Source organism: Pseudomonas sp. TWRC1-2, from assembly GCF_049896685.1.
Lineage (GTDB): Bacteria > Pseudomonadota > Gammaproteobacteria > Pseudomonadales > Pseudomonadaceae > Aquipseudomonas.
The window spans coordinates 56,236-113,144 of sequence record NZ_JAFCUU010000011.1 but is presented as its reverse complement, the minus strand read 5'-3'; the positions used below and the strand labels follow the sequence as shown (position 1 = coordinate 113,144).

Annotated in this window: 52 protein-coding genes (2 of these 52 only partly in view); 35 read left to right on the top strand and 17 right to left on the bottom strand. The window is 60.1% G+C overall.

The window, feature by feature from the left end:
* Positions 1-429, bottom strand: partial view of a succinyl-diaminopimelate desuccinylase gene (dapE, locus tag ACP7B3_RS26425; protein WP_145161842.1) — the start only. 723 nt of this gene lie to the left of the window's left edge; the window shows 429 of its 1,152 coding nt (coding positions 1-429); its start codon is at positions 427-429; its stop codon lies beyond the left edge, outside the window.
* A 252-nt stretch (positions 430-681) separates the two neighbouring features.
* Complete coding sequence (locus ACP7B3_RS26420) at positions 682-3,273, bottom strand: glycosyltransferase (protein WP_145161845.1); 2,592 nt, start codon at positions 3,271-3,273, stop codon at positions 682-684.
* A 217-nt stretch (positions 3,274-3,490) separates the two neighbouring features.
* On the opposite strand from ACP7B3_RS26420, the gene tcdA reads away from it, so the two are divergent.
* On the top strand, positions 3,491-4,300 hold the full coding sequence (gene tcdA / locus ACP7B3_RS26415) for a tRNA cyclic N6-threonylcarbamoyladenosine(37) synthase TcdA (RefSeq protein WP_426182000.1): 810 nt from the start codon (positions 3,491-3,493) through the stop codon (positions 4,298-4,300).
* Between the two features lie 114 nt (positions 4,301-4,414).
* Here the strand turns inward: tcdA and ACP7B3_RS26410 are convergent, their stop codons facing one another.
* The 4 genes from ACP7B3_RS26410 to ACP7B3_RS26395 form a co-directional block, all read right to left on the bottom strand.
* Positions 4,415-4,828, bottom strand: a complete 414-nt coding sequence (locus ACP7B3_RS26410) for a SufE family protein (RefSeq protein WP_426181997.1) — start codon at positions 4,826-4,828, stop codon at positions 4,415-4,417.
* On the bottom strand, positions 4,825-6,030 hold the full coding sequence (locus tag ACP7B3_RS26405; RefSeq protein ID WP_426181994.1) for an aminotransferase class V-fold PLP-dependent enzyme: 1,206 nt from the start codon (positions 6,028-6,030) through the stop codon (positions 4,825-4,827). The genes ACP7B3_RS26410 and ACP7B3_RS26405 overlap by 4 nt, the downstream gene beginning before the upstream one ends.
* A 67-nt stretch (positions 6,031-6,097) precedes the next feature.
* Complete coding sequence (dapD, locus tag ACP7B3_RS26400; RefSeq protein ID WP_145161856.1) at positions 6,098-7,132, bottom strand: 2,3,4,5-tetrahydropyridine-2,6-dicarboxylate N-succinyltransferase; 1,035 nt, start codon at positions 7,130-7,132, stop codon at positions 6,098-6,100.
* Positions 7,133-7,163: 31 nt separating this feature from the next.
* On the bottom strand, positions 7,164-7,472 hold the full coding sequence (locus ACP7B3_RS26395) for an arsenate reductase (protein ID WP_231982825.1): 309 nt from the start codon (positions 7,470-7,472) through the stop codon (positions 7,164-7,166).
* Between the two features lie 293 nt (positions 7,473-7,765).
* On the opposite strand from ACP7B3_RS26395, the gene ACP7B3_RS26390 reads away from it, so the two are divergent.
* The gene (locus ACP7B3_RS26390) at positions 7,766-9,409 is read left to right on the top strand and encodes a Na+/H+ antiporter (protein WP_262210438.1); all 1,644 of its coding nucleotides are present in this window, start codon (positions 7,766-7,768) and stop codon (positions 9,407-9,409) included.
* Between the two features lie 10 nt (positions 9,410-9,419).
* Here ACP7B3_RS26390 and dapC read toward each other — a convergent pair whose 3' ends face one another.
* The 3 genes from dapC to map form a co-directional block, all read right to left on the bottom strand.
* Positions 9,420-10,619, bottom strand: coding sequence for a succinyldiaminopimelate transaminase (gene dapC, locus ACP7B3_RS26385; protein WP_426181989.1), 1,200 nt, complete (start codon positions 10,617-10,619; stop codon positions 9,420-9,422).
* 143 nt (positions 10,620-10,762) lie between these two features.
* Positions 10,763-13,465: a [protein-PII] uridylyltransferase gene (locus tag ACP7B3_RS26380; protein ID WP_242194295.1), complete on the bottom strand. Its 2,703-nt coding sequence runs from the start codon at positions 13,463-13,465 to the stop codon at positions 10,763-10,765.
* Between the two features lie 65 nt (positions 13,466-13,530).
* Positions 13,531-14,313 (bottom strand): type I methionyl aminopeptidase, encoded by a 783-nt coding sequence (gene map, locus ACP7B3_RS26375; RefSeq protein WP_073522657.1) that lies wholly within the window; start codon positions 14,311-14,313, stop codon positions 13,531-13,533.
* 386 nt (positions 14,314-14,699) lie between these two features.
* Here map and rpsB point away from each other — a divergent pair, with 386 nt between their 5' ends.
* The 23 genes from rpsB to ispD all read left to right on the top strand — a co-directional run bounded on the left by rpsB (position 14,700) and on the right by ispD (position 40,907).
* Positions 14,700-15,437 carry a 30S ribosomal protein S2 gene (gene rpsB / locus ACP7B3_RS26370; protein ID WP_003219330.1) on the top strand — a complete coding sequence of 246 codons (738 nt, stop codon included), beginning with the start codon at positions 14,700-14,702 and terminating at the stop codon, positions 15,435-15,437.
* Positions 15,438-15,628: 191 nt separating this feature from the next.
* Positions 15,629-16,492 carry a translation elongation factor Ts gene (tsf, locus tag ACP7B3_RS26365; RefSeq protein ID WP_083359812.1) on the top strand — a complete coding sequence of 288 codons (864 nt, stop codon included), beginning with the start codon at positions 15,629-15,631 and terminating at the stop codon, positions 16,490-16,492.
* Positions 16,493-16,704: 212 nt separating this feature from the next.
* On the top strand, positions 16,705-17,448 hold the full coding sequence (gene pyrH, locus ACP7B3_RS26360; RefSeq protein WP_003172271.1) for a UMP kinase: 744 nt from the start codon (positions 16,705-16,707) through the stop codon (positions 17,446-17,448).
* Entirely contained in the window at positions 17,445-18,002 is a 558-nt protein-coding gene (frr, locus tag ACP7B3_RS26355; RefSeq protein ID WP_106577169.1) for a ribosome recycling factor, read from the top strand. The genes pyrH and frr overlap by 4 nt, the downstream gene beginning before the upstream one ends.
* Before the next feature lie 17 nt (positions 18,003-18,019).
* Entirely contained in the window at positions 18,020-18,775 is a 756-nt protein-coding gene (gene uppS / locus ACP7B3_RS26350) for a polyprenyl diphosphate synthase (protein WP_017137143.1), read from the top strand.
* Entirely contained in the window at positions 18,776-19,585 is an 810-nt protein-coding gene (locus ACP7B3_RS26345) for a phosphatidate cytidylyltransferase (RefSeq protein WP_145161870.1), read from the top strand.
* Positions 19,582-20,772 (top strand): 1-deoxy-D-xylulose-5-phosphate reductoisomerase, encoded by a 1,191-nt coding sequence (gene ispC / locus ACP7B3_RS26340; protein WP_145161873.1) that lies wholly within the window; start codon positions 19,582-19,584, stop codon positions 20,770-20,772. Before ACP7B3_RS26345 ends, ispC begins: the two co-directional genes overlap by 4 nt.
* A gap of 53 nt (positions 20,773-20,825) precedes the next feature.
* The gene (rseP, locus tag ACP7B3_RS26335; RefSeq protein WP_426181981.1) at positions 20,826-22,178 is read left to right on the top strand and encodes a sigma E protease regulator RseP; all 1,353 of its coding nucleotides are present in this window, start codon (positions 20,826-20,828) and stop codon (positions 22,176-22,178) included.
* Positions 22,179-22,252: 74 nt separating this feature from the next.
* The gene (gene bamA / locus ACP7B3_RS26330; protein WP_145161876.1) at positions 22,253-24,643 is read left to right on the top strand and encodes an outer membrane protein assembly factor BamA; all 2,391 of its coding nucleotides are present in this window, start codon (positions 22,253-22,255) and stop codon (positions 24,641-24,643) included.
* Positions 24,644-24,688: 45 nt separating this feature from the next.
* Positions 24,689-25,192 carry an OmpH family outer membrane protein gene (locus ACP7B3_RS26325; RefSeq protein ID WP_003189173.1) on the top strand — a complete coding sequence of 168 codons (504 nt, stop codon included), beginning with the start codon at positions 24,689-24,691 and terminating at the stop codon, positions 25,190-25,192.
* Between the two features lie 3 nt (positions 25,193-25,195).
* Positions 25,196-26,251 carry a UDP-3-O-(3-hydroxymyristoyl)glucosamine N-acyltransferase gene (lpxD, locus tag ACP7B3_RS26320; protein WP_262207035.1) on the top strand — a complete coding sequence of 352 codons (1,056 nt, stop codon included), beginning with the start codon at positions 25,196-25,198 and terminating at the stop codon, positions 26,249-26,251.
* A gap of 111 nt (positions 26,252-26,362) precedes the next feature.
* Complete coding sequence (gene fabZ / locus ACP7B3_RS26315) at positions 26,363-26,803, top strand: 3-hydroxyacyl-ACP dehydratase FabZ (protein ID WP_016976866.1); 441 nt, start codon at positions 26,363-26,365, stop codon at positions 26,801-26,803.
* Positions 26,800-27,576 carry an acyl-ACP--UDP-N-acetylglucosamine O-acyltransferase gene (gene lpxA / locus ACP7B3_RS26310; RefSeq protein WP_145161881.1) on the top strand — a complete coding sequence of 259 codons (777 nt, stop codon included), beginning with the start codon at positions 26,800-26,802 and terminating at the stop codon, positions 27,574-27,576. Before fabZ ends, lpxA begins: the two co-directional genes overlap by 4 nt.
* Positions 27,577-27,578: 2 nt before the next feature.
* Positions 27,579-28,718: a lipid-A-disaccharide synthase gene (lpxB, locus tag ACP7B3_RS26305; RefSeq protein ID WP_426181976.1), complete on the top strand. Its 1,140-nt coding sequence runs from the start codon at positions 27,579-27,581 to the stop codon at positions 28,716-28,718.
* On the top strand, positions 28,715-29,347 hold the full coding sequence (gene rnhB / locus ACP7B3_RS26300; RefSeq protein ID WP_145161887.1) for a ribonuclease HII: 633 nt from the start codon (positions 28,715-28,717) through the stop codon (positions 29,345-29,347). The genes lpxB and rnhB overlap by 4 nt, the downstream gene beginning before the upstream one ends.
* A 76-nt stretch (positions 29,348-29,423) precedes the next feature.
* Positions 29,424-32,945, top strand: a complete 3,522-nt coding sequence (gene dnaE, locus ACP7B3_RS26295) for a DNA polymerase III subunit alpha (protein ID WP_426181973.1) — start codon at positions 29,424-29,426, stop codon at positions 32,943-32,945.
* A gap of 129 nt (positions 32,946-33,074) precedes the next feature.
* Positions 33,075-34,022: an acetyl-CoA carboxylase carboxyltransferase subunit alpha gene (locus tag ACP7B3_RS26290; protein ID WP_426181970.1), complete on the top strand. Its 948-nt coding sequence runs from the start codon at positions 33,075-33,077 to the stop codon at positions 34,020-34,022.
* Positions 34,023-34,230: 208 nt separating this feature from the next.
* The gene (gene tilS / locus ACP7B3_RS26285) at positions 34,231-35,550 is read left to right on the top strand and encodes a tRNA lysidine(34) synthetase TilS (RefSeq protein ID WP_426181967.1); all 1,320 of its coding nucleotides are present in this window, start codon (positions 34,231-34,233) and stop codon (positions 35,548-35,550) included.
* A gap of 273 nt (positions 35,551-35,823) precedes the next feature.
* Positions 35,824-37,455: a CTP synthase gene (locus ACP7B3_RS26280; RefSeq protein ID WP_106577157.1), complete on the top strand. Its 1,632-nt coding sequence runs from the start codon at positions 35,824-35,826 to the stop codon at positions 37,453-37,455.
* Between the two features lie 5 nt (positions 37,456-37,460).
* Complete coding sequence (kdsA, locus tag ACP7B3_RS26275; RefSeq protein WP_010212442.1) at positions 37,461-38,306, top strand: 3-deoxy-8-phosphooctulonate synthase; 846 nt, start codon at positions 37,461-37,463, stop codon at positions 38,304-38,306.
* Positions 38,307-38,463: 157 nt separating this feature from the next.
* The gene (gene eno / locus ACP7B3_RS26270; RefSeq protein ID WP_106577156.1) at positions 38,464-39,753 is read left to right on the top strand and encodes a phosphopyruvate hydratase; all 1,290 of its coding nucleotides are present in this window, start codon (positions 38,464-38,466) and stop codon (positions 39,751-39,753) included.
* A 171-nt stretch (positions 39,754-39,924) separates the two neighbouring features.
* Positions 39,925-40,203, top strand: coding sequence for a cell division protein FtsB (gene ftsB, locus ACP7B3_RS26265; RefSeq protein WP_017137157.1), 279 nt, complete (start codon positions 39,925-39,927; stop codon positions 40,201-40,203).
* Positions 40,200-40,907: a 2-C-methyl-D-erythritol 4-phosphate cytidylyltransferase gene (gene ispD, locus ACP7B3_RS26260; protein WP_242194279.1), complete on the top strand. Its 708-nt coding sequence runs from the start codon at positions 40,200-40,202 to the stop codon at positions 40,905-40,907. Before ftsB ends, ispD begins: the two co-directional genes overlap by 4 nt.
* 111 nt (positions 40,908-41,018) lie before the next feature.
* Here the strand turns inward: ispD and ACP7B3_RS26255 are convergent, their stop codons facing one another.
* Entirely contained in the window at positions 41,019-41,915 is an 897-nt protein-coding gene (locus ACP7B3_RS26255; RefSeq protein WP_426181961.1) for a LysR family transcriptional regulator, read from the bottom strand.
* 109 nt (positions 41,916-42,024) lie between these two features.
* Here ACP7B3_RS26255 and ACP7B3_RS26250 point away from each other — a divergent pair, with 109 nt between their 5' ends.
* From ACP7B3_RS26250 to rpoS, 8 genes are all read left to right on the top strand, one after another.
* Positions 42,025-43,137 (top strand): S-(hydroxymethyl)glutathione dehydrogenase/class III alcohol dehydrogenase, encoded by a 1,113-nt coding sequence (locus ACP7B3_RS26250; protein WP_025855143.1) that lies wholly within the window; start codon positions 42,025-42,027, stop codon positions 43,135-43,137.
* 89 nt (positions 43,138-43,226) lie between these two features.
* Entirely contained in the window at positions 43,227-44,072 is an 846-nt protein-coding gene (gene fghA, locus ACP7B3_RS26245) for an S-formylglutathione hydrolase (RefSeq protein WP_410017205.1), read from the top strand.
* A gap of 54 nt (positions 44,073-44,126) precedes the next feature.
* Positions 44,127-44,600, top strand: a complete 474-nt coding sequence (gene ispF, locus ACP7B3_RS26240; protein WP_012722614.1) for a 2-C-methyl-D-erythritol 2,4-cyclodiphosphate synthase — start codon at positions 44,127-44,129, stop codon at positions 44,598-44,600.
* Positions 44,597-45,655 (top strand): tRNA pseudouridine(13) synthase TruD, encoded by a 1,059-nt coding sequence (gene truD, locus ACP7B3_RS26235; RefSeq protein WP_262207025.1) that lies wholly within the window; start codon positions 44,597-44,599, stop codon positions 45,653-45,655. Before ispF ends, truD begins: the two co-directional genes overlap by 4 nt.
* Complete coding sequence (gene surE, locus ACP7B3_RS26230; RefSeq protein WP_145161904.1) at positions 45,643-46,392, top strand: 5'/3'-nucleotidase SurE; 750 nt, start codon at positions 45,643-45,645, stop codon at positions 46,390-46,392. Before truD ends, surE begins: the two co-directional genes overlap by 13 nt.
* A gap of 41 nt (positions 46,393-46,433) precedes the next feature.
* A complete protein-coding gene (locus tag ACP7B3_RS26225; RefSeq protein ID WP_169850588.1) occupies positions 46,434-47,069 on the top strand; it encodes a protein-L-isoaspartate(D-aspartate) O-methyltransferase in 636 nt (211 codons plus the stop codon).
* A 209-nt stretch (positions 47,070-47,278) separates the two neighbouring features.
* Positions 47,279-48,115, top strand: coding sequence for a peptidoglycan DD-metalloendopeptidase family protein (locus ACP7B3_RS26220; RefSeq protein ID WP_353188763.1), 837 nt, complete (start codon positions 47,279-47,281; stop codon positions 48,113-48,115).
* Between the two features lie 106 nt (positions 48,116-48,221).
* The gene (gene rpoS / locus ACP7B3_RS26215) at positions 48,222-49,232 is read left to right on the top strand and encodes an RNA polymerase sigma factor RpoS (RefSeq protein WP_016974430.1); all 1,011 of its coding nucleotides are present in this window, start codon (positions 48,222-48,224) and stop codon (positions 49,230-49,232) included.
* 206 nt (positions 49,233-49,438) lie between these two features.
* Here rpoS and ACP7B3_RS26210 read toward each other — a convergent pair whose 3' ends face one another.
* Positions 49,439-49,648, bottom strand: a complete 210-nt coding sequence (locus tag ACP7B3_RS26210) for a cold-shock protein (protein ID WP_002554837.1) — start codon at positions 49,646-49,648, stop codon at positions 49,439-49,441.
* A 389-nt stretch (positions 49,649-50,037) separates the two neighbouring features.
* On the opposite strand from ACP7B3_RS26210, the gene dcd reads away from it, so the two are divergent.
* Both dcd and ACP7B3_RS26200 read left to right on the top strand, forming a co-directional pair.
* Positions 50,038-50,604, top strand: a complete 567-nt coding sequence (gene dcd / locus ACP7B3_RS26205; protein ID WP_106577147.1) for a dCTP deaminase — start codon at positions 50,038-50,040, stop codon at positions 50,602-50,604.
* Between the two features lie 107 nt (positions 50,605-50,711).
* Positions 50,712-50,912 carry a hypothetical protein gene (locus tag ACP7B3_RS26200; RefSeq protein ID WP_106577146.1) on the top strand — a complete coding sequence of 67 codons (201 nt, stop codon included), beginning with the start codon at positions 50,712-50,714 and terminating at the stop codon, positions 50,910-50,912.
* A 30-nt stretch (positions 50,913-50,942) separates the two neighbouring features.
* Here the strand turns inward: ACP7B3_RS26200 and pdeM are convergent, their stop codons facing one another.
* The 6 genes in view from pdeM to ACP7B3_RS26170 are tightly spaced (at most 57 nt apart) and all read right to left on the bottom strand, a layout consistent with a single transcriptional unit that may run on beyond the window.
* Positions 50,943-51,593, bottom strand: a complete 651-nt coding sequence (pdeM, locus tag ACP7B3_RS26195) for a ligase-associated DNA damage response endonuclease PdeM (protein ID WP_404487236.1) — start codon at positions 51,591-51,593, stop codon at positions 50,943-50,945.
* On the bottom strand, positions 51,593-54,073 hold the full coding sequence (locus tag ACP7B3_RS26190; RefSeq protein ID WP_426181952.1) for a ligase-associated DNA damage response DEXH box helicase: 2,481 nt from the start codon (positions 54,071-54,073) through the stop codon (positions 51,593-51,595). Before ACP7B3_RS26190 ends, pdeM begins: the two co-directional genes overlap by 1 nt.
* Positions 54,074-54,130: 57 nt before the next feature.
* Positions 54,131-54,895, bottom strand: a complete 765-nt coding sequence (locus ACP7B3_RS26185) for an ABC transporter ATP-binding protein (protein WP_106577143.1) — start codon at positions 54,893-54,895, stop codon at positions 54,131-54,133.
* Positions 54,896-54,908: 13 nt separating this feature from the next.
* Positions 54,909-56,027, bottom strand: coding sequence for a succinylglutamate desuccinylase/aspartoacylase family protein (locus ACP7B3_RS26180; RefSeq protein WP_262207018.1), 1,119 nt, complete (start codon positions 56,025-56,027; stop codon positions 54,909-54,911).
* 9 nt (positions 56,028-56,036) lie between these two features.
* Complete coding sequence (locus tag ACP7B3_RS26175; protein WP_145161917.1) at positions 56,037-56,747, bottom strand: ABC transporter permease; 711 nt, start codon at positions 56,745-56,747, stop codon at positions 56,037-56,039.
* Positions 56,744-56,909 carry the 3' portion of an ABC transporter permease gene (locus ACP7B3_RS26170; protein ID WP_106577140.1) on the bottom strand. The gene runs 563 nt beyond the window's last position, so the window shows 166 of its 729 coding nt (coding positions 564-729); the start codon falls outside the window, past its right edge — the gene reads right to left on this strand; it ends in the stop codon at positions 56,744-56,746. The genes ACP7B3_RS26175 and ACP7B3_RS26170 overlap by 4 nt, the downstream gene beginning before the upstream one ends.

The window sequence follows — 56,909 nt, the reverse complement described above, 5'->3', positions numbered from 1 at the left end:
GCCTTCTTCATCGCTGGTGATCAGGAAGGCGACCGAGCCTTTGTGGTCCGGGTAGTCGCTGACGAAACGCTCGGAGGCCACCAGCATGGCGGCCAGGCTGCCTTTCATGTCTGCCGCGCCACGGCCGCAGAGCATGCCGTTTTCGTCGATCAGCGCGTCGAACGGGTCGTTCTGCCAGGCGCCCACCGGGCCGGTCGGTACCACGTCGGTGTGGCCGGCAAAGCACAGCACCGGGCCGTCGTGCTTGCCGTGGGTGGCCCAGAAGTTGTCCACATCTTCGATACGCATCGGCTCCAGCGCAAAGCCGGCGTCGCCCAGGCGCTGCATCATCAGCTTCTGGCAATCGGCGTCGATCGGCGTCACCGAGGGGCGACGGATCAGGTCGATAGCGAGTTGAAGGGTCGGCGAAAGGTCGGCATGGGCCGTCATGGGGGAACTCCGGAAGCGTGTTATGGGCGCAGGACGAATGTGGAATACACAACCTGAATGGGCGCAGATTCAATGTGGGAGCTGGCTTGCCCGCGATGCAGACGCCGCGATCTGGCAGGTACGCCGCGGCGGTGCCATCGCAGGCAAGCCAGCTCCCACAGAAAGCAGGGCTAGGCCAAGTCTCACAAAACGGCCGTTATCTTATAGCAAAACGGCGGCCAAGGGCCGCCGTTTAGTGCATTGCGCAAGTTTTTACTCAGCCGTTACCGGCTCAACCTTCGGCGCAGGTTTTGGCAGCGACGAGAGGAACGCCATGATCAACGCCGCCACGTACGGCAGCGATTGCACCAGCAGCATCACCACCCAGAAGCGCATGTCATTGCTCGGCAGGCCCTGCACCAGGTAGATCCCCAGCGCCGCGCCCCACAACAGCAGCATGATGAACATTTCTTCGCGGGCTTCCGAGATCGCTACCCAGAAGCCGTGGTTATCCGCGTTTTTCGGGGTCCGAAAGAACGGAATACTGGTGGTGAAGAAGCCGTACAACACCGCCTTGGCGATGGTGTGCGACAACGCCAGGCCGGCCAGCGCCGCGCAGAACGCATCTTTCAAGTTCACACCCACCGCACGGCGGTAGAGGAAAATGATCTTGCCCACTTTGAACACGAACAGCGCCAACGGCGGAATCGCGAAAATCAGCAGCGGCGGATCAACCCGCGTTGGCACGATGATCATCGCCGCCGACCACAACAGGGCGCCGACGGTGAAGAAGATGTTCATGCCGTCCGCCACCCACGGCAACCAGCCTGCGAGGAAGTGGTAGCGCTGGCCACGGGTCAGCTCAGTGCCCTTGCCGCGCAGCAGGCTGGCGGTGTGGCGCTTGATGATCTGAATCGCGCCGTAGGCCCAGCGGAAACGCTGCTTCTTGAAGTCGATAAAGGTATCGGGCATCAAGCCTTTGCCGTAGCTGTCGTGGTAATACGCCGCCGACAGGCCTTTCTCGAATACGCGCAGGCCCAGTTCGGCGTCTTCGCAGATACACCAGTCAGCCCAGCCAAGTTCTTCGAGCACCGATCGACGGGTCATGGTCATGGTGCCGTGCTGGATGATCGCGTCGCGGTCGTTACGGGTGACCATGCCGATATGGAAGAAGCCTTTGTATTCCGCGTAGCAGAGCTTCTTGAAGGTGCTTTCGTTCTGGTCGCGGTAATCCTGCGGCGACTGCACCACGGCGATTTTCGGGTCGGCGAAGTGCGGCACCATGTGCTTGAGCCAGTTGGGCGACACGCAGTAGTCCGAGTCGATCACCGCGATCACTTCGGCGTCCTTGGCGGTGTGCGGGATCAGGTAGTTCAGCGCGCCGCCCTTGAAACCGGCCAGGGGCGAGACGTGGAAGAACTTGAAGCGCGGCCCGAGGGTTTCGCAGTAGTCGCGCACCGGTTCCCATACCGCCGGGTCCTTGGTGTTGTTGTCGATGATCAGGACTTCATAGTCCGGGTAATCGAGGGCGGCGAGGGCGTCGAGGGTCTGTTTGACCATCTCCGGCGGCTCGTTGTAGCACGGCACATGGATCGACACTTTCGGGCGGTAGTCCGAATCGCCTTCCACCGGCAGGAATTCACGCCGGCGCTTGTGGGTCCACACCGCTTCCGCCAGTTCGTGGGCTTCGGTCAGCAACACGATAAACACGCCGAGGGCGCCCAGTGCCAACAAGATCCCCACGGTCACGCTGAACCAGGTGCTGTATTGCTGGCTATAGTCGTAGCCGATCCACACCAGCACCGAACCGCACAGGAACGCGATAAAGGTCAGGAACGTACGGCCACGCTGGCGCAGGGCCGAGCCGTCGATCATCAGCAAGGTCAGCGACAGCAGCGCAAGCACCACCGAGCCGATGGCCAGCACGCGCCATTGCGGGATCGCGACCACCGGGCCTTCAAAGTTGAATTTCTGCTGGCGCGCGGCGTTGTACACGCCCCAATAGGCGCCGGCCGAGCCTTCGTCACTGACTTTCCACGGCTGGTCGAACGCCTCGATCACGAAGTAGTTGTAGCCCTGGCGGTTGAGCTTATTGACCAGCGTACGCAGGTAAATCGCCTGGTCGGCGGGCGAGGTTTCATTGCCCCCGCGCATACGGCCGTTACTCGGCCAGCCAACCTCCGACAGCAGCAGCGGCTTTTTCGGGAACAGTTTCTTCAGATCCCGGGCGCGGTCGAGTACGTATTGGCCGGCCTTGTCCATCGGAATAAATTCCCAGAACGGCAGGATGTGCGCGGCGATCAGGTCGACGTGCTTGGCCAGTTGCGGGTTCTTTTCCCAAATGTGCCATTGCTCGGACGTCGTCACCGGCACTTTCACGGCGGCGCGCACGCGGTCGAGCAGCGCAATCAGCGCCTCTGGGGTGATTTCTTCACGGAACAACGCTTCGTTACCGACCACCACGCGCACGACGCTGCGTGAGCTGTTGGCCAGTTCGATGGCCCGCTGGATCTCGCGTTCGTTACGCGCAAGGTCCGGGCTGATCCAGATGCCCAGCGTCACACGCAGGCCGAACTCTTCCGCCAGCTTGGGGATGTCGCCCAGGGTGCCGTCGACCGAGTAGGTACGGATGTTGTCCGTCAGCTTGCTCATGATCTCGAGGTCACGACGCATTTCTTCGTCGCTTGGGTACTGGTCTTTCTGCGGGAACTGGCCTTGCTGGAACGGCGAGTAGGAGAACCCGGAGATCTGTTCAGGCCAGTTGGGTGTGGTGACCGGGCGGTTGATCAGCGCCCAGAAACCGGTGAACAGCGCGGCAATTGCCAGCACCACCACCAGGTTGAGTCCAAATTTACGCGATGACATGGCTATTTCGGGTTCCAAAGGGTGTGGAACGAAAAGAGGTGTCGGCTTACGCCGAACGGCGCGCATCCTACACTGGCCTTTCCCCGAGCGTACAGCAGACAGAGAAAAGCCGGACGTTAGTCCGCGAATGTTCACCTAAGTTCTTTACTTGTAGCTGGAAGCTTCGAACTTGTCGCTGCGTAGTCCATAATGCGCGCCGGTTTTTGGGGTAATGGTCATGAGCACAGAAGATCCGCGGTTTGCAGGCGTCGCCCGCTTGTATGGCATTGAAGGCCTGGAACGCTTGAAAGCGGCCCATGTGGCGATCGTCGGCGTCGGCGGCGTAGGCTCGTGGGCGGCCGAAGCCATGGCCCGTTGCGGGGTGGGCGAGATTTCGCTGTTTGACCTGGACGACGTCTGCGTCAGCAACAGCAACCGCCAGTTGCACGCGCTGGACAGCACCGTGGGCAAGCCCAAGGTCGACGTCATGGCCGAGCGCCTGCGCGCTATCAACCCCGATTGCACCGTGCATGCGGTGGCGGACTTCGTGACCCGCGACACCATGGCCGAGTACATCACGCCGAATATCGATTGCGTGATCGACTGCATCGACGCCGTCAACGCCAAGGCTGCGCTGATTGCCTGGTGCAAGCGCCGCAAGATCCAGATCATCACCACTGGTGGTGCCGGCGGGCAGATCGACCCGACGCTGATCCAGGTGTGCGACCTGAACCGCACCTTTAACGACCCACTGGCCTCGAAGGTGCGCTCCACGTTGCGCCGCGATTACGGTTTCTCCCGCACCGTGACCCGCCATTACAGCGTGCCGTGCGTGTTTTCCACCGAGCAGCTGCGCTATCCCAAGCCGGACGGCAGCATTTGTCTGCAAAAAAGTTTCGTTGGGGATGGGGTGAAGCTGGACTGCGCCGGCGGGTTTGGCGCGGTGATGATGGTGACGGCCACGTTTGGCATGGTGGCGGCGACCAAGGCGGTGGACAAGATTGTGGCTGGGGTGCGCAGGCCGTCGGAGCGGGCCAAGCCCACTTAACTCTCACCCTCGGCACACGCCTAAAGTGTGGGAGCTGGCTTGCCTGCGATAGCATCACCGCAGTCTGATTGATTGACCGAGGTGTCTGCATCGCAGGCAAGCCAGCTCCCACATTTAGTTTTGCGTATGGCTTAGTTCGCGCATGCGCTGCAGGACTGCATTGAGGCCATTACTGCGCGACGGCGACAACTGCCGTGACAGGCCAAGCTGGGCAAACCAATCGGGCAGGTCAACGGCCTGCAACTGCGCCGCTGACAGCCCATTGACCCGCGCCAGCAGCAGCGCCACCAACCCGCGAATCATCCGCGCATCGCTGCTCGCGGCGAACTGCCAATGGCCGTTCTCAAGACGCCCCACCAACCACACCAGGCTTTCGCAGCCTTGCACCAGGTTGGCGTCGACTTTGTCCTCATCGGCCAAGGCTGGCAGGCGTTCGCCCCATTGCATCAGCATCCGCGCGCGCTGCTCCCAACTGCCGACCGCCTGAAAGGCGTGCAGGGCAGCGGCGGCTTCGGCCGGCAAGCTCATCGCAACATATCCAGCGCCTGGTCGAGGGCTTCAAAGAAGCGCTCCAGGTCATCGGAGTCGTTGTACAGCGCCAGGGACACGCGGATCGCCCCGGACAAGTGCATCGCCTTGAGCAACGGCATCGCGCAATGGTGGCCGGCGCGCACGGCGATGCCCTGTTCGGTCAGCAGGTGGGCGAGGTCGGCGTTGTGTATGCCTTCCACCACAAAGCTGGCCAAGGCTACGTGAGGTGATCCCAACACGCGGATGCCATTGCGTGCGTTCAAGCCGCGCAGCAGGTAGTCGTGCAGCGCCGCTTCATGGGCGATCACCGCTGGCTGATCCAACGAACTCAGGTAATCCAGGCTGGCACCCAGGCCGATCACGCTGGCGATCGGTGGCGTACCCGCTTCAAAACCCAGCGGGGCAGGGCGGAAACTGGCGCTGTGGTAGTCCGCCTGTTGCACCATCTCGCCGCCAAATTGCCAGTGGCGCAGGTGATGCAGGGCTTCGTGGCGGCCAAACAGCACGCCGACGCCGTCCGGGCCGTACAGTTTGTGGCTGGAAAATACGTAGAAGTCGCACCCCAGCGCCTGCACGTCATGGCGGCCATGCACGATGCCCTGGGCACCGTCGACCACGGTCAGCGCGCCGTGTGCCCGCGCCATCGCCAGCAAGGCGTCCAAGGGCTGCCAGGTGCCAAGCACATTGGAAAGCTGGCTCACCGCCAGCACGCGCGTGCGTGGGCCGATCAATTCGCCAGCGGCGTGCAGGTCAATCACGCCATCCTCACCCAGTGGCAACACCACCAGCGTGAGCGCGCGACGTTTGGCCAGTTGCTGCCAGGGCAGCAGGTTGGCGTGGTGTTCCAGGGCGCTGATAACAATTTCATCGCCCGCATTGAATAAGTGCTCAAGGCCATAGGCCAGGAGGTTCAGCGCAGAGGTTGCGCCGTGGGTAAAGATGATTTGCCCGCTGTCACCTGCGTTAAGCCACTGCGCGACCTTGCTGCGACTGTCTTCAAACGCCTGGGTCGCATGGGCGCCCGGCAAATGTTGGGCACGGTGCACATTGGCTGCGCCATTGGCGTAGTAATGGCTGATGGCATCCAACAGGGCCTGGGGTTTTTGCGTGGTGGCGGCGTTGTCCAGGTAAGTCTGGTCTTGCCGTTGCAGGGTGGCGATGGCCGGAAAGTCGGCGCGCCAGGGAGAGGGCACAAGCATGGTGTTCAAGACTCGTATAAGCGGGCCGACCCGAAGGCGCGACCCGCTAGTGGCATCGAGTGGCTGCTTAGTTGTGAGCGTGCAGCGCTTCGTTCAGTTCGATGGCCGATTTGTGGGTTTTGCACTCCACGGCACCGGTCTCGGAGTTACGGCGGAACAGCAGGTCCGGTTGGCCGGCCAGCTCGCGCGCCTTGACCACTTTGACCAGTTGGTTCTGCTCATCCAGCAGCGCGACCTTGGTGCCGGCGGTGACGTACAGGCCCGACTCCACGGTGTTACGGTCGCCCAACGGGATACCGATACCAGCGTTGGCACCGATCAGGCAGCCTTCGCCCACCTTGATCACGATGTTGCCGCCGCCCGACAGGGTGCCCATGGTGGAGCAACCGCCGCCCAGGTCTGAACCCTTGCCGACGAACACGCCAGCGGAGACGCGGCCTTCGATCATGCCCGGGCCTTCGGTGCCAGCGTTGAAGTTGACGAAGCCTTCGTGCATCACGGTGGTGCCTTCGCCCACATAGGCGCCCAGGCGGATACGCGCGGCATCAGCGATACGCACGCCGGCCGGGACCACGTAGTCGGTCATTTTCGGGAACTTGTCCACCGAGAACACTTCCAGCAGCTCGCCACGCAGGCGTGCTTCCAGTTGGCGTTCGGCCAGCTCATTGATGTCGATCGCGCCCTGGCTGGTCCACGCCACGTTCGGCAGTTGCGGGAATACACCGGCCAGGCTCAGGCCGTGTGGCTTGACCAGGCGGTGGGACAGCAGGTGCAGCTTGAGGTAGGCCTCAGGCGTGGAGGTCAGTGCGGCGTCTTCGGCCAGCAGGGTGGCGACCAGCGGGGTATGGCTTTCAGCCAGGCGGCTCAGCAGGGCAGCTTGGGCAGCGTCGACGCCTTTGAGCGCGTCAGCCATTTGCAGCGCCTGGGAGACGGTGAAGGTGATGGCCTGGTTGCCTTCGGTGTAGCCCAGGATCGGCGCAATGGCTGCGACGATGTCGGCCGACGGGTTGAGCAACGGTTGTGCGTAAAACACTTCCAGCCAAGCACCTTGGCGGTTCTGAGTGCCGACGCCGAAGCCCAGGCTGAACAGGGAATTGGACATGCTGTTACCTCTACAAAAATGGAAGGCTGGCCTACTTGAGGGCCGCCGAATAACTATCTGGCTTGAAGCCAATCAGGGTTCTGTCACCGAGATCGAGCACCGGGCGCTTGATCATCGAGGGTTGTGCGAGCATCAATTCAATGGCTTTCGACTGATCGAGATCGGCTTTGCGTTCGTCTTCGAGTTTGCGAAAGGTGGTGCCCGCACGGTTCAAAACCACCTGCCAACCGTGCTCGTTGCACCATTGGGTCAAGTGTTCGCGGTCGATACCGGCCGTTTTGTAGTCGTGAAACTCATAGCTCACAGCGTGCTCATCGAGCCAGGTGCGCGCTTTTTTCATGGTGTCGCAGGCTTTGATGCCGAAAAGGTGCAACGTTTTGCTTGAAGCGGTCAAGGAATTGCCCCCCTTTGGACCAAGTAGAAACGAAAGGTCACGGATTATGCCATGACCAGCAGGTTTGGGTGCCGCTCGTCATGCTTGCTGATGGCGCAGTGCGACTTTTGTGCAAACGCCACGGCGCGCCATGGCCGCGTAACATGGCTGGTTAACATAGCCGAGTAATATGGCACTTCAACGGCCAGCTGTTGCCTGATGGGTGTCGTTGCAAGTCGATTGTCCGGGAAACCCGCTTTATGCAAACCGCCTACACCGTTCTTATCCTGCTGATGCTGGTCAGCGTTTCGCGCCTGGTCGGGCGCATCATTCCTCTGCCGTTACCCCTGGTGCAGATCGCCGCCGGCGCTTTGTTGGCCTGGCCCACTCTGGGGCTGCATGTGGCGCTGGACCCTGAGTTGTTTCTGTTTCTGTTCCTGCCGCCGCTGTTGTTCTCCGATGGCTGGCGCATGCCCAAGCGCGAGCTCTGGCGATTGCGCGGCCCGATTCTGACGTTGGCGGTGGGGCTGGTGCTGTTCACCGTGGTGGGTGCTGGCTATTTCATTCATTGGATATTGCCGACGATCCCGTTGCCGGTGGCCTTCGCCCTGGCGGCGGTTTTATCGCCGACGGATGCCGTGGCGGTGTCGGCCATTGCCCAGAATCGTCTGCCCAAGCCGTTGATGCACATGCTTCAGGGCGAAGCGTTGATGAATGATGCCTCGGGCCTGGTGACCTTCAAGTTCGCCCTGGCGGCGGCGCTGACCGGCGTGTTCTCCCTGGCGGATGCCAGCCTGACCTTTGTGCTGGTCGCCGTGGGTGGTCTGGCGGTTGGCGTGGCGCTGAGCTGGCTGGTCGGCCGTTTGCGCGCCTGGATGATCGCGCGCGGTTGGGATGACCCGGCCACGCATGTGGTGTTCATGTTGCTGTTGCCGTTTGCGGCCTATGTATTGGCGGAGCGCCTGGGCGCATCGGGCATTCTCTCGGCGGTGGCGGCGGGCATGATGCAAAGCTGGCTCGACCTGTTGCCGCGCCAGACCAGCACGCGCTTGCTTAACCGCAGTGTCTGGTCGCTGCTGGAGTTTGCCTTCAATGGCCTGATCTTCCTGCTGTTGGGCCTGCAACTGCCGGACATCATCAAGGCTGTGGTCAGCCACGAGACAACGTTGTGGCCCACCCTGCTGTATCGCTGCCTGGATGTGATTGCGATCTTTGTGGTGCTGGTGGTGTTGCGCTTTATCTGGGTGCAGAGCATCTGGCGCCTGTCGGGTTTACTGCGACGCCTGCGTGGCAAAAGCGAACTGACCCTGGTGCCGACCGCGCGCTCCTGCTGGCTATTGACGGTCGGCGGCGTGCGCGGTGCGGTGACCCTGGCCGGTGTGATGTCGGTGCCCCTGCTGCTGGCGCCGGGCGAGGCCTTTCCTGAGCGCGACCTGCTGATCTTCATCGCTGCCGGGGTGATTCTGCTATCGCTGATCGCCGCTTGCATCGCGCTGCCGTTGCTGTTGCGCGGCATCGAGCAAAGTCCCGACGAAAAGCGTCATAACGAAGTGCGCGAGGCGTGGAAAAAGACCGCCGTGGCGGCGATCCATGCCCTTGAAGCGGAAGAACCCGCCGAAACCGAAACCTCGGACGCCGCCCAGGCCGCACTGGCCACTGAGCTCAAGGCGCGGCTGATGTCGGAATATCGCCATCAGTTGGAAGTGTTCAATGACTCCGCCGACGCCCAGGCGCTGGCGCTGCAGATGGACCAGCTGGAGCGCAAATTACGCCTCAAGGCCCTGCGAGCGCAGCGGTTGGAGTTGTACAGCTTGAGCCGTCATCACCAGATTGGTGATGACGTTTTGCGTGAAGTGCTGGCGGATCTGGACATGAGCGAGGCGAATCTGGGTCATGTGAAATGACCCATAAGTGTCAGCGGCGGCGCTGAATGAAGTCGCGAATGCGCTGGGCCGCTTCAACACACTCCGCCAACGGTGCAACCAGCGCCATGCGCACGCGCCCGGCGCCTGGGTTGACGCCGTCCACGTCCCGGGACAGGTACGAACCTGGCACCACAGTCACGTGTTCTTCCACGAACAGGTCACGGCAGAACGCGGCGTCGTCGCCATTCACGTTCGGCCACAGGTAAAACCCGCCGTCCGGGCTTTGTACGTCCAGCACCGGCTTGAGAATGGCCAGCACGGCGTCAAACTTCTCGCGGTACAGGTCACGGTTGGCCAGCACGTGGGCTTCATCCTGCCAGGCCGCGATGCTCGCCCGTTGGGTTTGCACCGGCATCGCGCAGCCATGGTAGGTGCGGTACAGCAAAAAGGCCTTGAGGATGTCGGCATCGCCGGCCACAAAGCCCGAGCGCAGGCCCGGCAGGTTGGAGCGCTTGGACAGGCTGTGGAAGACCACGCAGCGTTTGAAATCCTGACGGCCAAGCTCGACGCAGGCACTGAGCAGGCCGGGCGGCGGGGTTTGTTCGTCGAAATACAACTCGCTGTAGCACTCGTCGGAGGCGATGACGAAGTCGTACTCGTCGGCCAGGGCGATGAGCTTTTTCAGGGTGTGGACCGGAATCAGGGCGCCGGTGGGGTTGCCCGGCGAGCACAGGAACAGGATCTGGCAGCGTTTCCAGATGTCCGGCGACACGGCGTCAAAATCCGGGTTGAAACCGTTGGTGTCCAGGCACGGCAGGTAATGCGGCTTGGCGCCGGCCAGGAACGCGGCGCCTTCGTAGATCTGGTAGAACGGGTTCGGGCTCACTACCAATGCGTCGTCAGCGCGGTTGACCACGGTCTGGGTGAAGGCAAACAGCGCTTCACGGGTGCCGTTGACCGGCAGGATATTGCGCGCCGGGTCCAGCCAACCCTTGGGCACGTTGAAGCGGCGTTCGCACCAGGCGCCGATGGCCTCGCGCAATGCCGGGATGCCCAGCGTCGTCGGGTACACGGCCATCTGGTCGAGGTTGTCAGCCAGCGCCTTGGCAACGAACTCCGGCGATGTGTGCTTGGGCTCACCGATGGACAGCGCAATCGGGCGTTTGTCCGGGTTCGGCGTGACGCTGCCGAGCAGGGCGCGCAGTTTCTCGAACGGGTAGGGCTGCAGCTGGTTCAGGGCGTTGTTCATGTAAGCCTCTATTGCAATGGGCACGAACCCTGTGGGAGCTGGCTTGCCTGCGCTGGCATCGCTGCGTTGCGCCAGACACACCGCGGTGCCCGCATCGCAGGCAAGCCAGCTCCCACATGAATCGCGTTCATACAGTTAAGAAATCAAATAGTCAGCCGCGTCAGCTCGACGCCGGGTTCCTGGGTCACGCTCAGTTGCTGGACGATTGCGTCCTGCAAACGTCGGCACAGTTCAGGGTCGGACAGCGGCTGGTTGTCGGCGTCGGTAATGAAGAACACGTCCTCCACGCGCTCGCCGAGGGTCGCAATCTTGGCGTTCTGCAACGACAGGTCGAACTCCAGGAAAATCCCGCCGATGCGCGCCAGCAAGCCGGGGCGGTCCGGCGCGCTGAGTTCCAGCACGGTCACCGGGCGCTGGGCGTCGTTGGAAATGGTCACCTGAGGCGCAAAGGCAAAGTGCTTGAGCTGACGCGGTACCCGACGCTGGATGATCGTCGGGTAATCGTCCGGGTTGCGCAGCGCTTCGGTCAGGCCTTCGCGGATCTTTTTCACGCGCACCGGGTTATCGCCGATGGAGTCGCCGTCGGTGTCGAGCACGATGTAGGTGTCGAGGGTGAACTGGCTGCTCGAGGTGATGACCCGCGCGTCATGGATGTTCAGGTTCAGCTGGTCCATGGCCGCCACGGTCACGGCGAAGAAGTCGTGCTGGTCGGGCGCATAGATGAAGATCTGCGTGCCACCCTCGAATTCGCGTTGGGTGGTTTCCTTGATCAGTACCAGCGGGCCACCATCGGCAGGCTGCTGCAGGATCGCGTCACTGTGCCAGGCCACGTCGCCGGCAGTGTGGCGCAGGAAGTAATCGTCGCCCAGCTGCGACCACAGCTGCTCAACGTCGTCCGGGTCATTGCCGCCGCGCACCAGGATATCCAGGGCCGCGCTTTGGGTGCGGCGGATCTGCTCCTCGCGGTCTACCGGGTTTTCCAGGCCGCGGCGCAGCGCGCGCTTGGTCTCGGTGTAGAGCTGGCGCAGCAGGCTGGCGCGCCAGGAGTTCCACAATGTCGGGTTGGTGGCATTGATGTCGGAGACGGTCAGCACATAGAGATAGTCGAGGCGGGTTTCATCACCGACGATGCCGGCGAAGTCGTGGATCACCTGCGGGTCGGACAAGTCCTTGCGCTGGGCGGTGGTCGACATCACCAGGTGGTTCTGTACCAGCCAGACGATCAGGCGGCTGTCCCACAGCGGCAGTTGATGGCGCTGGCAGAACGCCTCGGCATCGACTGCGCCGATTTCCGAGTGGTCGCCGTGCCGGCCCTTGCCGATGTCGTGGTACAGGCCGGCCAGGTAGATCAGTTCCGGTTTGGGCAGCTTGGCCATGAGCTTGCTGGCCAGCGGGAATTTCTCTGACACCTGGGTGTACTGCAACTTACGCAGGTGCTTGATCAGGTTCAGCGTGTGGGCGTCTACGGTGTAGATGTGGAACAGGTCGTGCTGCATCTGCCCGACGATAAAGCCGAACTCCGGCAGGTACCGCCCGAGAATGCCGTATCGGTTCATGCGCCGCAGGTTGCGGTGGATGCCGATTTTGCATTTGAACAGCTCGATAAACAGGCTGGTGTTGCGGATGTCATTGCGAAAATCATCATCGATCAGATGACGGTTTTCTCGCAGCAGGCGGATGGTGTCGGCACGCACGCCTTTGATCTCCGGCTGCTGGGCCATCAGCACGAAGATTTCCAGCATGGCGAACGGGGTGCGGCGGAACACGTTATCGTTGCGCGCCTCGATGTAGCCGTCGTGCAGTTGGAAGCGCGAGTTGATCGGCTGCGGCGGTGCTTCGTCTTCGGGGGCCAGGATCACTTCTTCGAAGTGCTGGATGATCAGGTCGCTGAGCTGAGCGATGCTCATGACCACCCGGTAGTACTGCTGCATGAAGCTTTCGATGCTGGTCTTCGCGTCCTCGCCCTCAAACCCCAGGAGGGTGGCGATGGAGCGCTGGTGGTCGAACAGCAGGCGGTCTTCGGAGCGCCCGGCGAGCATGTGCAGCGCATAGCGCACTTTCCACAGGAACTCCTGGGACGAGGCCAGCAGGGCGTTTTCGCTCTCTACCAGAAAGCCTTCGCCGGCCAGGGCGCGCAGGTTCAGGGTGCCGTATTGGCGACGCGCGACCCACAAAATGGTCTGGATATCGCGCAGTCCGCCCGGTGAGCCTTTGACGTTGGGTTCCAGGTTGTATTCGGTGTCGTTGTACTTGTGGTGCCGGGCTTTCTGCTCGGCACGCTTGGCCAGGAAGAACTCCTTGCTCGGCCACATATGCGCGGTGCTGGTGACTTCCAGCATGCGTTTGCGCAGGCGCTCGGGGCCGGCAATGGTGCGGCTTTCCATCAAGTTGGTGATGACGGTGAGGTCGGCGCGCGCCTCTTCGGCGCATTCGTCTACCGAGCGAACGCTCTGGCCGACTTCCAGGCCGATGTCCCACAACAGCGTCAGAAAGCGCTCGATGGAATCGCGAAAGATCTCATGATCGGCGCTGTCCAGCAGGATCAGCAGGTCGATGTCGGAGTAGGGGTGCAGCTCACCGCGACCGTAGCCGCCGACGGCCACCAGGGCGATATCGGCGTCTTCACTCCAGTTGAACTGTTCCCAGGCCTTTTGCAGGATGTTGTCGACGAACCAGGCACGGTCCTCGATCAGCCGACGAATGTCCCGGCCACTGCGAAAGCGCGCATCGAGCACTTCGCGGGCCTGGCGAATAGCCTTCTTGAAGGCGAAGATGGGGCTTGCCTTCAAGGCCAGTTCAGCCTGGAACTGGCCACGGTCGAAGAGTTCGGGATCCACCTGGGGCATCGATCGGCTTTCCTTTCTATCTATCAGTCAGTCACAACACCGTTGGGGGAAAACCCAAGCAACCTTTACGCTGAAACGCGTGGAATCGTGTCGTCTGCGCGCAAGGTGAAGATCTCGTAGCCGGTTTCGGTGACCAGCAGGGTGTGTTCCCACTGTGCCGAGAGCTTGCGGTCCTTGGTGATGGCGGTCCAGCCGTCGCCCAGCACTTTGGTGTCGGCCTTGCCCTGGTTGATCATCGGCTCGATGGTGAAGGTCATGCCCGCCTTGAGTTCCATGCCGGTGCCGGCGCGACCGTAATGCAGGATCTGCGGTTCTTCGTGGAATACTTTGCCGATGCCGTGGCCACAGAATTCGCGGACCACCGAGAAGCCGTTCTTTTCAGCGTGCTTCTGGATCACTTCACCGATATCGCCCAGGCGGCAGCCGGGCTTGACGATTTCGATGGCCTTGTACATGCATTCCTGGGTGACCTGCGACAGGCGCTCGGCCCAGACCGGCACGGTGCCGACGTGGAACATGCGGCTGGTGTCGCCGTGGTAGCCGTCTTTGATCACGGTCACGTCGATGTTCAGGGTGTCGCCGTCTTTCAACGGCTTGTCGCCTGGAATCCCGTGGCAGACCACGTGGTTGATCGAGGTGCAGATGGACTTGGGGAAGCCCTTGTAGTTCAGCGGCGCAGGGATGGCTTTTTGCACGTCGACAATATAGTCGTGGCAGATGCGGTCCAGGGCTTCGGTGGTCACGCCTGGCTTGACGTGTTCGGCAATCATTTCCAGCACGTCGGCAGCCAGTTTGCCGGCAACGCGCATGCCTGCGATGTCTTCGGCGGTTTTCAAGGTAACGGTCATACAGGCTCTCTCTAGCGCGACGCGCTGAAATCAATACGGTTTACGGGCGTGCGACAAAAGGTTGCAGAATTCGCACAAGCCCCAAAAAAACGCGATTCTACCAGACGCGGGCGGCAAACCATGAGCGTCTGACGATCGCTTCTCTCTATAAGGTAGGGGCATGTTGGCTCTATTCAAAGGCTTACGCAAAAGCCGATCACGGCAAATGTGATTGCGGGTTTCGTTTTTGTCCTTCGTGTGGTATAAAATGCGCCGCTTTCCGGGGATACCCCGCAAAGCTTAAATCCACACACGTGTCGACACGATGACCTGGGTGCCGGAGGCGAATGCCGCTGGTTGGTCATTGGGATACGTGGAGGCCAAACCCGACTTATTAAGGAACTATCATGTCCCAAGTCAACATGCGCGATATGCTGAAGGCCGGTGTGCACTTCGGTCACCAGACCCGTTACTGGAACCCGAAAATGGGTAAATACATTTTCGGCGCGCGTAACAAGATCCACATTATCAACCTTGAAAAAACCCTGCCAATGTTCAACGAAGCGCTGACTTTCGTAGAGCGTCTGGCCCAGGGCAAAAACAAGATTCTGTTCGTCGGCACCAAGCGTTCCGCTGGCAAGATCGTTGCTGAAGAAGCAGCACGTTGCGGTTCGCCGTACGTCGATCACCGCTGGTTGGGCGGCATGCTGACCAACTTCAAAACCATCCGTGCTTCCATCAAGCGTCTGCGTGACCTTGAAGTGCAAGCCGAAGACGGTACTTTCGCCAAGCTGACCAAGAAAGAGGCGCTGATGCGCACTCGCGACCTGGAAAAGCTCGATCGTTCCCTGGGTGGTATCAAGGACATGGGCGGTCTGCCTGACGCACTGTTCGTTATCGACGTTGATCACGAGCGCATCGCGATCACCGAAGCCAACAAGCTGGGCATCCCTGTTATCGGCGTAGTCGATACCAACAGCAGCCCGGAAGGCGTTGACTACATCATCCCAGGCAACGATGACGCAATCCGCGCTATCCAGCTGTACATGGGTTCGATGGCTGACGCTGTAATCCGTGGTCGCAACCACGTTGCTGGCGGTACCGAGCAGTTCGTTGAAGAAGCTCCGGTAGCTGCCGCTGAGTAACTGACGCCCTGGCGTTGACTCAGTAAGCAAAAAGGGGGCTTGGCCCCCTTTTTGCCACCTCGAAAACCATTTGTCGGCAGCGCAGCTACATCTTTTGTAACGTGCAGCGGCCTACAAGGGTGATTCGGGAAGAATTGATCGCCCGTTTGATCGGGTGGAATGGTTGAAAACCTATCCAAGAGGATTTTGAAATGGCAGAGATTACTGCAGCGTTGGTTAAAGAACTGCGTGAGCGTACCGGCGAAGGCATGATGGATTGCAAAAAGGCCTTGACCAAGGCCGGCGGCGACATCGAAAAAGCCATTGATGACATGCGTGCTTCCGGCGCCATCAAGGCTGCCAAGAAAGCAGGCAACGTAGCTGCTGAAGGCGCTATCGCTCTGAAAGAAGACGGTAAGTCCGCTGTTCTGCTGGAAGTGAACTCGCAGACCGACTTCCTGGCTCTGCAAGACGACTTCAAGGCATTTGTTGCTGCTAGCGTTGAAAAAGCGTTCGCCGACAAACTGACCACTGTTGAGCCGTTGATCGAAGCTCAAGAAGCTGCTCGCCTGGTACTGGTCGGCAAGGTTGGCGAAAACGTCAACATCCGTCGTCTGGCGCGCATCGAAGGTGATGTGGTTGGCGGTTACCTGCACGGTAACAAAATCGGCGTTGTGGTTGCCCTCAAAGGCGGCGACGTTGAGCTGGCCAAAGACATCGCTATGCACGTAGCGGCCAGCAACCCAGAGTTCCTGCTGCCGTCGGAAGTGTCTGCTGACGCAATCGAGCGCGAAAAAGCTGTGTTCCTGAGCCTGAACGCTGACAAGATCGCCGGCAAGCCAGAAAACATCGTTGAAAACATGATCAAAGGCCGTATCAGCAAGTTCCTGGCTGAAGCGAGCCTGGTTGAGCAGGCGTTCGTGAAGAATCCTGAAATCAAGGTTGGCGAACTGGCCAAGAAAGCTGGTGCTGAAATCGTTTCCTTCACTTACTACAAGGTAGGCGAAGGCATCGAGAAGCCGGTCGACAACTTCGCTGAAGAAGTTGCTGCCCAGCTGGCTGCCGCCAAGCAATAAGACAGTTTTCAACTGTCGCCCGAAAGAGGCTGCCCGCTCACGCGCGCAGCCTCTTTTCAAATGGGAAGACCAATTTTTATTTGGTTTCCTCTCGGAACTGGCTTACAAAGCCGTGTTCCGATGGCGCTGAGACAGCGTCCAGCTAGAGTGAACGCAAGCCGTAAACGGCTCGCCAAGAATTTTTAAAAAATACGCCGCAGGAGAGATTCGCAATGGCTCAGCAGGGCAGTGGTTATCAGGCTCGCTATAAACGCATTCTACTCAAGCTTAGCGGCGAGGCCCTGATGGGCTCGGAAGAGTTCGGGATCGATCCCAAGGTGCTCGACCGCATGGCGCTGGAAGTCGGCCAATTGGTCGGCATCGGTGTTCAGGTCGGCCTGGTGATTGGCGGTGGTAACCTGTTCCGTGGTGCGGCGCTGAGTGCGGCCGGCATGGATCGGGTGACTGGCGACCACATGGGCATGCTGGCCACTGTGATGAACGCCCTGGCAATGCGTGACGCCCTGGAGCGTGCCAATATCTCAGCGATCGTGATGTCGGCTATTTCGATGGTTGGCGTGACCGATCACTATGATCGTCGCAAAGCCATGCGTCACCTGAACGCCAAAGAAGTAGTGATCTTTGCTGCCGGTACCGGTAACCCGTTCTTCACCACGGACTCGGCTGCCTGCCTGCGCGCCATCGAAATCGATGCCGACGTCGTGCTCAAGGCCACCAAGGTGGACGGTGTCTACACCGCAGACCCATTCAAAGACCCGCATGCCGAGAAGTTCGATCATCTGACCTACGATGAAGTACTGGATCGCAAGCTGGGCGTGATGGACCTGACGGCTATTTGCCTGTGCCGTGACCACAAGATGCCACTGCGCGTATTTAACATGAACAAGCCCGGCGCCCTGCTGAACATCGTACACGGCGGCGCGGAAGGGACTCTGATCGAGGAAGGCCAACAATGATCAACGAAATCAAGAAAGACGCTCAAGAGCGTATGCACAAATCCCTGGAGTCTCTGGCCCATGCTTTTGGCCAGATTCGTACCGGTAAGGCTCACCCAAGCATCCTGGGCAGCGTGATGGTGCCGTACTACGGCACTGACACCTCCATTACCCAGGTCGCCAACATCACCGTAAAAGACTCGCGCACCCTGCAAGTCGTGGCCTTCGAGCGCAACATGCTCGCAGCCGTCGACAAAGCCATCCAGAGCGCCGGCCTGAACCTCAACCCGACCAACCTGGGCGAGTTGTTGCTGATCTCCATGCCTGCTCTGACCGAAGAAACCCGCAAGGGCTTCACCAAGCAGGCGCGCAGCGCTGCTGAAGATGCGCGAGTTGCCGTGCGCAACATTCGTCGTGATGCGTTGGGTGACCTCAAAAAACTGGTCAAGGACAAAGAAATCAGCGAAGACGAAGAGCGTCGCGCCGTAGCTGATATCGACAAACTGACCAAAGACGCCGAGGCCCAGATCACCAAGGCCACGGAAGAGAAAGAAAAGGACCTGATGGCCGTATAAGAGGTCAGGACGCCTTCATGGAAAAGACCAAGCAGACTGTGCCCTCCGTGGTGCCGCGCCATGTCGCGATCATCATGGATGGGAATAATCGCTGGGCGAAAAAACGCTTTATGCCGGGTGTCGCCGGGCATAAGGCGGGTGTCGATGCGGTGCGCGCTGTTATTGAGGTGTGTGCCGAGGCCAAGGTTGAGGTGTTGACTCTGTTTGCCTTCTCCAGCGAGAACTGGCAACGGCCCGCCGAAGAAGTCAGCGCCTTGATGGACCTGTTCTTCAAGGCGTTGCGTCGTGAGGCCAAGCGCCTCAACGACAACAACATCAGCCTGCGCATCATTGGTGATCGCTCGCGGTTCCATCCGGAACTGCAAGCGGCCATGCGCGAAGCCGAGGCTATCACCGCCGGCTCCAACCGTTTTGTGCTGCAGATTGCAGCCAACTACGGTGGTCAGTGGGATATCGCCCAGGCTGCACAGCGGCTTGCCCGCGAAGTGCAAGCCGGGCATCTGCGGCCTGACGACATTACGCCCGAATTGTTGCAAACCTGCCTGGTAACCGGTGATCTGCCGTTGCCGGACTTGTGCATCCGTACCGGTGGTGAGCACCGCATCAGCAATTTCCTGCTGTGGCAGCTGGCCTACACCGAGCTGTACTTCTCCGACCTGTTCTGGCCGGACTTCAAACACGATGCCATGCGCAATGCGCTGGCCGATTTCGCTTCCCGTCAGCGTCGCTTCGGTAAAACGAGCGAGCAGATCGAAGCTGGAGCCCGGGTTTAAATGCTTAAACAACGAATCATCACAGCACTGATCCTGCTGCCGATTGCCTTGTGTGGTTTTTTTCTGCTCGACGGTTCCGGCTTTGCGCTGTTTATCGGCCTGGTCGTTACCCTGGGTGCTTGGGAATGGGCGCGCCTGGCCGGTTTCAACGAGCAGTTGCCGCGCGTGGTTTACGCCGCTGTGGTGGCCCTGTTGCTGTTTCTCATGCATACGCTTTCGAGCATTGTCGTGCCTTGGGTGTTGGGAGCGGCGGTACTGTGGTGGGCGCTTGCGACCTTCCTGGTGCTGACCTACCCGCGCACCAGCGCCCAATGGTCCAGCGTGGCCAGCAAGTTGGTGATTGGTCTTCTGATTCTGCTGCCGGCCTGGCAAGGGCTGGTGGAAATCAAGAATTCGCCGATGGGCAACTGGCTGATCATGGCGGTGATGGTGCTGGTGTGGGGCGCTGACATCGGCGCCTACTTTTCCGGCCGGGCGTTCGGCAAGCGCAAGTTGGCGCCAGCCGTCAGCCCGGGCAAGAGCTGGGAAGGCGTTTACGGTGGCTTGGCATTGACGTTGTTGATCACGCTGGTGGTCGGTGTAGTGCGCGACTGGTCGGTGAAGGAAATCCTCCTGGCCTTGTTGGGCACCGCCGTTGTGGTGTTTATCTCCGTGGTGGGTGACCTCACCGAAAGCATGTTCAAGCGCCAGGCCGGGATCAAGGACAGCAGCAACCTGCTGCCGGGTCACGGCGGTGTGCTGGATCGAATCGACAGCCTTACCGCTGCCATTCCCATCTTCGCCGTGCTGTTGTGGATGGCGGCTTCGTGAGCCGCCTGCAACAGGTGACCGTGCTGGGCGCAACCGGCTCGGTCGGGCTCAGCACGCTGGATGTGATTGCTCGCCATCCAGATCGCTACCAGGTGTTTGCGCTGACCGGCTTCTCTCGCTTGAACGAGTTGCTGGCCTTGTGCGTGCGTCATACGCCTAGATTCGCCGTTGTGCCAGAGGTGTCGGTAGCGCGCGGCTTGCAGGACCAGTTGAGGTCTGCAGGCCTTGCGACCCACGTGTTGGTGGGCGAGGAGGGCTTGTGCCAGGTCTCGGCAGATCCTGACGTCGACACTGTAGTGGCAGCCATTGTCGGAGCGGCAGGGTTGCGCCCGACGCTGGCCGCCGTCGATGCCGGTAAAAAGATCCTGCTGGCCAATAAAGAGGCGCTGGTGATGTCCGGCACGCTCTTTATGCAGGCTGTGCGCAAGAGTGGCGCCGTGCTGCTGCCTCTGGACAGCGAACACAATGCGATCTTCCAGTGCATGCCCGGTGATTTTGCCCGAGGCTTGAGCCAGGTTGGCGTGCGGCGGATTCTCCTGACGGCTTCCGGTGGCCCTTTCCGGCAAACTCCGCTGGCTGATCTTGAGCATGTCTCGCCTGATCAGGCGTGTGCACACCCAAACTGGTCGATGGGGCGAAAAATCTCCGTGGATTCGGCGAGCATGATGAACAAAGGCCTGGAGTTGATCGAGGCGTGCTGGTTGTTCGATGCGCGGCCTGATCAGGTCGAGGTGGTGATTCACCCGCAAAGTGTGATTCATTCTCTGGTCGACTATGTCGATGGTTCGGTTCTTGCCCAGCTGGGCAACCCCGATATGCGTACGCCGATTGCCAATGCACTGGCCTGGCCGGAGCGGATTGATTCCGGCGTTGCGCCGTTGGACCTGTTTGCCATTGCGCGCCTGGATTTCGAAGCGCCGGACGAGCAGCGCTTCCCGTGCCTGCGTCTGGCCCGGCAAGCGGCAGAGGCGGGCAACAGTGCGCCGGCCGTGCTCAATGCGGCCAACGAGGTGGCGGTGGCGGCGTTTCTTGATGGGCGTATTCGCTTTCCGCAGATCGCGAGTATCATCGAGGACGTTTTGAGCCTTGAGCCCGTTGTGGCAGTGGATGATTTGGGTGCAGTTTTCGAGGCCGATACAAAGGCCCGAGCCCTGGCCCAACAGTGGTTGAACCGCAACGCGCGTTAGTCTGTGGGCAGGTTTGAGCCCTCAGGCACTGGATTGGAATGCGGAGAAATTAGATGAGTGCGCTCTACATGATTGTCGGCACCCTGGTTGCTCTGGGTGTGCTGGTAACCTTTCACGAATTCGGCCACTTTTGGGTCGCGCGTCGTTGCGGCGTCAAGGTGCTGCGCTTTTCCGTCGGTTTCGGCATGCCGCTGCTGCGTTGGCGCGATCGTCGGGGCACTGAATTCGTGATTGCCGCCATTCCGCTGGGCGGCTACGTCAAGATGCTCGACGAGCGTGAAGGCGAGGTGCCTGTCGATCAGTTGGACCAATCCTTCAACCGTAAGACCGTTCGTCAGCGTATCGCTATTGTCGCAGCCGGCCCGATCGCCAATTTCCTCTTGGCAATCGTGTTCTTCTGGGTCTTGGCCATGATGGGCAGCCAGCAGGTGCGCCCGGTTATCGGCGCAGTTGAAGCGGACAGCATGGCGGCCAAGGCCGGGCTGATCGCTGGGCAGGAAATTGTTTCCATTGATGGCGAGCCCACCACCGGCTGGGGTGCTGTCAATTTGCAGTTGGTTCGCCGCATGGGCGAGAGCGGCACTATTAATGTGGTGGTGCGCGAGCAGGATTCCACCGCTGAGACGCCGCGTGAATTGTCCCTGGACCATTGGCTCAAAGGCGCAGAAGAGCCTGATCCGATCAAGTCCCTGGGCATTCGTCCGTGGCGTCCGGCCCTGCCACCGGTGCTCGCCGAGCTGGACCCGAAAGGCCCGGCGCAGGCCGCAGGTCTGAAAACGGGCGATCGCCTGTTGGCGCTCGATGGTCAGGCGCTGGGCGACTGGCAGCAGGTGGTGGATCTGGTGCGTGTACGGCCTGATACCAAAATTGTGCTGAAAGTTGAGCGCGATGGTGCTCAAATCGACGTCCCTGTGACCCTGGCTGTTCGCGGGGAAGCCAAGGCGGCCGGGGGTTACCTCGGTGCCGGGGTAAAAGGTGTCGAGTGGCCGCCATCGATGGTGCGCGAGGTCAGCTTCGGGCCTTTGGCGGCAATTGGCGAGGGTGCAAAACGCACTTGGACCATGAGTGTGCTGACGCTCGAATCGCTCAAGAAAATGTTGTTCGGCGAGCTCTCGGTAAAAAACTTGAGTGGACCGATAACCATTGCTAAAGTGGCGGGCGCTTCTGCCCAGTCGGGTGTCGCGGATTTCCTGAATTTCCTGGCTTATCTGAGTATTAGCCTTGGAGTTCTGAATTTGCTGCCCATTCCAGTATTGGACGGGGGGCATCTGTTGTTTTATCTGGTCGAGTGGGTGCGTGGTCGCCCCTTGTCGGATCGGGTGCAGGGTTGGGGGATACAGATCGGTATCAGTTTGGTGGTCGGAGTGATGTTGTTAGCTCTGGTCAACGATCTGGGACGACTGTAACGCTTCGCTGAATTGCGAATCTGCCGCATTTTGCGGCAGTTTGTTTATTGCCAGTTGGAATAAGAAAGGACTTCATGAAACGTCTGCTGCTAACTGCGGTTCTCACCGTATTGATGATCGCCGAAGTTCACGCCGAGTCCTTCACTATCTCCGATATTCGCGTCAACGGCCTCCAGCGGGTTTCCGCAGGTAGCGTCTTTGGTGCCTTGCCGTTGAACGTCGGGGAACAGGCGGATGATCGTCGCCTGGTGGAATCCACTCGTGCGCTGTTCAAAACCGGGTTCTTTCAAGATATCCAACTGGGTCGCGAAGGCAACGTCCTGGTCATCACTGTCGTCGAGCGACCTTCTGTCGCCAGTATCGAGATCGAAGGTAACAAGGCGATCTCCACTGAAGACTTGATGAAGGGGCTCAAGCAATCCGGCCTTGCCGAGGGCGAGATCTTCCAGCGCGCCACCCTTGAAGGTGTGCGTAACGAATTGCAACGTCAGTACGTTGCCCAGGGCCGCTACTCCGCGACCGTGGAAACGGAAGTGATCCCGCAGCCTCGTAACCGTGTTGGCCTCAAGGTCAAGATCAACGAAGGCACCGTGGCGGCCATTCAGCACATCAACGTGGTGGGTAACACCAAGTTTGCTGATGACGACCTGATCGACCTGTTCGAACTCAAGACCACCAACTGGTTGTCGTTCTTCAAGAACGATGACAAGTACGCCCGTGAAAAACTCTCGGGTGACCTGGAACGTCTGCGCTCCTACTACCTGGACCGTGGCTATATCAACATGGATATCGCTTCGACCCAGGTGTCCATCACCCCGGACAAGAAGCACGTCTACATTACCGTCAACGTCAACGAAGGCGAGAAGTACACCGTTCGTGACGTGAAACTCAGCGGCGACCTGAAAGTGCCTGAAGATCAGGTCAAGGCGCTGTTGCTGGTACAGAAAAACCAGGTGTTCTCGCGCAAGCTGATGACCACCACGTCCGAGCTGATCACCCGTCGTCTGGGTAACGAAGGCTATACCTTCGCCAACGTCAACGGCGTACCGACTCCGCACGATGATGACCACACTGTGGACATCACCTTTGTCGTTGATCCGGGCAAGCGCGCCTACGTGAACCGCATCAACTTCCGCGGCAACACCAAGTCTGCGGACGAAGTGCTGCGTCGTGAGATGCGTCAAATGGAAGGTGGCTGGGCGTCGACTTACCTGATCGACCAGTCCAAGACCCGTCTTGAGCGCCTGGGCTTCTTTAAAGAAGTCAACGTCGAAACCCCGGCTGTACCGGGCGTGGATGACCAGGTTGATGTGAACTACGCCGTTGAAGAACAAGCGTCGGGTTCGATCACCGCCAGCGTTGGTTTCGCACAGAGCGCCGGTCTGATCCTCGGTGGTTCGATCACCCAGAACAACTTCCTCGGTACCGGTAACAAGGTTTCCATCGGCCTGACCCGAAGCGAATACCAGAGCCGCTATAACTTCGGTTATGTCGACCCCTACTGGACTGCTGACGGTGTGAGCCTGGGCTACAACGCCTTCTACCGCACCACCGACTACAAAGACCTCGACGTTGACGTTGCAAGCTATGCGATCGACAGCCTCGGCGCCGGTGTGAACATCGGTTACCCGATCAGCGAGACTTCGCGTCTGACCTTTGGCCTGACCGCGCAACAAGACAAGATCAAGACCGGTGTGTACACCGTGGACGAAATCTTCGACTTCGTGCGCAAAGAGGGTGACCAGTTCCTGAACTTCAAGGCTTCGGCCGGTTGGTCGGAATCGACCCTGAACAAAGGCGTACTGGCGACCCGTGGTCACTCCCAGAGCCTCACGGCAGAAGTGACTACGCCGGGCAGCGACCTGTCGTTCTTCAAGCTCGACTACCGTGGTCAGTTGTTCCAGCCGTTGAGCGATAACTACACCATGCGCCTGCACACTGAGCTGGGTTATGGCGACGGTTATGGTTCGACCAGTGGCCTGCCGTTCTACGAGAACTACTATGCCGGTGGTTTCAACTCGGTACGTGGCTTCAAGGACAGCACCTTGGGTCCGCGTGGTACGCCGAGCCGTGGCGCCAGCGTGACGGGTAACCAGGGCACTCTGGCTGACTCGGACAACGATCCGCTGCCATTCGGTGGTAACGTTCTGATTCAAGGTGGTGCGGAGATTCTGTTCCCGCTGCCGTTCGTCAAGGATCAGCGTTCCCTGCGTACTTCGGTCTTCTGGGATGTGGGTAACGTGTTCGACTCCAAGTGCGAACAGGTTAAAAACCCGGCACCTGGTTCCGTGTCCAACACCCAGTGCAACGACGTGAGCCTCAGCAACCTGGCGAGCTCCGTGGGCGTTGGTGTGACTTGGGTGACCGCGCTTGGCCCATTGAGCTTTGCTCTGGCCATGCCGATCAAGAAACCGGATAACGCTGAAACCCAGATTTTCCAATTCTCCCTCGGCCAGACGTTCTAAGCGTCTGACCCAAGATAACGACAACGGATTCTGTAGGAGTACATCGTGCGCAAGTTGACTCAATTGGTTCTGCTGGCCACCGTGCTGGTGACCACCCCGGCCTTCGCCGAAATGAAAATCGCCGTCCTGAATTATCAGATGGCTCTGCTGGAATCCGATGCGGCCAAGCGTTACGCAGTGGATGCCGAGAAAAAATTCGGTCCGCAACTGACCAAGCTGAAAACGCTGGAAAGCAGTGCCAAAGGCATCCAGGATCGTCTGGTAGCCGGTGGCGACAAAATGCAGCAAGGCGAGCGTGAGCGTCTGGAGCTTGAATTCAAGCAAAAGGCCCGTGACTACCAGTTCCAGTCCAAGGAACTGAATGAAGCCAAAGCCGTTGCCGACCGTGAAATGCTCAAGCAGCTCAAGCCGAAACTCGACAGCGCCGTGGAAGAAGTCATCAAGAAAGGTGCCTTTGACCTGGTGTTCGAGCGCGGCGCCGTGATCGACGTCAAGCCTCAATACGACATCACCCGCCAGGTGATCGAGCGCATGAACCAGCTGAAGTAAGCCATGACCGCGACTATCAAACTCGGCGAGTTGGCCGAGTTCCTTGGAGCCACCTTGCGTGGCTCCAAGGAGAAAGAAATCACTGGGCTAGCCACCTTGCAGGAGGCTGGCCCAGCTCAGTTGAGCTTCCTCGCAAATCCCCAATACCGTAAATACCTGGTCGACAGCCAAGCCGCAGCCGTGTTGCTGAAGGCTGCTGACGCCGAAGGGTTTGCCGGGGATGCGCTGGTGGTGGCCGATCCTTACCTGGCTTATGCCCGGGCGTCGCACCTGTTCGATCCAAAGCCAAAGGCTGCTGGCGGTATTCATCCGTCTGCGGTCATTGCTGATGATGCCTGGGTTGACCCTGCGGCAAGCATTGGCGCGTTTGCCGTGATCGAGAGCGGCGCGCGCATTGCCGCCGGCGTCACAGTGGGTGCGCATTGCTTTATCGGCGCACGCTGCGAGATCGGTGCCGATGGCTGGCTGGCTCCGCGTGTCACCCTGTACCACGACGTGCGTATCGGCGAACGTGTGGTCATTCAGTCAGGTGCTGTAATTGGTGGCGAAGGTTTTGGCTTTGCCAATGCCAAAGGCATCTGGCACAAGATTGCCCAGGTCGGCGGCGTGCTGATCGGCGATGACGTGGAAATTGGCGTCAATACCGCAGTGGACCGTGGCGCCTTGGCCGATACCGTCATCGGTAACGGTGTGAAGCTCGACAACCAGATCCAGATTGCCCACAACGTACAGATTGGCGATCACACCGCCATGGCCGCGTGCGTGGGGATTTCCGGCAGCACCAAAATCGGCAAGCACTGCATGCTCGCCGGTGGCGTCGGGTTGGTGGGGCACATCGAGATTTGCGACAACGTCTTCATTACCGGCATGACCATGGTGACGCACTCGATTACCGAGCCCGGTGCCTATTCTTCCGGTACCGCCATGCAGCCCGCGGCTGAATGGCGCAAGAGTGCAGCACGTTTGAGGCAGCTCGACGACATGGCTCGACGCCTCAAACAGCTGGAAAAGCGTGTTGGGGACGTGACCCCTGGCGGTAATGCTTCATCAGAAGGCTGATACCATTTCCATATCAAGTGTGCACAGCCGCTAGACTGCCTCCTTGATTTGCTAGCGGGGCGTGCGTTTTGTCCGCCCGCCCCCAATCTTTATTACAGGCTTCCCCCCGAAATGATGGACATCAACGAGATTCGCGAATACCTGCCTCACCGTTACCCGTTCCTGCTGGTGGACCGTGTAGTGGACCTCAACATTGAGGAAAAGCGCATTCGTGCCTACAAGAATGTCAGCATCAACGAACCGTTCTTCAATGGTCACTTTCCGGCGCATCCAATCATGCCGGGCGTGTTGATCATCGAAGCGATGGCCCAGGCTGCCGGTATCCTTGGTTTCAAAATGCTCGACCTCAAGCCTGCCGATGGCACGCTTTACTATTTCGTGGGCTCCGACAAGCTGCGTTTTCGCAACCCGGTCACACCGGGTGACCAGTTGATCCTGGAAGCCAAGTTCATCAGCTGCAAGCGCCAGATCTGGAAGTTCGAATGCCAGGCCTCGGTGGACGGCAAGCCGGTGTGCTCTGCTGAGATCATCTGCGCGGAACGCAAACTATGAGTTTGATTGACCCTCGCGCAATCATCGATCCGTCGGCCGTTCTGGCCGCCGACGTTGAGGTCGGCCCCTGGTCGATCGTCGGCGCAGGTGTTGAAATCGGCGAGGGGACTGTCATCGGGCCACACGTGATCCTTAAAGGTCCGACCCGCATTGGCAAACACAATCGTATCTACCAGTTTTCCTCGGTAGGCGAAGACACCCCGGACATGAAGTACAAGGGTGAGGAAACGCGCCTGGTAATCGGTGATCACAACATCATCCGTGAAGGCGTGACGATTCACCGCGGTACCGTGCAGGATCGTGCCGAGACCACGCTGGGGGATCACAACCTGATCATGGCCTATGCCCACATCGGCCACGACAGCGTCATCGGCAACCATTGCATCCTGGTCAACAACACTGCGTTGGCGGGCCATGTGCATGTTGATGATTGGGCGATCCTGTCTGGCTTTACCCTGGTGCATCAGTATTGCCATATCGGCGCCCACAGCTTTTCCGGCATGGGCACTGCGATCGGCAAGGACGTTCCGGCGTACGTCACGGTATTCGGCAACCCGGCTGAAGCGCGCAGCATGAACTTCGAAGGCATGCGCCGTCGCGGGTTCAGTGAAGACGCGATTCACGCCCTGCGCCGTGCCTATAAGGTGGTTTACCGCCAGGGTCTGACGGTTGACCAGGCTTTGGCCGAACTGACCGAGCCGGCAGCGTTGTACCCGGAAGTCGCGGTGTTCCGTGACTCTATCCAGGCATCGACTCGCGGCATCACCCGCTGATCATGGCTAATCTGCGTATCGCGTTGGTGGCCGGAGAAGCTTCCGGCGATATTCTCGGCGCAGGCTTGATGCGGGCCCTCAAAGCCCAGCATCCCGCGGTGGAATTTATCGGTGTGGGCGGCCCGCTCATGCAGGCCGAAGGGCTGACGTCCTACTTCCCCATGGAGCGTCTTTCCGTCATGGGGCTGGTGGAAGTGCTGGGTCGTCTGCGCGAGCTGCTGGCTCGCCGCAAGCTGCTGATTCAAACCTTGATCGAAGAAAAGCCTGACGTCTTTATCGGAATCGACGCGCCGGACTTCACCCTCAATATCGAACTCAAGTTGCGTCAGGCCGGGATCAAGACCGTGCACTACGTCAGCCCTTCGGTATGGGCGTGGCGGCAGAAGCGCGTGCTCAAGATCCGTGAAGGCTGCGACTTGATGCTGACACTGCTGCCGTTCGAAGCCCGGTTCTACGAAGAGAAGGGCGTGCCGGTGCGGTTTGTCGGGCACACCCTGGCCGATACCATTCCATTGCAAGCTGATCGCGCGGCTGCGCGTGCCGAACTGGGCCTGCCCGACGGCCCGCTGGTAGCCTTGATGCCGGGCAGTCGCGGCGGTGAAGTCGGTCGCCTGGGGGCGCTGTTTTTTGACGCCGCCGAACGTCTGCAGGCGTTGAAGCCAGGCATTCGTTTTGTGTTGCCATGTGCCAGCCCGCAACGTCGTGCACAAATCGAAACGCTGCTGGAAGGGCGCACGCTGCCGGTCACCTTGCTGGACGGTCAGTCGCACCTGGCCCTGGCGGCATGTGATGCGGTACTGATTGCCTCAGGCACTGCCACCCTGGAAGCGTTGTTGTACAAGCGTCCGATGGTCGTGGCCTATCGCCTGGCGCCGCTGACGTTTTCGATTCTCAAGCGCATGGTCAAAAGTCCTTACATCTCGTTGCCCAACCTGTTGGCCCAGCGTCTGCTGGTCCCGGAATTGTTGCAGGACGATGCAACGCCTCAGGCACTGGCGCAAACGCTACTACCCTTGATCGACGGCGGCGAAGAACAGACCCGTGGTTTCGACGACATCCATCGGACCTTGCGCCGTGATGCGTCGAACCAGGCGGCAGACGCCGTGCTGACCTTGATTGGCCACAAACAGGAAGCCCTATGACGACGCAAATGGGCCTGGACTTCAGCCTCGTCGCGCAAGTGCACGAGTTGGTCGCCGGGGTTGACGAAGTAGGGCGCGGCCCGCTGTGTGGCGCCGTCGTCACGGCGGCGGTGATTCTCGATCCGAACCGCCCGATCCTGGGCCTCAACGATTCGAAAAAACTCACCGAAGCCCGTCGCGAAAAGCTTTATGACGAGATCTGCGAAAAAGCCCTGAGCTGGCATATTGCCCGGGCTGAAGTCGAAGAAATCGACGAGCTGAACATCCTTCACGCAACCATGCTGGCCATGCAGCGTGCGGTGGAAGGCCTGCATATCACGCCCAAAATGGCGATGATCGACGGTAACCGTTGCCCGAAACTGGCGATGCCTGCAGAAGCGGTGGTCAAGGGTGACAGCAAGGTTCCGGCCATTGCTGCCGCCTCGATCCTGGCCAAAGTCAGCCGTGACCGTGAAATGGCCGCGTTTGAGCTGATCTACCCCGGCTACGGCATGGGGGGGCATAAAGGCTATCCGACGCCCGTTCATCTGGAAGCCCTCGCTCGCCTCGGCCCCACGCCGATCCATCGCCGCTCGTTCGCCCCGGTCCGCCAGGCTTACGAGCTGCGCGAGCGCCTCATCGAGGTTTAGTCGCGAGGCTGATGTTTTGCTCAAGGCCCGGTACAATCCGGGCCTTGTTGTCTCCACGTATTAGAACAGGATCACTATGCCGGCTTCATTCGTTCACCTGCGCCTGCACACTGAATACTCCCTGGTCGACGGCCTGGTACGGATCAAACCGCTGGTCAAAACCCTGGTGGGCATGAACATGCCTGCGGTAGCGGTGACCGATCAGAACAACATGTGTTCTCTGGTCAAGTTCTACAAAAACGCCATGGGCGCCGGTATCAAGCCGATTTGCGGTGCCGACCTGTGGCTGTCCAACAAAGACCCGGATAACCCCCTGAGCCGCATCAGCCTGTTGGCGATGAACGGCGTCGGTTATCGCAACCTCACCGAATTGATTTCCCGTGGCTTTATCGACGGTCAGCGCAACGGTTCGATCATCATCGAGCGCGAGTGGGTGGCCGAGGCGAGCGAGGGCTTGATCATGCTCTCGGCCGCCAAAGAGGGTGAGATCGGTATCGCGCTGCTCGGCGGCAACCCGCAGGAAGCCGAAGTGCTGGCCCGCGAGTGGATGCAGGTCTTCCCTGACCGTTTCTACCTGGAAGTCCAGCGCACCAATCGCCCCAATGATGAAGAGCATCTGCACGCCGCCGTGGCCCTGGCCGACAAGCTGGGCGCGCCGCTGGTTGCAACCAACGATGTGCGCTTTATCAAAAAGGAAGATTTCGAAGCCCACGAAACCCGCGTGTGCATCGGCGAAGGCCGGGCTCTGGACGACCCGCGTCGTTCCAAGAACTACAGCGAAGAGCAGTACCTCAAAAGCGCCGACGAGATGGCGGAGCTGTTCAGCGACCTGCCCGAGGCCCTGGAAAACTCCGTCGAGATCGCCAAGCGCTGCAATATCGAAGTGAAGCTGGGCAAGCACTTCCTTCCCAACTTCCCGATTCCCGATGGCATGACCATCGATGAGTATTTTCGCAAAGTGTCCTTCGATGGCCTAGAAGAGCGCCTCAGCGTGCTACTGCCCAAGGACACCACCGAGGACTACGAGGCCAAGCGCCAGGTCTACGTTGACCGACTGAATTTCGAGCTGGATATCATCATCCAGATGGGGTTCCCCGGTTACTTCCTGATCGTGATGGACTTTATCCAGTGGGCCAAGAACAACGGCGTACCGGTAGGTCCTGGCCGGGGGTCAGGTGCCGGTTCGCTGGTGGCTTACGTTCAGAAGATTACCGACCTTGACCCGCTGGAATATGACCTGCTGTTCGAGCGGTTCCTGAACCCGGAACGGGTCTCCATGCCCGACTTCGACGTCGACTTCTGCATGGACGGCCGCGACCGCGTGATCGAGTACGTGGCCGAGAAATACGGCCGCAATGCGGTAAGCCAGATCATCACGTTCGGTTCCATGGCGGCCAAGGCTGTAATCCGTGACGTGGCGCGGGTGCAGGGCAAGTCCTACGGCCTGGCGGACCGCCTGTCGAAGATGATCCCGTTCGAAGTCGGCATGACCTTGGAAAAAGCCTACGAGCAGGAAGAAATCCTGCGCGACTTCATCAAGGTCGATGAAGAGGCCGCCGAAATCTGGGACATGGCGCGCAAGCTCGAAGGTGTGGTGCGTAACGTCGGTAAACACGCCGGTGGCGTGGTGATCGCACCGACCAAGCTGACCGACTTTTCGCCGATCTATTGCGATGAAGAAGGCGACGGCCTGGTAACCCAGTTCGACAAGGACGACGTTGAAGCCGCCGGCCTGGTGAAGTTCGACTTCCTGGGTCTGCGGACCCTGACGATCATCGACTGGGCACTGAAGACGATCAACCGCGACCGCGCCAAGGTCAACGAAGCGCCGCTGGATATCGCCTTTATCCCGCTGGACGACAAACCGACTTACACCTTGCTGCAAAAAGCCGAAACCACGGCGGTGTTCCAGCTTGAGTCGCGCGGCATGAAAGAGCTGATCAAAAAGCTCAAGCCCGACTGCCTGGAAGACTTGATCGCACTGGTGGCACTGTTCCGTCCCGGCCCGCTGCAGTCGGGCATGGTGGATGACTTCATCAACCGTAAGCACGGCCGCGCCGAGCTGGCGTACCCGCACTCGGATTATCAGTACGAAGGCCTCAAGCCGGTACTGGCGCCAACCTACGGCATCATCTTGTATCAAGAACAGGTGATGCAGATTGCCCAGGTGATGGCCGGTTACACCCTCGGCGGCGCGGACATGCTGCGTCGCGCCATGGGTAAGAAAAAGCCCGAAGAAATGGCCAAGCAGCGCGGCGGTTTCATTGAGGGTTGTGCCACCAACAACATCGACGCCGACCTCGCCGGTAACATCTTCGACCTGGTAGAAAAGTTCGCCGGTTACGGCTTCAACAAATCCCACTCCGCCGCCTACGGCCTGGTGTCGTACCAGACTGCCTGGCTGAAAGCCCATTACCCGGCGCCGTTCATGGCCGCGGTACTCTCGGCGGATATGCACAACACCGACAAGGTCGTGACCTTGATCGAGGAAGTGCGCACCATGAAGCTGCGCCTCGACGCGCCGGACGTGAACGCCTCCGAGTTCAAGTTCACGGTGAACGACGAAGGCCGCATCATCTATGGCCTGGGCGCGATCAAAGGCGTGGGCGAAGGCCCGGTCGAGGCCATTACCGAAGCGCGCCAGGACGGGCCGTTCAAGGACTTGTTCGACTTCTGCGCGCGGGTTGACCTCAAACGCATCAACAAACGCACCCTTGATGGCTTGATCCGCAGCGGTGCGCTCGATCGCCTTGGCCCGTATTTCCATGATGAGCCCAAGGCTTATCAGGCCAATATCGACCGCAACCGCGCGGTGCTGCTGACCGCCATGGAAGAAGCGATCAAGGCGGCCGAACAGACCGCCCGCACCCACGACAGCGGCCACGCCGACCTGTTTGGCGGCTTGTTCGTCGAAGAAGACGCGGACGTTTACGCCAACCACCGCAAGGCCAAGGAGTTGACCCTCAAGGAACGGCTCAAGGGCGAAAAAGACACCCTGGGCCTGTACCTCACCGGTCACCCGATTGACGAATACGAAGGCGAAATCCGCCGTTTCGCTCGTCAGCGCATCATCGACCTGAAACCGGCGCGCGACACCCAGACGGTCGCCGGCATGATCATCGCCCTGCGCGTGATGAAAAATAAGAAGGGCGACAAGATGGGCTTTATCACCCTCGACGACCGCTCGGGCCGGATCGAAGCGTCATTGTTTGCCGACGCTTTCCACTCTGCCCAGTCGTTGCTGCAGACCGATGCCATGGTGGTCGTCGAAGGGGAGGTCAGCAACGACGACTTCTCCGGCGGCCTGCGCCTGCGGATCAAGCGGGTGATGAGCATGGAAGACGCGCGCACCAACCTCGCCGAAAGCCTGCGCTTGAAGGTCAAGACCGAAGCCCTCAAAGGCGATCAGCTACGCTGGTTGGGTGACCTGCTCAAGCGTCACCGTGGCGCGTGCCCGGTGACCATGGAGTACACCGGCAATGACGCCAAGGCGATGTTGCAGTTTGGTGAGACGTGGCGAATTGATCCCGCCGATGGCTTGATTCAAGCTTTGCGTGACCAGTTCGGGCGAGACAACGTCTTCCTCCAATACCGTTGACGGTCAGATACGTCTGATCTCGACTGAACATTTAATCTCGACCTAAACGCGCCTCTCCCTTAAGGTAGGGCGCGAATAGACAACCGGCTGGCCAGGCACTCCTTGGCCGTCGACCCAAGACGGACGCTTATGAACCCGAATTTTCTTGATTTCGAACAGCCGATCGCTGACCTGCAAGCCAAGATTGAAGAATTGCGCCTGGTCGGCAATGACAATTCGCTGAATATCGGCGATGAGATCGCTCGCCTGCAAGACAAGAGCAGCACGCTCACCGAGGACATCTTCGGCAAGCTGACCAGCTGGCAGATCGCGCGCCTGGCACGCCACCCGCGCCGTCCGTACACCCTGGATTACATTCAGCACATCTTTACCGAGTTCGACGAGCTGCACGGCGACCGCCACTTCTCCGACGACGCGGCCATCGTGGGCGGTATCGCTCGCCTGGACGACCAGCCGGTCATGGTGATCGGTCACCAGAAAGGCCGTGAAGTGCGTGAAAAAGTCCGCCGCAACTTCGGCATGCCGCGCCCCGAAGGCTACCGCAAGGCTTGCCGCCTGATGGAAATGGCCGAGCGCTTCAAGATGCCGATTCTGACCTTCATCGACACGCCGGGTGCTTACCCAGGCATCGACGCCGAAGAGCGCAACCAGAGCGAAGCAATCGCCTGGAACCTGCGTGTGATGGCGCGCCTGAAAACCCCGATCATCGCCACCGTGATTGGTGAAGGTGGTTCCGGCGGGGCACTGGCCATTGGCGTGTGCGACCAGCTGAACATGCTGCAGTATTCGACCTACGCGGTGATCTCGCCGGAAGGTTGCGCTTCGATTCTGTGGAAAACCGCCGAAAAGGCACCGGACGCTGCTGAAGCCATGGGCATCACCGCTGATCGCCTCAAAGGCCTGGGCATCGTGGACAAAGTGATCGCCGAGCCATTGGGCGGCGCCCACCGTGACCCGGCTGCGGCTGCTGCCACCCTGCGCGCTGAGCTGGCTTCGCAATTGGCGATGCTCAAGAAGTTCGATAACGAAGCGCTGCTGGCCCGTCGTTACGAGCGCCTGATGAGCTACGGTCTCTGATCAAACACTGATCGTGAAGACAATGCAGTACTAATGTGGGAGCAGACTTGTGTGGGCGCTGGCTTGCCTGCGATAGCATCAACTCGGTGTAACAGATAACCCGAGTTGCCTGCATCGCGGGCGAGCCCGGCGCCCACACAGGCCCGCTCCCACATTTGCTTTGTGTATGCTGGGTTATCGCGTTCCAGATCGATGGCGGTACTGTGTTATGAAGCCGGCTCTACCCGCCAACCTCTTGCAAACCTTGGCACCCTGGCGCAATGCCCCGGCCTGGCACATCGCATTCTCGGGTGGTCTGGACTCCACCGTCCTGCTGCACCTGTTGGCCGCCCTTGCTACCACCGAAAGCCTTCCACCGCTCAGTGCTGTCCACGTCCATCACGGCCTGCAGGCTGCCGCCGACGCCTGGCCCAGCCATTGCCAGGCGGTGTGTGACGGCTTGGGTGTGCCCTTGCGGGTGATGCGCGTGCAAGTGCAGCCGGGCGCCAGCCTTGAGCGTGCAGCGCGTGACGCGCGTTATCAGGCGTTTACCGAAGCCACCGGGGCAGGGGAGGTGTTGCTCACCGGGCAGCATCGCGACGATCAGGCTGAAACCCTGTTGTTTCGGCTGATGCGCGGTGCAGGGGTGCGCGGGCTGGCGGCAATGCCTGTGCATCGCCAGCTGGCGAATGGTCACGTGGTGCGCCCGTTGCTGGAGGCCTCGCGTGCTGAATTGGAAGCCTACGCCCACGAGCACCAGTTGACGTGGATCGAAGACCCTTCCAACGCAGACCCACGTTTCTCGCGCAATTACCTGCGCCATCGTGTGCTCCCCGTGTTGACGCAGCGATGGCCTCAAGCCGTTTCCAGCCTGGCGCGCACCGCCGATCACCTGAGTGAAGCCCAGGGCCTGCTCGACGAGTTGGCGAGGATGGACTTGCAAGCCGCCGATCAGCCTTCGCCATTTCCCTGGTTGCCTCTGCCCTCGTTGGTTCTGACTCCACTGCGCGAACTATCTGACGCTCGCCAACGTAATGCCTTGCGCCACTGGCTGGCGCCTCTGACCCGGTTACCCGACAGTGACCACTGGGCCAGCTGGCATTCCCTGCGCGACGCCAAAGCTGACGCACAACCGCTGTGGCGCCTTGCCGACGGCCAGTTGCATCGTTGCGGCGAGCGCATCTGGTGGCTGCCCGCAGCATGGTTGGAGTTTTCCGACGCCGCGGTTAGCTGGCCGCATCCACAGAGTCCACTTGCGTTACCCGGCAATGGCCAGCTGAAATTTATCGGCGAGGCTCCCCAAGGTCCGCTTGAGGTGCGTTACCGTCAGGGCGGCGAAATCATCGAAGTGCCCGCTCGAGGCCGGCGCGACTTGAAGCGCTTGCTTAATGAGTGTGGGCTGCCGGGCTTTGTCCGTGGCAGATTGCCGCTGGTGTATCAGGGTGAGCAATTGCTGGCTGTGCCAAGCCTTGCAGGGCTGTGGGCCAGGCAGCCGGGTGAAGGACAATTGGATTGGATGCCACAGACTTGCGATCAAGGTTTGAGCTGATAGAGCCTTTCCGGTAGACTACGCTCCCTTCTTGATACAACTTCTGTGGATTCGACTGAATCGCAGCAGTTGCCGATTACCAAGCAGTCTTTGCTGGGCGATTCCAAAAAATGTGTAGCGATCAACGTACCGGTGTTTCATTGCTGGTCTGTCACAACGCGGCGGTTTTTTTGAAAGGTGCACTGTGATTAATGCAGGTGATCGGGGGCTTCGGCCTTCCTTCGCTTTCCCCGGCGGCTCGGACCGCTTTAACGCAGACTTCTAGGGTTTTTCATGACGCGCTACATATTCGTCACGGGCGGTGTTGTTTCTTCATTGGGGAAAGGCATTGCCTCCGCTTCATTGGCGGCCATCCTGGAGGCGCGGGGACTTAAGGTCACCATGCTCAAGCTGGACCCGTACATCAACGTTGACCCGGGCACCATGAGCCCGTTCCAGCACGGTGAAGTGTTCGTCACGCACGACGGCGCCGAGACCGACCTGGACCTGGGCCACTACGAGCGGTTCATCCGCACGACCATGACCCAGAACAACAACTTCACCACCGGCCGTGTCTATGAGCACGTGCTGCGCAAAGAGCGCCGTGGTGACTATCTGGGTGCAACCATCCAGGTCATCCCGCACATCACCGACGAAATCAAGCGCCGCATCATCAAGGGCGCAGGCGATGCCGACGTGGCGATGGTCGAGATCGGTGGCACCGTGGGTGACATTGAATCCCAACCGTTCCTCGAAGCCATCCGCCAGCTGCGTTTCGAAGTCGGCGCCAAGCGCGCGATGCTGATGCACCTGACGCTGGTGCCGTACATCGCCACCGCCGGCGAAACCAAAACCAAGCCTACCCAGCACTCGGTCAAGGAACTGCGTTCCATCGGCCTGCAGCCGGACGTGCTGGTATGCCGCTCCGATCACCCGATCGACATTTCCTCGCGTCGCAAGATTGCGCAGTTCACCAACGTTGAAGAGCGTGCGGTGATTGCCCTGGAAGACGCCGACACCATCTACAAGATCCCGGGCATCCTGCATTCCCAAGGCCTGGATGATTTTGTGGTCGAGCGTTTCGGCCTGCAGTGCAACGGCGCGGACCTGTCCGAGTGGGAAGCTGTGGTGGATGCCAAGCTCAACCCTGAGCATGAAGTCACCATCGCCATGGTCGGTAAGTACATGGAACTGCTGGACGCGTACAAGTCGCTGATCGAAGCGATGAGCCACGCCGGTATCAGCAACCGCACCAAGGTCAACCTGCGCTACATCGATTCCGAAGACATCGAGAACCAGGGCACCGCGCTGCTCGAAGGTGTTGACGCGATCCTCGTACCCGGCGGTTTCGGCCTGCGTGGCGTGGAAGGCAAGATCACTGCCGTGCAGTACGCACGTGAAAACAAAGTGCCGTACCTGGGCATCTGCCTGGGCATGCAAGTGGCAGTCATCGAGTTCGCGCGTAACGTGCTGGGCTGGAAAGACGCCAACTCCACCGAGTTCGATCACACCAGCGGCCACCCGGTCGTGGGCCTGATCACCGAGTGGGAAGATGCCACCGGCGCCGTTGAAACCCGTACCGAAAGCTCCGACCTGGGCGGCACCATGCGCCTTGGTGCGCAAGACTGCCTGCTGGAGCCGGGCTCGCTGGTTCACGATTGCTATGGCAAGGACGTGATCGTCGAGCGCCACCGTCATCGCTACGAAGTGAACAACAACCTGCTGCCGCAGATCAAAGAAGCCGGCCTGAAAATCTCCGGTCGCTCCGGCGATGGCAAGTTGGTTGAAGTGGTTGAAGCACCGGATCATCCGTGGTTCGTGGCTTGCCAGTTCCACCCGGAGTTCACCTCGACCCCGCGCGACGGCCACCCGTTGTTCAGCGGTTTCGTTAAAGCAGCACTGACGCAACATCAGAAGAAGGCGTAACCCTGATGGCCCAGAAGATCATTCGCGTAGGCGACATCGAGATTGCCAACGACAAGCCCATGGTGCTGTTCGGCGGCATGAACGTGCTGGAAAGCCGCGACATGGCGATGCAGGTCTGTGAAGAGTACGTGAAGGTCACCGAGAAACTCGGTATCCCTTACGTGTTCAAGGCCAGCTTCGACAAGGCCAACCGTTCGTCCGTGACTTCCTATCGCGGCCCGGGCCTTGAAGAAGGCATGCGGATCTTCCAGGACATCAAGCAAGCCTTCGGCGTGCCGATCATCACCGACGTCCACGAGCCGGAACAAGCGGCCGTGGTCGCCGAGGTGTGCGACATCATCCAGTTGCCGGCCTTCCTGTCGCGCCAGACCGACCTCGTGGTCGCCATGGCCAAGACCGGCGCTGTGATCAATATCAAGAAAGCCCAGTTCCTCGCGCCCCAGGAAATGAAACACATCCTGAACAAGTGCGTGGAAGCGGGTAACGACCAGTTGATCCTCTGCGAGCGTGGTTCGAGCTTTGGCTACAACAACCTCGTGGTGGACATGCTCGGTTTCGGCATCATGAAACAGTTCGAATACCCGGTGTTCTTCGACGTAACCCACGCGCTGCAAATGCCCGGTGGTCGCGCCGATTCCGCCGGTGGGCGCCGTGCCCAGGTGCTGGACCTGGCCAAGGCGGGCATCAGCCAGTCGCTGGCGGGCCTGTTCCTGGAAGCCCACCCGGACCCGGATAATGCCAAATGCGACGGCCCATGCGCCTTGCGCCTGGACAAGCTGGAGCCATTCCTGGCCCAGCTCAAGCAGTTGGACGAACTGGTCAAGAGTTTTCCGACGGTAGAAACCGCGTAAGCGCCATTTCTCCGGTAGACTTTCCCTCGCTTTACGCTCAGGCCTGCGGGCCTGAGCCTTGTCGCCTGCAAGCCTGCCCCGTTGTTCCACCCTTGCGGTCGGTCAAAAGATTTCCTTCAGCTGCGTCGTTTTCGTCAACTTTGGAGTGTTTACAACAATGGCAAAAATCGTCGACATCAAAGGTCGTGAAGTTCTCGACTCCCGTGGCAACCCTACCGTCGAAGCCGACGTGCTCCTCGATAATGGCATCATCGGCAGCGCCTGCGCGCCGTCCGGTGCTTCCACAGGTTCCCGCGAAGCACTGGAACTGCGTGATGGCGACAAGAGCCGTTACCTGGGCAAGGGTGTACTCAAGGCTGTAGCCAACATCAACGGCCCGATCCGTGACCTGTTGCTGGGCAAGGACCCGCTGGACCAGAAAGCCCTGGACCACGCGATGATCAAGCTCGACGGCACCGAAAACAAAGGCAGCCTGGGCGCCAACGCCATCCTCGCCGTGTCCCTGGCCGCTGCCAAGGCTGCTGCACAGGACCAGGACCTGCCGCTGTACGCACACATCGCCAACCTGAACGGCACCCCGGGTGTTTACTCGATGCCGGTGCCGATGATGAACATCATCAACGGTGGCGAGCACGCTGATAACAACGTCGACATCCAGGAATTCATGGTGCAGCCGGTTGGCGCCAAGACCTTCTCCGAAGGCCTGCGCATGGGCACCGAGATTTTCCACCACCTCAAAGCTGTGCTGAAGGCCCGTGGCCTGAGCACTGCCGTGGGTGACGAGGGTGGTTTCGCACCAAACCTGGCGTCCAACGAAGATGCACTCAAAGTGATCTCCGAAGCCGTGGCCAATGCGGGCTACAAGCTGGGCACCGACGTGACCCTGGCCCTGGACTGCGCCGCCAGCGAGTTCTACGAAGACGGCAAGTACAACCTGTCCGGTGAAGGCCACGTGTTCACCTCCGAAGGTTTTGCCGACTACCTCAAAGGCCTGACCGAACGCTACCCGATCATCTCCATCGAAGACGGCCTGGACGAGTCCGACTGGGCTGGCTGGAAAGTCCTCACCGACAAGATCGGCGAAAAAATCCAACTGGTCGGCGACGACCTGTTCGTGACCAACACCAAGATCCTGAAAGAAGGCATCGACAAAAAGATCGCCAACTCGATCCTGATCAAGTTCAACCAGATCGGCACCCTGACCGAAACCCTGGAAGCCATCCAGATGGCCAAGGCTGCGGGCTACACCGCCGTGATCTCCCACCGCTCCGGCGAAACCGAAGACTCGACCATTGCCGACCTGGCCGTGGGCACCTCGGCTGGGCAGATCAAGACCGGTTCCCTGTGCCGTTCCGACCGCGTTTCCAAGTACAACCAATTGCTGCGTATCGAAGAGCAATTGGCAGGTAAAGCCAAGTACAACGGTCGCAGCGAGTTTCGCGGCTGATTGTTAAATGGTAAAAGGTCAGCGGATTACGTCGGAAAAATCACGACAGCGTGAATTTCGACGCTAATCTCATGGCTAACAAGCACAAGCCTGGTTCATCCAGGCTTCGTGCTATCAGTTGCTTCAAAAGTTTTGCATGGCTGTCTTTTTTTACTGGATACCCGGATTTCGATGCGCAGTCCCAATTGGTTGTTCCTCGTCTTGCTCTTGTTGCTGGCTGGCCTGCAGTACCGCCTATGGGTGGGTAATGGCAGCTTTGCGCAGGTGAAAGAGTTGACCCAGCAAATTGCCGACCAGCACGCCGAGAACGAACGCCTGCTGGAGCGCAACCGCGTCCTCGATGCCGAAGTGCTTGAGTTGAAAAAAGGCACGGAGACCGTTGAAGAACGGGCGCGTCATGAGCTGGGCATGGTGAAAGAGGGCGAAACCCTCTACCAGTTGGCCCAATGAGTAGCGTTTTACCGGCCTTCTGGGCCGTGATTCCTGCCGCGGGCGTTGGTGCCCGTATGGCTGCGGACCGTCCCAAGCAATATCTGCAACTGGGCGGGCGCACTATCCTCGAACACAGCCTCGGCTGTTTTCTCGACCATCCAGGCCTTAAAGGGCTGGTAGTCAGTTTGGCTGTCGATGACCCTTATTGGCCGAACCTGCCTTGCGCCAACGACCCACGCATCGTGCGTGCGGACGGCGGTGACGAGCGCTCGGGCTCGGTACTCAATGCTTTGTTGCAACTCAATGCGCTGGGTGCCAGCGATGATGATTGGGTGCTGGTGCATGACGCCGCGCGGCCTAACCTCAGCCGTGATGACCTCGATAACCTGTTATCAGAACTGTCGGATGATCCCGTCGGCGGGCTGCTGGCCGTGCCCGCTCGCGATACGCTCAAGCGCGTCGACAAGCATGCACGTGTGGTCGAAACCGTTGACCGCAGCCTGATCTGGCAAGCCTACACGCCGCAGATGTTTCGCCTCGGCGCTTTGCATCGAGCGTTGGCTGATAGCTTGGTGGCGGACGCAGTCATCACCGACGAAGCCTCGGCAATGGAATGGTCCGGCCAGGCGCCGCGCCTGATTGAAGGGCGTTCGGACAATATCAAGGTGACCCGGCCCGAAGACCTGGAGTGGTTACGGTTGCGGTGGGCGAACCGCAGGTAGTCAGTTAAACCGCGTCGACTTCATCGCAGGCACGCCAACTTCCATAGTTGAAACGCGATTAGCTGTGGGAGCCGGGCTTGCCTGCGATGAGGCCCAGGCAGGCGCTCCAAATTATTCGCTGTACTCCGGCCGCTCAGCCAACCCCTCCTTCAAGAAATCCACCAGCTTTCTGACCTTCGGCGATAAATGCCGCTGCTGTGGATACAGCGCCCACACCGCCGTGTTCGGCGGCTGATGCGCTTCCAGCAACGACACCAGCGCGCCAGTGTGCAAGTGCTCAAGCACGTAATAGTCCGGCAACTGGCACAGCCCAACCCCTTGCAACGCCGCATCCAGCACTGCTTGCCCACTGTTGCAGCGCCAGTTTCCCTGCACCCGCTGGGAAAATTCGCGCCTGTCCTGGGCCAGTTGCCAGATATCCGAGCTGCCGATCAGGCAGTTATGCCGAGTTAATTCCGACAGACTGTGTGGCCGACCATACCGCGCCAGGTAGGAAGGTGACGCGCACAGGTACATGCGCCGCGGGGCCAGGCGACTGGCGACCATGCGCGAGTCTTGCAGGCGGCCCAGGCGGATCGCCAGGTCGAGGCCTTCATGCACCAGGTCCAGCTGGCGATTGCTCAACTCGATATCCACGCGCAATTGCGGGTAGAGGCCCATGAATCGTGTGACCAGCGGCACGATAAACCGCTCGCCGTAAGCCACCGCGCAGGTCATGCGCAACATGCCCTTGGGTTCACTGGTGAGGTCGCCGACGGCGCGCAATGCTTCTTCGCGACCGTCTTGCAAGCGTTGGCAGTGTTGCAGGAAGGTCTGGCCGGCTTCGGTCAGCGTCACCTTGCGCGTGCTGCGATAGAGCAACCGGGTTTGCAGCCGTTCTTCCAGGCGCGCCACCTGCCGGCTGATGTGCGACGAAGACACGCCAAGTCGCTCGGCCGCCGCGGTGAATTGGCTGCACTCGGCCACCGCAACAAACTCGTCGATGCCTTCCCAGCGGTTCTCCAGCATGGTGATTGTCCCTGTACAGCAATAAAGTTTTGCTTTCGCTCGGATTATTAATCAATGGGCCATGTTTTACACTCAGCGCTTCAGTTTTTAATTTCCTGGAGAAACCCGGATGATCAAGTCCCGCGCCGCTGTAGCCTTCGAAGCGAAAAAGCCCCTTGAGATCGTCGAAGTCGATGTCGCCATGCCCAAGGCCGGCGAGGTGCTGCTGCGGGTGGTCGCGTCCGGCGTGTGCCATACCGACGCGTACACGTTGTCGGGCGCCGACCCGGAAGGCATCTTTCCGTCGATCCTCGGCCATGAAGGTGGCGCGGTGGTTGAAGCAATCGGCGAGGGCGTGACTTCGGTGGCCGTCGGCGACCACGTGATCCCGCTGTACACGCCGGAATGCGGCAAGTGCAAATTCTGCCTGTCGGGCAAGACCAACCTGTGCCAGGCCATTCGCTCCACTCAGGGCAAAGGCCTGATGCCGGATGGCACCACACGTTTCTCCTACAAGGGCCAGCCGATTTTCCACTACATGGGTACCTCGACCTTCTCCGAGTACACCGTGCTGCCGGAAATCTCCGTGGCAAAAATCCCTAAAGAAGCGCCGTTGGAAAAGGTCTGCCTGCTCGGTTGCGGCGTCACCACCGGCATCGGTGCGGTGATCAACACGGCCAAGGTCAAGCCGGGCGATACCGTGGCGATCTTCGGCCTCGGCGGTATCGGCCTGTCGGCCGTGATCGGCGCGGTGAAGGCCAAGGCGGGTCGCATCATTGCCATCGACATCAACCCGGCCAAGTTCGAAATCGCCAAGCAACTGGGCGCCACCGACTGCATCAACCCGAAAGACTACGACCGCCCCATCCAGGACGTGATCGTCGACTTGACCGACGGCGGCGTGGACTTTTCCTTCGAGTGCATCGGCAATGTGCAACTGATGCGCGCGGCACTCGAGTGCTGCCACAAGGGTTGGGGCGAGTCGGTGATCATTGGTGTGGCCGGCGCTGGCCAGGAAATCGCCACCCGTCCATTCCAGCTGGTGACCGGGCGCGTCTGGCGCGGTTCGGCGTTCGGCGGCGTGCGTGGCCGTACCGAATTGCCAAGCTACGTTGAAATGGCCCAGACCGGCGAGATCCCGCTGGACACGTTTATCACCCACACCATGGGCCTGGAAGACATCAACAAAGCGTTTGACCTGATGCATGAAGGCAAGAGCATTCGTACCGTCATTCACTTTTGAAGCAGCTGCAAGTTGCACGCTATAGGCTGCAAAAAGGTGAACGCCCGCCTGCAGCCTGAAGTTTGCCGCTTGCCGCTGGGAGCATTCCCATGACCCTGGAAAATATCTCCTGCCAAAAGAGTTTTGGCGGCTGGCATAAACGCTACAAACACAGCTCCAACGTGCTCGGTTGCGACATGACCTTTGCTGTCTACCTGCCGCCGCAAGCGGAGCAGGGCGGCAAGCTGCCGGTGGTGTACTGGCTGTCCGGCTTGACCTGCACCGACGAAAACTTCATGCAGAAGGCCGGTGCCCACCGTGTGGCCGCCGAGCTGGGGTTGATCATCGTTGCTCCGGACACCAGCCCGCGTGGGCCCGGCGTGCCGGGCGACCCTGACAATGCCTGGGATTTTGGCCTGGGGGCCGGCTTCTACCTGAATGCCACGCAGGAACCTTGGGCCAAGCACTATCGGATGCATGACTACGTGGTGCAGGAATTGCCTGCGTTGGTTGAAGCGCATTTCCCTGCATCGGCCAAGCGCGGCATCAGCGGCCACTCCATGGGCGGCCACGGTGCGTTGGTGTGTGCCTTGCGCAACCCTGGGCGCTATCAATCGGTGTCGGCGTTTTCGCCGATCAATAACCCGATGGATTGCCCGTGGGGCCAGAAGGCCTTCTCGCGTTATTTGGGCGAAGAACGCTCGAAATGGCGTGAATGGGACGCCTGCGCGCTGATCAGCGAGGCCTCGCAAAAGCTGCCATTGCTGGTGGATCAGGGCGACCGCGACGATTTCCTCGCCGTGCAGCTCAAGCCCGAGGCCCTGCAGCAAGCGGCCAAGGCGGCCAACCATCCGCTCGAACTGCGGCTGCAACCCGGCTATGACCACAGCTACTTCTTTATCGCCAGCTTCATCGAAGATCATTTGCGACATCATGGGCGTGCTTTGCTCGGTTAATGTGAGGCAAAAGTAGGTAGAATCACGCCCTGAATTAAATCGGGGCGTTTTTTTATGCGTATTGGCCACGGCTACGATGTGCACCGTTTCGCTGAAGGCGATTTCATCACCTTGGGCGGCGTGCGCATTGCACACCACCATGGGTTGCTCGCTCATTCCGACGGCGACGTTGTATTGCACGCCTTGAGCGATGCCTTGCTCGGCGCAGCGGCGTTGGGCGATATCGGCAAGCACTTTCCAGACACCGACCCTACCTTCAAGGGGGCGGACAGCCGCGTCCTGCTGCGCCATGTGGTCGGCCTGATCCACGCCAAGGGCTGGAAGGTCGGGAATGTCGACAACACCATCGTGGCCCAGGCACCGAAAATGGCCCCGCATATCGAATCGATGCGCGCACTGATTGCCGCGGATCTGCAAATTGAATTGGATCAAGTCAACGTGAAAGCCACCACCACCGAAAAACTCGGGTTTACCGGACGGGAAGAGGGCATCGCGGTGCACTCCGTTGCCTTGTTGCTGCGCGCATGAATGACTTGCAACTGTTGGGCCCGCGGGCCTACGGCGAGGCTTTGGGCAGCGCGGTATTAAAAGCGACGGCTGAAGATTTCCAGGTAGACGAAGTGCTGGATATTCCGCTGACCGGCGACGGCGAGCACTTGTGGCTGTGGGTTGAAAAGCGCGGCTTGAATACCGAAGAAGCCGCGCGGCGCATCGCCAAGGCCGCCGGCGTGCCGCTGCGCACCGTCAGCTATGCCGGGCTCAAGGATCGCCAGGCGTTGACGCGCCAGTGGTTCAGCGTGCAACTGCCGGGCAAGGCCGATCCGGACATGAGCGGTGCGCAGAACGACACCCTCAAAATCCTCAAGATGGCCCGTCACAAACGCAAGCTGCAGCGTGGCGCGCATTCGGCCAACGGTTTTACCCTGCGCCTGACCCAATTGGCTGGCGACACCGCCGCCATCGACGCGCGTTTGCAGCAGATTGCCCAGCACGGCATCCCCAACTACTTCGGCGCCCAGCGCTTCGGCCACAACGGCGGCAACGTGGCGGACGCGCGTGAATGGGCGGCCCGCAAGGCCTTGCCGGAGCAGCGCAATGTGCGCTCGCGGCTGCTGTCTACCGCGCGTAGTTTTCTCTTCAATAAAGTCCTGGCGGCACGTGTTGCAGACGGTTCCTGGCAGCGCGCCCAGGTCGGCGACTTGCTGGCGTTTACTGACAGCCGCAGTTTTTTCCCGGCGGGGGAGGCTGAATGCAGCGACCCGCGCCTGGCGATTCTGGACCTGCACCCGACAGGGCCGCAGTGGGGCGAAGGCGATTCGCCGGCGTCGGGGGCAACCTTCGCGCTGGAACAGGCAATCGCCGACGGTGAAGCCGACCTGCGCGATTGGCTGGTGAATGCCGGCATGAGCCAGGAACGTCGCATTCTGCGACTGCCCATTGGCGGGTTGACGTGGCATTATCCCTCGCTGGACATTCTGCAACTGGAATTCGTCCTGCCGGCCGGATGCTTCGCCACTGTCTTGGTGCGCGAGCTTGTTGATCTGGTGCCGGTGGGGCAGACGGACAGCCCATGCGTATTCTGATATCAAACGATGACGGTGCCACCGCACCCGGCCTTGCCGCGCTTTATGCTGCGCTGGAAGATTACGCCGAGTGTGTGGTGGTTGCCCCGGACCAGGACAAGAGCGGCGCCAGCAGTTCGCTGACGCTCGACCGTCCGTTGCACCCGCAGGTTCTGGCCAATGGCTTTATCAGCGTGAACGGTACGCCCACCGATTGCGTGCACCTGGCGATCAACAGCTTGTTGGCGCAGGAGCCGGACCTGGTGGTGTCGGGCATCAACCTCGGCGCCAACCTGGGCGATGACGTGCTGTATTCCGGTACGGTGGCGGCGGCGCTTGAAGGGCGTTTCCTGGGCCGCACCTCGTTCGCCTTTTCCTTTGCCTCGCGGCAGCTGGATAACCTGGCGACGGCGGCGTATTTCGCCCGCAAACTGGTGGAGGCCCACGGGTCCCTGGACCTGCCGCCGCGCACAGTGCTCAACGTCAACATCCCTAACTTGCCCCTCGACCATATTCGCGGCATCCAACTGACGCGCCTGGGCCATCGCGCCCGTGCGGCCGCGCCCCTGAAAGTGGTCGATCCGCGCGGCAAGGAAGGTTATTGGATTGCGGCAGCCGGCGACGCCGAGGACGGTGGCCCGGGCACAGACTTTCATGCGGTGATGCAAGGTTATGTATCGATTACCCCGTTGCAGCTTGATCGCACTTTCAGTGATGCCTTCAGTAGTCTCGATGGCTGGCTCGAGGGGCTGCGTTGATGGCGCGTGAACAAGACGACCTGCTGCGCCGTGGCATCGGGATGACCTCGCAGCGTACCCGCGAGCGTTTGATCCAGCGCCTGTACGAAGAAGGGCTGTCGAACGCCCAGGTGCTGGAAGTCATCCGGCGCACACCACGCCACCTGTTTGTCGACGAAGCCCTGGCGCATCGGGCCTATGAAGACACCGCATTGCCCATCGGCCACAACCAGACCATTTCGCAGCCTTATATGGTCGCGCGCATGAGTGAGCTGTTGCTGGCGGCGGGGCCTTTGGACAAAGTGCTGGAGATCGGCACCGGTTCGGGCTACCAGACTGCCGTGCTGTCGCAACTGGTGGAGCGGGTGTTCTCGGTGGAGCGCATCAAGGTCCTGCAGGACCGCGCCAAGGAGCGCCTGGTGGAGCTCAACCTGCGTAACGTGGTGTTTCGCTGGGGCGATGGCTGGGAAGGCTGGCCGGCGCTGGCGCCGTATAACGGCATCATCGTTACCGCCGTTGCTACCGATGTACCGCAGGCGTTGCTGGATCAACTGGCACCTGGCGGGCGGTTGGTTATCCCGGTGGGCTCCGGCGAAGTGCAACAATTGATGCTCATTATCCGGGAAGACGAAGGCTTTTCCCGGCACGTACTGGGCGCCGTGCGCTTTGTACCGTTGCTCAATGGCCCGCTGGCCTGATCATTTATTCGCAAACAGTGAATTCTGTGGGTGGGGATGTGTCTTACAGCGGGGCTTATAGAGTCAACATGATGGGAAACCGGGTTTAAACATGATGAATTTTTCGTTTCAGTCGTGTGCCGGTAAAAATCCAATGCCCAGTTATACTTGCGTCATATTTCAAGCCTGATACAGGCGTTCATGTTCAGCCACCACAAAGGGAGCGGCGGGTGAGTCTCACAGGTCCTGCGCAGCGTATGAGTAAAACAAGCTTTCAGCGACTGGTGCTTGGCCTTGTCTTGAGTTCCTTATTGGCGGCCTGTTCGAGCACGCCATCGAGCGGTGCGCGGGTGGTTGACCGCAATAAAGCAGCGCCGCAAAAACCGACGGTCACCACCGGGCAGTATGTAGTGCGAAAGGGGGACACGATGTTCTCGATCGCCTTCCGTTACGGCTGGGATTACAAGGCGCTCGCAGCTCGTAACAATATTCCTGTGCCCTATACGATACATCCAGGTCAGACCATTCGTTTCGATGGGCGCACCGGTTCAACGCCTACGACAGTTGTGACAAATTCCGGATCTTCGCCGTCGTCTTCGAGCAAAACCACGATCATTACCCGGCCTGCAGGCACCGCCGCGCCTACCGTTGCGAGCAAACCGGCGCCTGCGCCGTTGCCGCCTGCAGGGCCTGCCCCGACCGGTTGGGGATGGCCTTCAAACGGGGTGTTAATTGGAAAATTCTCTTCAAACGGTAGTTTGAATAAAGGCATTGATATCGCCGGGGATTTGGGACAGCCTGTTTTAGCTGCGTCTGATGGGACAGTGGTGTACGCCGGGAGTGGTTTGCGGGGCTACGGCGAACTGGTCATCATCAAACACAGCGATACCTACGTCAGTGCTTACGGTCATAACCGCAGGCTGTTGGTTCGGGAGGGGCAGCAAGTCAAAGTCGGACAGACAATTGCCGAAATGGGGTCAACTGGTACAGACCGGGTGAAACTGCACTTTGAGATTCGCCGCCAAGGGAAACCTGTAGATCCGCTGCAATTCCTTCCCCGTCGTTGATGTGTTGCACAGCCTGTTCCCTCACGTAGAAGGAACAGGCTCCAGCGTTGCCAAGGATAGAGGCGTCGCTTGAGCTTGAGGTCGAACTCACCAAAGGACTATAACAATGGCTCTCAGTAAAGAAGCGCCGGAGTTTGACATCGACGATGAGGTTCTCCTTGAAATGGAGATACTCACCGAAAAGGAATCGATGTCGAATGATGAAGGGTCTGCTACACCTTCAGTTCGCACCAAATCCAAGAACTCCACCGCGTTAAAGCAACACAAGTACATTGACTACACGCGGGCGCTCGACGCGACGCAGCTGTACCTCAATGAAATCGGCTTTTCCCCTCTGCTCACTCCCGAAGAAGAAGTCCATTTTGCGCGCTTGTCGCAAAAAGGCGATCCGGCTGGGCGCAAACGCATGATTGAAAGTAACTTGCGCCTGGTGGTGAAAATCGCCCGACGCTACGTCAATCGTGGGCTGTCGCTGTTGGACCTGATCGAGGAGGGCAACCTGGGCTTGATCCGGGCGGTGGAGAAGTTCGACCCTGAGCGGGGCTTCCGCTTTTCGACCTATGCCACTTGGTGGATTCGTCAGACCATCGAACGGGCGATCATGAATCAGACCCGCACGATCCGGTTGCCGATCCATGTGGTCAAGGAGCTCAACGTCTACCTGCGGGCGGCGCGTGAGCTGACACAAAAACTCGATCATGAACCTTCGCCTGAAGAGATCGCCAACCTGCTGGAAAAGCCGGTAGGCGAGGTTAAGCGCATGCTCGGCCTGAACGAGCGCGTGTCTTCGGTCGATGTCTCGCTGGGTCCGGATTCGGATAAAACCCTGCTGGACACCCTGACGGATGATCGTCCGACGGATCCTTGCGAACTGTTGCAGGACGATGATCTTTCCCAAAGCATTGACCAGTGGCTGTCTGAGCTCACGGACAAGCAGCGTGAAGTGGTGATTCGCCGTTTCGGCCTGCGCGGCCATGAGAGCAGTACCCTGGAGGACGTAGGCCTGGAGATCGGTCTGACTCGTGAGCGGGTGCGGCAGATCCAGGTAGAGGGCCTCAAGCGCTTGCGTGAGATCCTGGAGAAGAATGGCTTGTCGAGTGAGTCGTTGTTCCAATAAGCGACGCGGGACTAAGTGTGGGAGCGGGCTTGCTCGCGAATGCGGAGTGTCAGTCGACAGATGTGCCGACTTATCCATCGCATTCGCGAGCAAGCCCGCTCCCACATTTTTTTGTGCCCGGCATTACGTCTGCGTGAGGGTCAAATCCCGGGCATAAAAAAACCCCGCTTTTGAGGGCGGGGTTTTTTCGACTAAGTCAGTACAAGTTAGATAACTTGAACTTCTTCAGCTTGCATGCCTTTCTGACCGCGGGTAGCGATGAAAGAAACCTGTTGGCCTTCTTTCAGGCTTTTGAAGCCGTCGGATTGGATAGCTTTGAAGTGAACGAACAGGTCGTCACCGGATTGTGGAGTGATGAAGCCGAAGCCTTTTTCATCGTTGAACCACTTAACGGTACCAGTTTGGCGATTAGACATGGTGTATCTCCTTGGACAAAGTTAACTGCGACTCAGGAAAAGCCCTGGCCGAGACTGAGTGCAAAGAGCAGGAAAAATTCTTGGAGATGGTTGGATCGAAATTCAACATATCGTGTAGAGATTCTCAGTGACACAAGCAGCACAGTGGCGCCACCTTAACCCTTTTTCCGGAACGTGCCAATGGTATTTCCGAAGGTTTCTCTATTTTCGTGACTGGCGGTGGTATTTACAGTCACAGGGGACCGCACTATAAGCCCCGGCCCTGTTGGCTGCGACTTGCAGCAGCCGGTGCATTCATCAAGAAAAGCCCTGCGCCCTTTGAACCCCGCAGCCGGCCCCGGTAAGATGCCCAACAGAATTTTTCCACCTCGCTATTCAGGACACCCGCCATGAGCATCAAATCGGACAAGTGGATTCGCCGCATGGCGCAAGAGCACGGCATGATCGAACCGTTCGTTGAACGCCAGATCCGTGGCGCCGGCGACGCTCCGGTGATTTCGTACGGTGTTTCCAGCTATGGCTACGACGTGCGTTGCGCCGATGAATTCAAGGTGTTCACCAATATCAACTCGGCGATCGTCGACCCGAAGAACTTCGACGAGAAGAGCTTCGTCGACGTCAAGAGCGACGTGTGCATCATCCCGCCAAACTCCTTCGCCCTGGCGCGCACCGTGGAGTTTTTCCGCATCCCGCGTGACGTGCTGACCATCTGCCTGGGTAAGAGCACCTACGCGCGTTGCGGCATTATCGTCAACGTGACGCCGCTCGAGCCCGAGTGGGAAGGTCACGTGACCCTGGAGTTCTCCAACACCACCACGTTGCCGGCCAAGATCTACGCCAATGAAGGCGTGGCACAGATGCTGTTCCTGCAGTCCGACGAGGCTTGTGAAGTCTCCTACAAGGACCGTGCAGGCAAGTATCAGGGCCAGCGTGGCGTCACACTCCCACGCGCTTGATCGAAAGGTCTTACACGTTAAGGGAATTAGTCTGCGGGAAGTGACTCTATTGGGTGTACTGCCTCGGTGCGTGCAAAACGCGCCGAGCCACGCTTGAGGAGTACTTTATGAAGATCGACCCGCGAATCAGCGCCGAACTCGCCCGGCTTGAACCCAACCAGATTGGTGTTCTGGCCTGGTCCCTGATGGCCGACCCTGCGTATGCAGGCGGCATCCCTGGTCAACCTGATCAAGATTGGCCGCAACCGCCCACCGAGCCTGGTGAACCGACGCTCCCCGATGAGCCGCCACCCGCGCCTGTCGCCTGATCGTTCAGGGCAGGAGACATGGCCGGTTCTTCAGCACACCGGCCATACGTCCTCATCGCCGATCACAAAGATCTGCCGATCGTCGCGCTGTTCCACTGAATAACCCCCGGTAAAGGCGCCAAACGCCGGCAGCAGGCTGATCTGCGACCCGAGCTGAAAGCACGGCAGGCGCAAGCTCTGACGGCCCCTGCCGCGCAATCGATAAACTGGGTGCACATGCCCTGCCAGTACATGGTGGCTGGCATGCGCGTCCGGTTCGTGTTGCAGGGCGAACGGCCCCATCAGCAAAGGCTCCGGCACCACCTCGATGCCCAAGTCGGCCGGTGGGTCACCTGCGCGTTTATCGTGATTGCCGCGAATCAGCGTCAGGCTCAGGTCGCGATTGCGCTCACGCCAGGCTCTCAAGGCGCTCAGCGTGCCGCTGGCGTGAGAGCCGGGGCCGTGCAGGAAGTCACCGAGAAAGATCACCTGCTCGCACGGCAAGGCCGATAACAGCCGGTCCAGGCGTTGCAGGTTTTCGGTCGTGGTGCCTTGGGGCACCGGTTGCCCAAGGCTGCGGTAGGCGGAGGCCTTGCCAAAATGCACGTCGGCAATCAGCAGGCACCGACGTGAGGGCCAGTACACGGCCTTTTCCGGCAGCAGCCACAGCTCTTCTCCCTCAAGCATTACCGAACAGTGCATCAGCGTTTCCCGTTATCTGCGACTTTTTCCAGGTCCTTGACCATCCGTGCAATGCGCTCCGAAAGTTTCTCCGAACTCATGCTCTCGCGCATCCGCTCAACCAGCAGTGGGAAGGCCAGCGGTGTAGGCCGTTCGATCAGGTGCAGGTCCAGTTTCAGCGCGGCCAGATGGCGCAATGTCTGTTCCAGCCGACGAATATCCAACTCATCACGCAGGACTTCTTCCCCGGCCTGGGTCAGCAGCAGGTTCTGCGGGTCATATTGCTTGAACACTTCAAAAAACAATCCGCTGGAGGCCTGAACCTGCCGCGTGCTTTTTGGCGCCCCGGGGTAACCCGCGAACACCAGCCCGGCGATGCGCGCGATCTCGCGAAAGCGCCTTAAGGCCAGTTCCCCGGCATTCAGGCTGGCTATAACGTCGGTCAGCAAATTTTGCGGACTCAACAACGCTTCGTTCAGCAGCAATGGCCAATCCACCGGCGTGGCACTCAACAGCTCCAGCCCGTAATCATTCACCGCAATCGAAAAGGTCACCGGCTGCTGTTGGCTGACCCGCCACGCCAGCAGGCTGGCCAGGCCCAGATGCACTTGGCGTCCGGCGAAGGGGTAAAGAAACACGTGCCATCCTTCCCGCGATTTCAGGGCTTCGGCCAGCAAATGCGTGCGCGTCGGCAGGCCCGACCAGCGCAACTGGGTTTGCAGCAAGGGTTGTACCGCCTGCATTTCCGGGCCGTCAAAATGCCCATGCGCCGCCGCATCAAAACGCTCGACCACCGCCTGCGCCAGCTCGTTGGAAAGCGGCATGCGCCCGCCATTCCAACGCGGCACGGCGGCTCTTTTCGCGGTGCTGCGACGCACGTAAGCAGTCATGTTTTCCACGCGCACCAGCTCCAGCAAACGCCCGGCAAACAGGAAACCATCACCGGGTTTGAGCCGTGCGATAAAGCCTTCCTCGACACTGCCCAGGTTCTTGCCGCCGCCGCCTTTGCTCCAGAATTTCAGCTGGATACTCGCGTCACTGACGATGGTGCCTACGCTCATGCGATGGCGCCGCGCCAGGCGTGCATCCGGCACGCGCCACACGCCGTGCTCATCGGGCTCCACGCGGCGGTAATCCGGGTAAGCCGTCAGCGACAATCCGCCATGGCGCACAAAACCCAACGCCCAGGCCCAGTCGGCTTGCGTGAGGTCACGGTAAGCCCAGGCCCCGCGCACTTCCGCCAGCAGCGCGTCCGGCGTAAAGCCTCCGCCCAGCGCCATGCTCACCAAATGCTGTACGAGCACGTCCAGCGGCTTGTAAGGCGATTCACGTGCTTCGATGCGCCGTTGGGCGATCGCGTCCTGGGCGGCGGCCGCTTCCACCAGCTCCAGGCTGTGGGTCGGCACCAGCGTCACCCGGGACGGCCGCCCTGGCGCGTGGCCGGAGCGTCCGGCGCGCTGCATCAAGCGCGCCACGCCTTTGGCCGAGCCGATTTGCAGCACGCGCTCTACCGGCAGAAAATCCACGCCCAAGTCCAGGCTGGAGGTGCACACCACCGCTTTGAGCTGGCCGTCTTTCAAGGCTCGCTCCACCCAGTCGCGCGTTTCGCGCGAGAGTGAGCCGTGGTGCAGCGCGATCACGCCCGCCCAATCCGGGCGCGCCTCGAGCAATGCCTGATACCAGATCTCCGACTGCGCCCGCGTGTTGGTAAACACCAGGCAACTGCTGCTGGAGTCAACTTCGGCGACGACTTGCGGCAACATCTTCAAACCAATATGCCCGGCCCAGGGAAAACGCTCGGTGGTAGGCGGTAACAAGGTATCGACCTGCAGCGTTTTGGCCGTTTGCCCCTGCACGTTGATACCGCCACCTTCTGGGACCAAAACCTCCAGTGCGTGAGCCTGATTACCCAACGTCGCCGAAATTCCCCACACCATCAGTTCCGGATGCCAACGCCGCAAGCGCGCCAGCGCCAGTTGCAGCTGCACACCACGCTTGTTGCCGATCAGTTCATGCCATTCGTCCACGATGACCATGCGCAAGTGCGCCAGGCTCGATTCACTGTCGGCACGCGCCAGCATCAACGTAAGACTTTCCGGCGTGGTAACCAGAGCGGTGGGCTGGCGGCGGGTTTGACGGGCGCGTTCGCTGCTGCTGGTATCGCCGGTGCGCAGGCCGACGCTCCAGGGAATCTGCAGGGCCGCCAGCGGCGCTTCAAGGGCGCGTGCAGTGTCGGCGGCCAGCGCGCGCATGGGTGTAATCCACAGCACCGTCAGCGGCTCAGCCGGCGGTTTGCGTTTGCCGGTGGCGGGCGGGCGAGTGATGGCGAAGCGATTGAGGGCGGCAAACCACAGTGCATAGGTTTTACCCGCGCCGGTGCTGGCATGCAGCAAGCCCGACTGACCCTGCTTGACCGCCGCCCATACCGCTTTCTGAAAGGCGAACGGTTTCCAGCCCTTGGCGGCAAACCAGTGTTTTGCGAAGTCGAGGGGTTTTGCCATGGATGGGCTGACGCTCTGGAGGCTCTCATTCAGAGACCCTCCAGGCGCCGCAAAGGTTTACTTCAAATTGCCGCTCAAAAACTGCTGCAGGCGCTCGCTCTTCGGATTGCCCAGCACATCCGCAGGCGCACCTTGCTCTTCCACCAGGCCCTTGTGCAGGAACAGCACCTGGCTCGACACCTTGCGCGCAAAGCTCATTTCGTGGGTGACCATGATCATGGTGCGGCCTTCCTCGGCCAGCCCCTGAATCACCTTCAAAACTTCACCGACCAGCTCCGGGTCGAGGGCCGAGGTCGGCTCGTCGAACAGCATCACCTCCGGCTCCATGGCCAGGGCGCGGGCGATGGCCACCCGTTGCTGTTGGCCACCAGACAAAAACGCCGGGTATTGATCGGCCACGCGCGCCGGCAAGCCGACTTTGTCGAGGTAGCGACGGGCGCGGTCTTCGGCGTCCTTCTTGCTGCAACCCAGCACCCGACGCGGGGCCATGGTGATGTTTTCCAGCACGCTCATGTGGCTCCACAGGTTGAAATGCTGGAACACCATCGCCAGCCGTGTGCGCAGGCGTTGCAGCTCGGCGTCGTCGGCCACGCGCATGCCGTGGCGGTCGCTGACCATGCGGATTTGCTGGCCGTCGAGGGTCATCGCGCCGTCGTTGGGGGTTTCCAGAAAGTTGATGCAGCGCAAAAAGGTACTTTTGCCCGAACCGCTGGCGCCGATCAAACTGATCACATCACCGGTCTTGGCCTTGAGCGAGACACCTTTGAGCACTTCATTGTCGCCATAGCTTTTATGCAGGCCTTCAACGGTCAATTTGTACATGGGGCGTGCATCCTCAAGGCGAAAGTAGGTAGCCGCTGCGGTAGGCTTCATGGCCTGCGACATGGCTGATCACCATGCCGGCTGTGGCCATGCGCCGCAGCGAACGGGCGTAAAGCAGGCCGGCGCTTTTACAGTGCACGGGCGTTACGCGGTCAGTAAGGGGGTCGATGATTTCGGCGATCAATTGCCCGGCCTCCAGGTATTCACCGGGCAGGGCGCTGAAGACCAGCAAACCGCCAACGGGCGTGGTCACAGGCTCGACGCCCGCCAGTGGGGTGGCCGGGTAGGGCAATGGGGGCAGTGGCGCCGCGGTGCCTTCAATTGCGCCGAAGTGGATCAGGTAGTCGATGATCGCCTGGCAGTCGAGGCGGGCCAGGCCGTGGTTGACGTCGCCCTGGCCGCGCAGCTCGACGGTCACCGAAAAGCTGCCCATGGGAATCGGGAAGCGCTCGCCAAAGCGTTGCTGCAGCTGCCACCACACCAGGGTGAAACATTCATCGAAGGACTGCCCGCCGGAATCGGTGGCAAGCAAGTTGGCTTCCGAGCCGATGTAGCGTGCCAGCGGCTCCACCTGCGGCCAGGCTTCGGGCGTGGTGTACAAGTGCGCCACGGCTTCGAAGTCGCAATGCAGGTCAAGCACCATGTCGGCATCGCAGGCCAGGCGTTGCAGTACCAGGCGTTGGGATTGCAACTGGGTGTCGGCCGCTTGCCGGGCGAGGGCATTGGACAGCGCGGCACGGATCAAACGGGCGTTGTGCTGCGCGTCATCCCCCAGCAAATACTCGACCTGGTTACCCACCTCTTCACTGAGGTCGACAAACCGGCGGTTGAAATTCTGTCCGCTTTCCAGCTCGTAGCGGCCCAGCGGAATATCCATCAACACTTGCTCCAGGCCCACCGGGTTGGCAATCGGCACCAACACGATTTCGCTGCGCAGCCTGCCGGCCGCCGCCAACTCGGCGAGGCGGGCCTTGAGGTGCCAGGCCACCAGCATGCCCGGCAGTTCGTCGGCATGCAGCGATGACTGGATGTAGACCTTGCCTTCAGCCTGTTCCGGGCCGAAGTGGAAACTGTGAATCTGCCGCGCCGTGCCTGGCACCGGCGCGATCAGATCATGTACCTGATGACGCATGACGACTCCTTAATGGCTCGGCCCGAGAAAGGCCAGCCAACGGCGCTCCGCCAGACGAAACAGCCCGACCAGCGCAAAGGTCACGGTCAGGTAGATCAGCGCAGCGATGCCGAATGATTGAAAGGTCATGTACGTGGCCGAGTTGGCGTCCCGGGCCACCTTGAGAATGTCCGGCACCGTCGCGGTGAATGCCACGGTGGTCGAGTGAAGCATCAGGATCACTTCATTGCTGTAGTACGGCAACGAGCGGCGCAGCGCCGACGGCATGATCACATAGGCATAGAGCTTCCAGCCGCTCAGGCCGTAAGCCTTGGCTGCCTCGACTTCGCCATGCGCCATGCTGCGGATCGCCCCGGCGAAAATCTCGGTGGTGTAGGCGCAGGTGTTCAGGGCGAAGGCCAGGATGGTGCAGTTCATCGCATCCCGAAAGAACGCGTCCAGCACCGGTTGCGCCCTTACGGCCGCAATGCTGTAGATCCCGGTGTAGCAGATCAGCAGCTGGATATAGAGCGGCGTGCCACGAAACAGGTAGGTGTAAAACTGCACCGGCCAGCGGATGTAGCGTTTGCGCGACACGCGGGCGATGGACAGCGGGATCGACACCACAAAGCCAATCACCAGCGCCGCGCTGAGCAGCCACAGGGTCATTGCCAGCCCGGTGATGTGCTGGCCGTCGCTATAAAGGAAGGGGCGCCAGTATTGCTGCAGAAGTTCGATCATCGCACGGCCTCCCGGGACCCAGCGGAGTAGCGGCGCTCAAGCCAGCGCAGGACGACATTGGACGCGCTGGTGATCAGCAGGTAGATCAACGCGGCGATGACCAGGAAGTAAAACAGTTGGTAGGTGCTCTTGCCGGCGTCTTGAGCGGCCTTGACCAGGTCC

Excerpts from the sequence above, each read along its gene's own strand:
- dapD (WP_145161856.1), bottom strand. The coding sequence starts at position 7,132 with ATGTCCAATTCCCTGTTCAGCCTGGGCTTCGGCGTCGGCACTCAGAAC.
- ACP7B3_RS26225 (WP_169850588.1), top strand. The coding sequence starts at position 46,434 with ATGACCTCGCAGCGTACCCGCGAGCGTTTGATCCAGCGCCTGTACGAA.
- ACP7B3_RS26420 (WP_145161845.1), bottom strand. The coding sequence starts at position 3,273 with ATGTCATCGCGTAAATTTGGACTCAACCTGGTGGTGGTGCTGGCAATT.
- eno (WP_106577156.1), top strand. The coding sequence starts at position 38,464 with ATGGCAAAAATCGTCGACATCAAAGGTCGTGAAGTTCTCGACTCCCGT.
- ispF (WP_012722614.1), top strand. The coding sequence starts at position 44,127 with ATGCGTATTGGCCACGGCTACGATGTGCACCGTTTCGCTGAAGGCGAT.
- lpxA (WP_145161881.1), top strand. The coding sequence starts at position 26,800 with ATGAGTTTGATTGACCCTCGCGCAATCATCGATCCGTCGGCCGTTCTG.
- ACP7B3_RS26200 (WP_106577146.1), top strand. The coding sequence starts at position 50,712 with ATGAAGATCGACCCGCGAATCAGCGCCGAACTCGCCCGGCTTGAACCC.
- frr (WP_106577169.1), top strand. The coding sequence starts at position 17,445 with ATGATCAACGAAATCAAGAAAGACGCTCAAGAGCGTATGCACAAATCC.
- truD (WP_262207025.1), top strand. The coding sequence starts at position 44,597 with ATGAATGACTTGCAACTGTTGGGCCCGCGGGCCTACGGCGAGGCTTTG.
- rnhB (WP_145161887.1), top strand. The coding sequence starts at position 28,715 with ATGACGACGCAAATGGGCCTGGACTTCAGCCTCGTCGCGCAAGTGCAC.
- tsf (WP_083359812.1), top strand. The coding sequence starts at position 15,629 with ATGGCAGAGATTACTGCAGCGTTGGTTAAAGAACTGCGTGAGCGTACC.
- surE (WP_145161904.1), top strand. The coding sequence starts at position 45,643 with ATGCGTATTCTGATATCAAACGATGACGGTGCCACCGCACCCGGCCTT.
- dapC (WP_426181989.1), bottom strand. The coding sequence starts at position 10,619 with ATGAACAACGCCCTGAACCAGCTGCAGCCCTACCCGTTCGAGAAACTG.
- fghA (WP_410017205.1), top strand. The coding sequence starts at position 43,227 with ATGACCCTGGAAAATATCTCCTGCCAAAAGAGTTTTGGCGGCTGGCAT.
- ACP7B3_RS26210 (WP_002554837.1), bottom strand. The coding sequence starts at position 49,648 with ATGTCTAATCGCCAAACTGGTACCGTTAAGTGGTTCAACGATGAAAAA.
- rpoS (WP_016974430.1), top strand. The coding sequence starts at position 48,222 with ATGGCTCTCAGTAAAGAAGCGCCGGAGTTTGACATCGACGATGAGGTT.
- ACP7B3_RS26345 (WP_145161870.1), top strand. The coding sequence starts at position 18,776 with ATGCTTAAACAACGAATCATCACAGCACTGATCCTGCTGCCGATTGCC.
- kdsA (WP_010212442.1), top strand. The coding sequence starts at position 37,461 with ATGGCCCAGAAGATCATTCGCGTAGGCGACATCGAGATTGCCAACGAC.
- fabZ (WP_016976866.1), top strand. The coding sequence starts at position 26,363 with ATGATGGACATCAACGAGATTCGCGAATACCTGCCTCACCGTTACCCG.
- pdeM (WP_404487236.1), bottom strand. The coding sequence starts at position 51,593 with ATGCACTGTTCGGTAATGCTTGAGGGAGAAGAGCTGTGGCTGCTGCCG.
- ACP7B3_RS26395 (WP_231982825.1), bottom strand. The coding sequence starts at position 7,472 with ATGAAAAAAGCGCGCACCTGGCTCGATGAGCACGCTGTGAGCTATGAG.
- ACP7B3_RS26250 (WP_025855143.1), top strand. The coding sequence starts at position 42,025 with ATGATCAAGTCCCGCGCCGCTGTAGCCTTCGAAGCGAAAAAGCCCCTT.
- ACP7B3_RS26255 (WP_426181961.1), bottom strand. The coding sequence starts at position 41,915 with ATGCTGGAGAACCGCTGGGAAGGCATCGACGAGTTTGTTGCGGTGGCC.
- ispD (WP_242194279.1), top strand. The coding sequence starts at position 40,200 with ATGAGTAGCGTTTTACCGGCCTTCTGGGCCGTGATTCCTGCCGCGGGC.
- ACP7B3_RS26405 (WP_426181994.1), bottom strand. The coding sequence starts at position 6,030 with ATGCTTGTGCCCTCTCCCTGGCGCGCCGACTTTCCGGCCATCGCCACC.
- ACP7B3_RS26410 (WP_426181997.1), bottom strand. The coding sequence starts at position 4,828 with ATGAGCTTGCCGGCCGAAGCCGCCGCTGCCCTGCACGCCTTTCAGGCG.
- ACP7B3_RS26390 (WP_262210438.1), top strand. The coding sequence starts at position 7,766 with ATGCAAACCGCCTACACCGTTCTTATCCTGCTGATGCTGGTCAGCGTT.
- lpxD (WP_262207035.1), top strand. The coding sequence starts at position 25,196 with ATGACCGCGACTATCAAACTCGGCGAGTTGGCCGAGTTCCTTGGAGCC.
- ACP7B3_RS26185 (WP_106577143.1), bottom strand. The coding sequence starts at position 54,895 with ATGTACAAATTGACCGTTGAAGGCCTGCATAAAAGCTATGGCGACAAT.
- ACP7B3_RS26290 (WP_426181970.1), top strand. The coding sequence starts at position 33,075 with ATGAACCCGAATTTTCTTGATTTCGAACAGCCGATCGCTGACCTGCAA.
- ACP7B3_RS26180 (WP_262207018.1), bottom strand. The coding sequence starts at position 56,027 with ATGCGTCATCAGGTACATGATCTGATCGCGCCGGTGCCAGGCACGGCG.
- uppS (WP_017137143.1), top strand. The coding sequence starts at position 18,020 with ATGGAAAAGACCAAGCAGACTGTGCCCTCCGTGGTGCCGCGCCATGTC.
- tcdA (WP_426182000.1), top strand. The coding sequence starts at position 3,491 with ATGAGCACAGAAGATCCGCGGTTTGCAGGCGTCGCCCGCTTGTATGGC.
- lpxB (WP_426181976.1), top strand. The coding sequence starts at position 27,579 with ATGGCTAATCTGCGTATCGCGTTGGTGGCCGGAGAAGCTTCCGGCGAT.
- ACP7B3_RS26380 (WP_242194295.1), bottom strand. The coding sequence starts at position 13,465 with ATGCCCCAGGTGGATCCCGAACTCTTCGACCGTGGCCAGTTCCAGGCT.
- map (WP_073522657.1), bottom strand. The coding sequence starts at position 14,313 with ATGACCGTTACCTTGAAAACCGCCGAAGACATCGCAGGCATGCGCGTT.
- tilS (WP_426181967.1), top strand. The coding sequence starts at position 34,231 with ATGAAGCCGGCTCTACCCGCCAACCTCTTGCAAACCTTGGCACCCTGG.
- bamA (WP_145161876.1), top strand. The coding sequence starts at position 22,253 with ATGAAACGTCTGCTGCTAACTGCGGTTCTCACCGTATTGATGATCGCC.
- dnaE (WP_426181973.1), top strand. The coding sequence starts at position 29,424 with ATGCCGGCTTCATTCGTTCACCTGCGCCTGCACACTGAATACTCCCTG.
- pyrH (WP_003172271.1), top strand. The coding sequence starts at position 16,705 with ATGGCTCAGCAGGGCAGTGGTTATCAGGCTCGCTATAAACGCATTCTA.
- rseP (WP_426181981.1), top strand. The coding sequence starts at position 20,826 with ATGAGTGCGCTCTACATGATTGTCGGCACCCTGGTTGCTCTGGGTGTG.
- ACP7B3_RS26280 (WP_106577157.1), top strand. The coding sequence starts at position 35,824 with ATGACGCGCTACATATTCGTCACGGGCGGTGTTGTTTCTTCATTGGGG.
- dcd (WP_106577147.1), top strand. The coding sequence starts at position 50,038 with ATGAGCATCAAATCGGACAAGTGGATTCGCCGCATGGCGCAAGAGCAC.
- rpsB (WP_003219330.1), top strand. The coding sequence starts at position 14,700 with ATGTCCCAAGTCAACATGCGCGATATGCTGAAGGCCGGTGTGCACTTC.
- ACP7B3_RS26190 (WP_426181952.1), bottom strand. The coding sequence starts at position 54,073 with ATGGCAAAACCCCTCGACTTCGCAAAACACTGGTTTGCCGCCAAGGGC.
- ACP7B3_RS26175 (WP_145161917.1), bottom strand. The coding sequence starts at position 56,747 with ATGATCGAACTTCTGCAGCAATACTGGCGCCCCTTCCTTTATAGCGAC.
- ftsB (WP_017137157.1), top strand. The coding sequence starts at position 39,925 with ATGCGCAGTCCCAATTGGTTGTTCCTCGTCTTGCTCTTGTTGCTGGCT.